The sequence below is a fragment of the Variovorax sp. P2_H12 genome (genome assembly GCF_056403395.1).
Genome location: NZ_JBFUFO010000036.1, coordinates 55,761 through 109,892, shown reverse-complemented (window position 1 = coordinate 109,892; position 54,132 = coordinate 55,761). Strand labels below are relative to the sequence as shown.

Genomic DNA, 54,132 nt, shown 5'->3' with positions numbered 1-54,132 from the left:
CTCGGCGCGAAACAGCGGCAGCAGCTTCTGCAGCATGCCGTAGGTGGTGGAGCCGACAAAGCCGATCTGCAGCACGCCGCCGGTTCCCGCCAGCGTGCTCATCGCGGTCTCGCGCAACTGGTTGCCGTGGAAGAGCAGCTTGCGGGCCTCGACCAGCACCGCCTGCCCGGTGGGCGTGAGCAGGACGCCGGTGGACTCGCGGGTGAACAGCCGGGTGCCGAGCTCTGCTTCGAGTTTCTGGATCGAGACCGTCAGCGGCGGCTGCGCCATGTGCAGGCGCTCGGCCGCGCGGCGGAAGTTGAGCGTCTCGGCAAGAACGACAAAGTGGCGGATGCGTCGCAGGTCCATGGGCTTGGCTGAATCACTGGCGTCGAGCATAACGGAGCCCCCGCTCCTTGCCGCCCGTGCCGCGCCTGCGAGCCCGCCCACATCACCCCTTGAAGACGGCCGGGCGCTTGGCCAGGAAGGCTGCCACGGCCTCCTTGTGGTCGGCGGTCTGGTGCGACATCGCCTGGAAGGCCGAAGCCATTTCGAGCAGGGTGTCGAGGCGCGTGTGCATGGCCTCGCGCAGCAGCCGCTTGGTCAGGCGCACGGCGTGCGGCGGGTTGGCCGCGATGCGCCGGGCCAGCTCGTTGGCGGTGGCGAGCAGCTGGTCGGCCGGCACCACGCGCGAGACCAGCCCCCAGCTGGCCGCCAGTTCCGCGCCGATCACTTCGCCGGTGAACGACATCTCCGAGGCGCGCGACATGCCGACGATGCGCGGCAGCAGCCAGGCGCCACCATCGCCGGGAATGATCCCGAGCTTGACGAAGCTCTCGGCGAACTTGGCGTGCTCCGATGCGATGCGCACGTCGCACATGCACGCGAGGTCGAGCCCCGCGCCGATGGCGGCGCCGTTCACGGCCGCAATGATCGGCACTTCGAGGTTGAACAGCGCCAGCGGCAGCTTCTGGATGCCGGTGCGGTATTCCTGCCGGATCTGCATGCCCGAGACCTCGCCCGACGCCTGCCGCTCCATGTCGCGGATGTCGCCGCCCGAGGAAAAGGCCGTGCCCGCGCCGGTCAGGATCACCGCGCGCACGCTGCGGTCGTTGTGGATGCGGTCGATCGCGGCCAGGAAGTCCGGCACGGCGGAATTGCCCGTGAGCGGATTGCGGCGGCCAGGTTCGTTCATCGTCAGCGTGACGACGTGGTCTTGCTGCTCGTACAGGAGAAAGTCTGGCATCGCGGAGGGCCTCTTCAGGGTATTGGACAGGCGGTGAGCGTAGGGCTTCACTCTGGGCGCGTCCAATATTGAATTTAACAATTCCAATACTTCATTGGTATCAGAACGGCAAGTTTTCCTCTTGGGCTCGCCTCACCTTTCGATACCGATTCTGTATCGCTTTTCGACTATTTAATATTGGACCAAGCATGTAGCGCCCTCCTATCCTCGACCCATCGACATAGGCAGGAAGCACACATGAAAACGGCATTGGGGCACCTCAAGGTGCTCGACCTGACCCGCATCCTCGCGGGCCCGTGGGCCACCCAGAACCTCGCCGACATGGGGGCCGAGGTGATCAAGATCGAGCGCCCCGGCGTGGGCGACGACACCCGCTACTGGGGCCCTCCCTTCCTCAAGGACGCCGAGGGCCGCGAGACCCGCGACTCCTCCTACTTCCTGAGCGCGAACCGCGGCAAGCAGTCGGTCACGGTCGACCTGGCGAAGCCCGAGGGACAGGAGATCATTCGCCAGCTCGCACGCGACGCCGACATCCTGGTCGAGAACTACAAGGTCGGCACGCTTGCGCGCTACGGCCTGGCCTACGAGGACCTTCGCAAGATCAACCCGCGCCTGGTGTACTGCTCGGTCACGGGCTTCGGCCAGGACGGTCCGTATGCGGCGCTGCCGGGCTACGACTACGTGTTCCAGGGCATGGGCGGGCTGATGAGCATCACCGGCGTGCCCGACGGCGAGCCCGGCGCCGCCCCCATGAAGAGCGGCATCGCGATCAGCGACCTGCTGACCGGCATGTACGCCACCTCCGCCATCCTCGCGGCCATCGAGCACCGCCGCGTGAGCGGCGAAGGGCAGTACATCGACATGTCGCTGCTGGACTGCATCGTCACGATCAACTCGTACCAGGCGATCAACTACTTCCTCTCGGGAAAGATCCCGCAGCGCATGGGCAACGCGCACTCGAACATGGTTCCCTACCAGGTCTTCCGCTGCAAGGAAGGCGACATCATCATCGCGGTGGGCAACGACGCGCAGTACGCCGCCTTCTGCAAGGCGATCGACCGCCCCGCGCTGGCCGAAGACCCGCTGTACAGCACCACGGCGCAACGCAACCGCAACCGCGAGACGCTCATCCCGCAGGTGGCCGAGGCGATGCTGGCGCGCACCATGGAAGACTGGGTTGCGCTGCTCGAGGCCCGCAACGTGCCCTGCGGCCCGATCCACAACATGAAGCAGGTGTTCGAGGACCCGCAGGTCACGCACCGCGAGATGCAGCTGTCGCTGCCGCACAGCGCGGGCGTCCAGGCGCCCAGCGTGGCCAATCCGATCCGCCTGTCGGACACGCCGATCCGATATACGCGCTCGGCGCCCACGCTGGGCGAGCACAACAGCGCCGTCCTGGGCGACCGGCTCGGGCTGTCGGACGAACGCATGGCCGAACTGAAAGCCATGGGCGTCGTGTAAGCGCGCCCACCCCAACACACGGAGACAAGATCATGAAGTTCACACCCATTCGCACGGCGGTGATCGCCTCGCTGCTGCTCGTCCCCGGCTTCGCGGCCCAGGCGCAGCAGAAGACGCCGATCCGCTTCCTGGTGCCCTACCCGGCCGGCGGCGCCGCCGACCAGATCACGCGGCTGGTGGCGCAGGACGCCTCGGTCATCCTCGGCGCGCCGATCATCGTGGACAACAAGGCCGGGGCCGCCGGCATGATCGCGGGCGACCTGGCGGCGCGCGCCGAGCCCGACGGCAAGACCTTCTTCGTCGGCTCGAACGCACCGCTGGTGATCAACGCGGCGCTCTACGCCAAGATGCCCTACGACCCGGAGAAGTCCTTCGTTCCGGTGTCGGGCATGGGCAAGTCGCCCCTGCTGCTGGCGACGCGCAAGGACCTGAACGTCAAGAACGTCGCCGAACTGATCGCGCTGGGCAAGAAGGAACCGGGCAAGCTGACCATGGGGTCGGCCAGCAGCGGCAACATCACGCACCTGGCGGGCGAATACGCCACCTCGCTGATGGGCTTCAAGGTCACGCACGTCCCGTTCACCGGCAGCGCGCCGGCCATCATGAGCATGATGGGCAACAACGTCGACATCATGTTCGACGCCCTGCCCTCGTCGATGCAGCAGGCCAAGGCCGGCAAGATCCATCCGCTGGCGATTCTCGACAGCGTGCGCTTCCCGCAGCTGCCGAACGTGCCCACGCTGAAGGAAGCGGGCTTTCCGAATGCGGAGGCCAGCGCCTGGTTCGGCGTGGTGGCGCCGGCGAACACGCCGGCGGCCATCGTCAACGAAATGAACAAGGCCATCAACGAGGCGCTCAAGAAGCCCGAGCTGATCGACAAGCTCCAGGCCATCGGCGCGCAGCCGATGCCCGGATCGCCGGAGGTCTTCGGCAAGTTCATCGCCGACGAGCGCGCGCGCTGGATTCCACTGGCCAAGTCGCTCGGCGTGAAGGCGGACTGACACCATGGGCAAGAAAAGCTTCGACTCCATCCAGGCCCTCAAGGCGTTCGTGGGCGCGCCGCAGGTCACGGGCGACGCCATCACGGTCGACCAGGAAACCATCGACGTCTTCGCCGGCGTCACCCAGGACCGGCAGTGGATTCACACCGATCCGCAGCGCGCCGCCACCGAGTCGCCCTTCAAGACCACCATCGCCCATGGGCTGCTGACGCTCTCGCTCATCACGGGCTGGTACCACCGCTGCTTCGAGTTTCCCAACCGGAAGATGGCCCTGAACTACGGCTTCGACAAGATCCGGTTCACCGGCCCGGTGCCCAGCGGTTCGCGGCTGGTCGGCAGCTTCAGGCTCGAGCGCGTCGACGACATCAAGCCTGACGAGGTTCGCTGCGTGTGGCACGTCGAAGTGCGCATCGAAGGCGCCGAGCGGCCGGTCATGGTCGCGACCTGGCTGATGCAGATCCGCTACTGAAAAGAATGAAAGGACAACGATGCCCGTTGTAGACATCTCCCACGTGGGCGCGACCGCCGTGCTCACGCTCAACCGGCCCGGTCAGCGCAACGCGTTCGACTATGCGATGCGTGAGGAGCTGGCGGCCGCCGTGGCGCAAGTGCGCGACGACGCGGCGGTGCGCGCGGTCGTTCTCACCGGCGCCGCCGGCCATTTCTGCGCGGGCGGCGACGTCAAGGTACTGTCGGAGCAACAGGGCCAGAAGCGCGACATCTTCGAAGGCCGCGAGCGCATCCGCAAGATTCACCGCTGGCTCGACGAGCTGATCGACCTCGAAAAGCCGCTGATCGCCGCCGTCGACGGCGTGGCCTTCGGCGCCGGCCTGTCGCTGGCGCTGTGCGCCGACTTCGTGCTGGCTTCGTCCCGCGCCACTTTCTGCAGTGCCTTCACGCGGCTCGGCTATGTGCCGGACACGGGCGCGATGTACCTGCTGCCGCGCGCCATCGGGCTCGCGCGCGCCAAGGAGCTTGTGTTTACCGCGCGCGTGGTCGGTGCCGACGAGGCGAAGAGCCTCGGGCTGGTGCACACGGTGTGCGAGCCGGACACGCTCCTGCCGGCGGCGCTCGAGTTCGCGGCCCGCTTCCACAGCGCGCCGACCGAAGCGCTGGGCCTCGCGAAGAGCGTGATGAACCGCGCCTTCGAATCCGAGCGGGGCGAGGTGTACGCGCAGGAGGCGATGGCGCAAGCCATCTGCCGCGAAAGCGAATTCCACGCCGAAGCCGTGCGCCGCTTCATGGCCAAGGAAGCACCGCTCTACCAATGGCCCGCCACGAAACCCTGACCCGGCAGCAAACCCCATGACCGACATTCGTCCCGAAGCAAGCTACTTCGCGCATCTCGCCGAAGGCAAGTTCATGCTGCAGCGCTCGCGCGCCAGCGGCAAGTACTTTTTCTACCCCCGCGTGGCCGAGCCGGTGACCGGTGCCCGCGACCTCGAATGGGTCGAGGCGTCCGGCCGCGGCACGGTGCACGCCACCACGGTGGTGCGCGTCAAGCCGCCGCAGCAGCCGTACAACGTCGTGCTGGTCGACCTCGACGAAGGCCCCCGCCTGATGAGCCGCGTCGAAGGCATCGCGCCCGACGCGGTGCGCATCGGCATGAAGGTCCAGGCGCGCATCGGCCGGCAGGACGACAAGCCGATTCTTCTCTTCGACATTGCGCCGGACGCAGGGAGCCAGGCATGACCACGACGAACGACCGCTTTCCGCGCGGCAAATCGGCCATCGTGGCCGCAAGCACCTACGGCATGGGCGAATCCCCCGGCATGAGTTCGATGGACCTCGCCGTCTCGGCCAGCCTCGGGGCGCTCGACCAGGTCGGCCTCACGCCGGGCGACGTGGACGGCCTCTTCATCGGCCTGCCCGACGACTTCCTCTCCGGGCTCACTTTCGCCGAGTACCTGGGCATCCAGCCGCGCCTGACCGAGAACAACCGCACCGGCGGCTCCGCCTTCCTCACGCATGCGATGTGGGCTGCGCTGGCGATCGAAGCAGGGCAATGCGATGTCGCGCTGATCGCCTACGGCAGCAACCAGCGCACCGCCTCGGGTGGTCTGGTCAGCGCGATGCGCCCCTCGGCCTACGAGGCGCCATACAAGCTCGGGCGCCCCGTGGGGGCCTATGCGTTCGCCACCTCGCGCTACATGCACCAGTACGGATTGAAGCGCGAGCAGCTCGGCGAGGTCGCCCTCGCCGCGCGCCGCTGGGCGGCACTGAACCCCGACGCCTTCATGCGCGATCCGCTCACGATGGAGGACTACCTCAAGGCCCGCATGGTGTCGGACCCGATCAGCGTGCGCGACTGCTGCCTGGTGACCGACGGCGCCGCCGCCGTGGTCATGGTGAGCGCCGAACGCGCGAAGCACATGGCGAAACGCCCGGTCTACCTGCTCGGCGCCGCGGCGGCCACGGACCATCGCGACATCACCTCGATGCCCGACCTCACGACCACCGCGGCCGTGCACTCCGGCGCGCGCGCCTTCGCCCAGGCCGGGGTCAAGCCCGCCGACATCGACGTGGTCGAGCTCTATGACGCCTTCACGATCAACACGCTGCTGTTCCTCGAAGACCTCGGCTTCTGCAAGAAGGGCGAAGGCGGCGCCTTCGTCGAAGGCGGCCGCATCGCACCGGGCGGCGCGCTGCCCGTGAACACCAACGGCGGGGGCCTGTCGTGCGTGCACCCGGGCATGTATGGCCTGTTCACCATGGTCGAAGCCACCCAGCAGCTGATGGGCCAGGCCGGCGAGCGGCAGGTGAAGGACGCGAAGCTGGCCGTGGCGCACGGCAACGGCGGCGAACTGTCGAGCCAGGCCACGCTGGTGCTCGGCACCGAAGAAACACTTTGAGTCAAAGATGAAGGAACCCGACATGAACGACGAATCCCTCTCGCTCGCGAACAAGAGCATCGTGGTGACCGGCGCGGCGCAGGGCATCGGCCGCGCCATCGCCGAACTGGCGCTGAAACTCGGCGCCACCGTCACCGCCGTCGACCTCAACGCCGGCGCGCTGGAAGCGTTTCGCGACGAAGCCGGCGCCGACCGCGTGCTGCCGATGGCCGGCAGCGTGGCCGACGAGGCCTTCGCGCAGCGCACCATCGACGAAGCCGTGGCCCGGTTCGGCGCCGTGCACGGCCTGGTCAACAACGCCGGCATCACCCGCACCGCGATGATCGAGAAGATGACCAAGGAAGACTGGCAGCAGGTCATCGACGTGCACCTCACCGGCTCCTTCTTCTTCCTGCAGGCCGCGGGCCGCCACATGCTGGCCCGTGCGCGCGCGGGCGACAAGACCCAGGGCTCGATCATCAACATCTCGTCGGACGCCGGACGGCGCGGCACCATCGGCCAGATCAACTATGGCGCGGCCAAGGCCGGCCTGCAGGGCCTCACGATGTGCGCGGCGCGCGAGTGGGCCAAGTACAACGTGCGCGTGAACACCGTCGGCTTCGGCGTGGTCGAGACACCCATGACCGAAACCATCCGCAGCGAGAAGTTCGCCGAGACCTACCGCGCGCAGATTCCGCTCGGGCGCTGGGCCGAGCCGGTGGAGGTCGCGCGCCCGGTGTGCTTCCTGCTCTCGGATGCGGCGTCGTACATCACGGGACAGCATCTGTCGGCCAATGGCGGCTACACGATCGGCCTCTGAGCATCGCCGGAGAACGCCTTGAGCCAACTGCTGTCCGCCTTCAGGCTTGCCGCCCTGCCCCCCGAAACGCAGGCGTTTCGCGAGGAGGTGAAGGCCTTTCTTCGCACCCACCTCGAAGCTGCGCCGGCGGATGTTCGCGCGCGTTCGTGGATGGGGTTCAGCGCCAGCTTCAGCCAGAAGCTCGCCGCCCGCGGCTGGGTGGGTGTGACCCTGCCGGCCCCGTACGGCGGCGCCAGCCTCGATGCCTTCTCGCGCTTCGTGCTGGTGGAAGAACTGCTGGCCGCGGGCGCGCCGGTGTCCGCGCACTGGATCGCCGACCGCCAGAGCGGACCGTTGATCCTGAAGTTCGGCACCGAGGCGCAGCGCGCCTTCTACCTGCCTAAGATCTGCGCTGCCGAGGCCTTCTTCTGCATCGGCATGAGCGAGCCCAACTCCGGCTCCGATCTCGCGAGCGTCGCCACCCGCGCGGTGCGCTGCGAAGGCGGCTGGCGCCTCAACGGCCGCAAGATCTGGACGACCAACGCGCAGCATTGCCACTACATGATCGCGCTGGTCCGGTCCTCCGGCGAAGCGAAGGACCGCCAGCAGGGCCTGTCGCAGTTCATCGTCGACCTCTCGCTGCCGGGCGTGAGCGTGCGGCCGATCCGTGACCTGGCGGGCGATGCCCATTTCTCCGAGGTGCTGTTCGACGACGTGCTGCTCGCCGACGACGCGCTGATCGGCACCGAGGGCAGCGGCTGGGCGCAGGTGAATGCCGAGCTGGCCTTCGAGCGCAGCGGACCGGAGCGCATCTATTCGAGCATCGTTCTGCTCGAACACTGGATCGCCTGCCTGCGCCGCACGCCGGGCGCCCCGGTGCATGCCGCCACCATCGGCCGCTTCGCCGCCCACCTGGCCACGCTGCGCAACATGTCGATCGCGGTGACCACCAAGCTGGTGAACGGCGAGAGCCCGGTGGTCGAGGCGGCGCTGGTGAAGGACATCGGCACCGAGTTCGAGCAAAGCATCCCGGCCGTCATCGAGGCGGCCATCGCCATGGACCCCGAAGGCGCCGTCGACCCCGAGCTGTACCGCGCGGTCGCCTACGTCAGCCAGGTGGCGCCCACCTTCTCCCTGCGCGGCGGCACGCGCGAGATCCTGCGCGGAATGATCGCGCGCGGTCTCGGCCTGCGCTGACCTCCGGCGAAAGAACCCTGACCATGTTTGCAGAAGCCATTGAAGACATCCTCCGCGACCAATGCACGCCGGCGGTGGTGCGCGCCATCGAGGCCGGCGGCTCGCCCGCGGCCTTGTGGAAATCCGTGGAGAGCGCCGGCTTTCTCGCGCTGCTGGCCCCCGAGGCCGAGGGCGGCGCGGAACTGCCGCTCGCGGAACTGTTCCCCGTGCTGTGCCATCTGGGCCGCTACGCAGTGCCGGTGCCGTTGGGCCAGAGCATCGTCGCGCGCGCGCTGCTGGGCAGCCGGCTTCCCATGCCGGACGGCATGGTCACGCTGGCGACCGCGCTGCGCCGCGATGCGGATGGAACGCTGCATTGCCCGTTGACGCCTTTCGGCGCCATCGCCGATGCCGTGCTGGCCCGGGACGGCGACGCCCTGCTGCTGCTGCCCTGCGCGTCGGCGCGGCGCACGTCGACCGGCATCCATGGCAGCCTGGCGGCGTCGCTTTCGTGGGCCGGCGATGCCGGCACGAGCCGGCTCGCCGATGCGGGCGCCGCCTTGCCCGCGTTCGCCGCCGCCCTGCATGCCGCCATGCTCGCCGGCGCCATGACCCGCGTGTTCGAGATGACCCTGCAGTACTGCAACGACCGCGTGCAGTTCGGCAAATCGCTCGGCAAGTTCCAGGCGGTTCAGCACCAGCTGAGCGTGATGGCCGAGCACACGGCGGCGGCATCGATCGCTGCCGAAGCCGCCTTCCGCGACGACGGCGAAGCGCCCCCGCTGCTGGCGTCGGCCACCGCCAAGTCGCGCGCCAGCGAAGCCGCGGTGCTGATCGCCGCGACCGCCCATGCGCTGCACGGCGCCATCGGCGTCACCGAGGAATACGACCTGCAACTGCTGACGCGCCGCCTGCACGAATGGCGCATGGCGCATGGGTCGGAGGCGCACTGGAACCGGGTGCTGGGCGACCACCTGCTGGCCGGCGACGGCGCACTCACCGACTTCGTGCGCGCCCTCTGAGCGCCCTGGGCCCTGCCGGGCCTGCGTCAGTTCCGGTGAGGCATCACGGCCGGCTGTAGATCGTCTTTCCTTCCTTGACGGTACGCAGCACCTTCAGCTCCCCCAGCGACTCGCGCGGCACCGTCATCGGATTGCCCGACAGCGCCATGAAGTCCGCCAGCTTGCCCGGCGTGATGCGGCCCTTCGACTCCTCCTCTAAGTACTGGTAGGCCGGCCAGAGCGTCATGGCCTTCAGCGCCGTCAGCGGATCGACGCGCTGATCGGGGCCGAGCACGTCGCCGGTGCGGGTGGTGCGGTTGACGGTGGCGGCCAGAACGCGGATTGAATCGGGGTTGGCGACCGGCGCATCGTGGTGCGTGGTGAAGAACATGCCGCCAGGAACACGGCAACGAGGCTTTTCTTCATGGAACTCCTGCGGGCGACAATCGTGCGGCATTCTGCCTCGGCGTCCGGGCCGCAATGAGTTGACAGCACCCCCCAACCCGGCAACAGTCGCAGCACCCGCCGCAAGCAGTCCGGCGCCTGTTCGTTCCCTGCAAGAGCACCCGCATCCGCATCATGGCCGATACAAAGTTCAATTCCGATTCGCTGCCCAAAGAGGTGGTCTCGACGGCCGCCTCGGATCTGTCGAGCCTGAGCCCCACCCTGGTCGAGAACGCCCTGACCCAGGCGCTGCCCCTGCCCGACATCATGTTCGGCGGGGCCGTGCTGGTCTTCGTGATCATGTTCCATGCCTTCTGGATCCGCATCCTCACGAGCTCCTTTCTCAAGCGCTCGACCGCCCTGCGCTCGCACACCACGCTGTGGCGCGCCGACCTTCTGTTCACGCTGACGGTGATGATGCTGCTCGCGCTGCACCTGGCCGAGGTGGTCGTCTGGTCGGCCGCCCTGATCTTCGGCCACATCATCGGCGAGTGGTCGACGGCGGCCTACTTCGCGGCGAATTGCTACACCGCGCTGGGCGAGCCGTTCTCGCTGCCTCGCGCCTGGCGCATGGTGCCCCCGATCATCGGGATGTCGGGCATCTTCGCCTTTGCGTGGACCGCCAGCGTGCTGGTCAATTTCGTGGCGCGCTACAACGACCTTCGCGCGCACATTCTGGGCGTCACCCCGCGCAGCCAGGCAGAACACACGGTGCGCCCGTAGCCGTCCGCGTCACCTGCGGCAGGCGGCCTGTGGTCGGCGGTCGAGCCGCCGCGAAGTCCTCACGGGGCTGCGTCGGCCAGGACCGCGTCATGCGGCACCCGCGCACCCCGCGGCCGAGCTCAAGGCACAGCGTCCAGCGACCATGATGTTCAGAGCAACGCCCCCGCCGACTCCAGCGCCGGCTTGACACTCTCCACCGCCCCGCCTCCATCGCACGGAATCAAGGCGCCCGAGATATAGCCCGCATAGGGCGATGCCAGGAACAACGCAAGGTTGGCGATGTCATCCAAGCTGCCGAAGCGCTTCAGCGGCACGGCGTTCTGTGCCGCGTCGCGCTCTGCAACTGAGGGCGCCATCAGCTTGCGGAAGCCTTCCGTGCCGTCGATCGGCCCGGGCGAGATCGAATTGATGCGCACGCCCTCCACGCCCCACTCCAGCGCCAGCACGCGCGTGAGCTGGTCGACGCCGGCCTTGGCGGCGCAGGCATGCGCCTGGTAGCGCATCGGCACGAAGGACTGCGGCGCCGTGATGTTGATGACCGATGCACCGGGCTTGCGCAGGTGCGCATGCGCCTGGCGCAGCACGTGGAAGCTGCCGACCAGGTCGATGTCGACCACCACCTTGAAGCCGTTGGACGACATGTCCTTGGCTTCGCAGAGGAAGTTGCCTGCCGCGCCCGACACCAGCACGTCGATGGGGCCGAATCGGTCGACCGACTCCTGCAGCGCGCGGCCCACCGCGTCGAAGTCGCGCACGTCGGCGCACACGCCGTGCACCTCGCCGCCGTGACCGCGCAGCTCACCGATGGCGACCGCCACGTTCTCGGGCTTGCGGCTGGCCACCGTGAGCCTGGCGCCTTGCCGCGCGAACGCGTGCGCGATGCCGAAGTTGATGCCCGTGGTGCCGCCGAACACGACGACGTGCTTGCCGTTGAAATCGAAATTGACTTGCATGGTTCCTCAAGGAGAAGCGATCAGGCGAACTGGTAGCGCGGCGAGCCCGCGGCGGCCCGGCCGTAGAGCTCGAGCCTGCGGCTGCCCGCGAAGATCGACTTCGGCGTCAGGCCGTAGACCTGCCGGATCGAGTGGCTGAAATGGGTCGAGTCGGGGTAGCCGACATCGAGCGCGATGTTCGCCAGATTGGCGTTCTGCGTCACGTAGTAGAGCACGCTGCGGGCCCGCTGCCAGGTCCGGAAGCTGCGGAACGGCGTGCCCACCTCGGCCTTGAACAGGTGCAGGAAGCGCGACACCGACAGGTGCGAGGCATCGGCGCAGTCCTGCGCCGAGGTGTGGCTGTTGGGGTCGTCCTTGATCCGCGCGAGCGTGGCGCGGATGCGCCGATCGATGGCACGCGGCACCAACGCCTCGCCGAAGAAGCTGTGGTCGAAGTCGGCCGTCTGCGGGAACTGCCGCGTGCTGCTGCAACGGAAGCGCTCGAGCGCGGCGCGCAACGCACGCAGCACCTCGTCGTCGCACACGAGGCCGCGCCCCTGCGCGATGAAGGCCGGCAGGCGCTTGCGCTCCACGCTGTCGGCCTCGATGAGGATGTTGCAGATCATGCGTTCGCCCGAGGCGATGCGGTGCGGCACGTAGGGCGGAATCACCGACACCTCGGCCTCCTCCCAGGCGCCGCCTGCGACGCTGATGCGGTGCGGCTTGCTGAGCGACACGTAGATCGAATAGGCGCCGAAGGTGCGCACCGAGGGCTCGCCGAGCAGGCCCACGTAGAGCACGCGATCCGCGTTCAGCCACATGAGCGGCTCCTGCCGCGCGGGGGCAGTGCCGCGCTCGGCGATGGACGATGCGGAAGAGTCGAGTTCGATGTGCATGGTTGTCTCCTTGCTTCTGTCTGCCGAATCTGGGTGCCACGGGGCGGCTGCTAGCGATACTTCTTGAGCTCCAGCTGACCGATCTGGTTGCGGTGAACTTCATCGGGGCCGTCGGCCAGCCGCAGCAGGCGCGCGGTGGCATAGGCCGAGGCGATGCCGTGGTCGTTGTTGGTGCCGCCGCCGCCGAAGGCCTGGATGGTCCAGTCGATCACCTGGCAGGCCATCTTCGGCGCCGCCACCTTGATCATCGCGATCTCGGCCTTGGCGATCTTGTTGCCGACCGTGTCCATGCGGTGCGCCGCGTTGAGCGTCAGCAGCCGGGCCTGCTCGATCAGAATGCGCGACTCGGCGATGCGCTCGACCGTCACGCCCTGCTGCGCCACGGGCTTGCCGAAGGCCACGCGCGTGAGGCTGCGCTTGCACATCAGCTCGAGCATCTTCTCGGCCAGGCCGACCAGCCGCATGCAGTGGTGGATGCGCCCCGGTCCGAGCCGGCCCTGCGCGATCTCGAAGCCACGGCCCTCGCCGAGCAGCATGTTGGAGGCCGGCACGCGCACGTTCTCGAAGCTGACTTCCGAGGCGCGGTCGGGCACGCCGTAGAAGCCGAACACCGCGATCGGTCGCACCACGGTGACGCCGGGCGTGTCGAGCGGCACCAGGATCATCGACTGCTGCTGGTGGCGGTCGGCGTTGTCGGGGTCGGACTTGCCCATGAAGATGCAGATCTTGCAACGCGGGTCGGTGGCGTTGGTGGTGTACCACTTGCGGCCGTTGATCACGTAGTGGTCGCCGTCGCGCACGATGCTCGACGCGATGTTGGTGGCGTCGCTGGAAGCCACGTCGGGCTCGGTCATCGCGAAGCAGGAACGGATCTCGCCGGCCAGCAGCGGCACCAGCCAGCGGGCCTGCTGCTCGGGCGTGCCGTAGCGGGCCAGCACCTCCATGTTGCCGGTGTCGGGCGCCGAGCAGTTGAAGACCTCGGGCGCCAGGTGCGAGCGGCCCATGATCTCGCACAGCGGCGCGTACTCGAAGTTGGTCAGGCCGGCGCCATGCGAGGACTCGGGCAGGAACAGGTTCCACAGGCCGGCCGCGCGGGCCTTCGGCTTGAGTTCCTCGAGCACCGGGGCGACCTTCCACGGGCCCAGTTCCTCGGCCTCGCGGTAGTAGCGCTTCTCGTTCGGATAGATGTGCTCGTCCATGAAGGCGGCGAGGCGTTTCTGGAGGTCCTGGACCTTGGGGGAGAACTCGAACACGGCTGACTTTCGGATGGAATGAATGAGGGTCGAACTAGCGCGCGGTCTGGGGAAAGTGGGCTTCGACCTGCCGCCATGCGGCCTCGGCGATCGGCTTCGCGCGGGCGCCGGTCTCGCGCGCCTCGGCGCTGGATGCCGTGCCGTCGTGCGAGCGTTTCAGGATGCCCTGCAGGATGGCGGCGAGCCTGAACATCGCGTAGGCCAGGTAGAACTCCCAGTGCGACGGGTCGACCGGCTCGCGACCGACCCGGCGGCAATAGGCATCGAGGTAGGCACGCTCGCCGGGGATGCCGAGCGCCGCGAAGTCGGCGCCGGCCATGCCGCGGAACTGCTGCGCACTCAGCCGCCACGGCAGCGCGTGGTAGGCGAAGTCGGCCAGCGGGTGGCCCAGCGTGGACAGTTCCCAGTCGAGCAGCGCCAGCACGCGCGGCTCGCTCGGATGGAAGATCATGTTGTCGATGCGCAGGTCGCCGTGGAAGAGGCAGGTCTCGTCCCCGGCGGGGACGTTTGCCGGAAGCCATTCGATCAGGCGCTCCATCGCGGCGATCGCCTCGACGCCGTCGGGCCCGGCCACCGTCGCCTGGTACTGGCGCGTCCAGCGCGCGATCTGGCGCTCGAAGAAGGCGCCGGGCCGGCCGTAGTCGGCCAGGCCGACCGCACCCACATCCACCCGATGCAGCGCCGCCACCACACGGTTCATCTCGTCGTAGATGGCGCCGCGCGCGGCCACCTGGATGCCGGGCAGCGCCGGATCCCACAGCACGCGGCCGTCGACGAAATCCATCACGTAGAACGGCGTGCCCACGACTTGCGGGTCGTCGCAGAAGCAATGCACGCGGGCCACCGGCACGTCGGTGCCGCCCAGGGCATGCAGCACCCGGTACTCGCGGTCGACCGCATGCGCGGAGGGCAGCAGCGCGCCGTCGGGCTGCTTGCGCAGTACGTAGCGGGCACCGGCGGCATCGCTCAGCAGATAGGTGGGGTTGGACTGGCCGCCCTTGAAGCGGGTGGCCGCCAACGGGCCGCGCAGGCCGGGCAGCCGAGCTTCGAGCCAGGCGGCCAGGCGGGCCGTGTCCAGGGGCCGCGGGGCCGTTTCCGGAGACATCGCGCTCACGAGGAAGGTCCTTGCATGCGGCCCATCGTAGGCCACATTGTCTGACAATGCATCAGGGTTTGTCCGACACTATCGCCCGATAAATCGAGGGCTTCTCTTGGCCGAGAAGGCCTTGACACCCTCCTCGGCGTCGGCCGTGGCGCCCGAGGCCACCATGCCGCGGTGCTCGATGTCGAGTTGGGCTTCCAGCGAGCGGCCGGCCACGTCGTCGAGCAGGGCCTTGGTCCGCGCCAGCGCCGCGGTGGCGCCGGCGGCGAGCGCCTCGACCAGCGAGAGCGCGCGGGCTTCGAGTTCATCGTCCGCGTGGACCTGCGACACGGCACCGATCGCCAGGCATTCGCGCGCCGTCAACGGCTGGTTGGCAAGGAAGATCTCCTTGGCACGCGCGGCACCCACGCGGCGCGCCAGCAGCCAGGACGATCCGGCGTCGGGTGTGAGGCCGATCGCGGAATAGCCGCCGCGCAGCTTCATCGACTCGGCCGCGAGCACGATGTCGGCGCAGAGCGCGAGGCCGATGCCGCCGCCGCCGACCGGACCGTTGAGCGCGCTGACCACCGGCACCGGCAGCGTCGCCAGCGTGTGGATCGCGCGGTGCAGCGGGGGAATCGTGCGGTCGAGCAGGCCGGACAGGTCGCCGCCCGCATCGACGAAGTCGGCGATGTCGCCGCCGGCGCAGAAATGCCGGCCGCGAGCCCGCAGCAGCACCGCGCGCACGCCCTTGTCGGCCGCCAGCCGATCGATGCAGTCGACCAGCGCGCGACCGGTCTCGAGGTCGAGCACGTTGGCCCGTTCGGGGCGGTTGAGCGTGAGCAGTGCGACGGCGCCTTCACGCTCCAGCAGTACGGAGTCGGACATCCAGAACCTCTTTGAACGCAGCAGCGCCGCGACGATGGCCGAGCGTAGGCAAGGCCCTGCCCTGCGTCTTGTGCCAACTCGCTGCGACTTCGGCCTTTCGAGGGTTCACCCGAGGGCGGAGCCCTTGCGGCCGGTGCGTATTGCCTGACAATCACGTCAACAATTCCGGGTCTTTCCCCCCATGCCCCAAGCGCGCGAAGCCGCATGAACACCGCCCTCAAGACCGTCGCACCCAGGACGCCCGCCCGCACCCGGCCGGCGCCCGAAACGCCCCATCCCCGCAGCACGCCCGACCGCGTGGCCGACGCGATCAGCAAGGGCATCCTGATGCGGCGCTTCACGGTGGGCCAGCGGCTGGTCGAGGCCGATCTCACGCGCGACCTCGGCGTCAGCCGCAGCACCGTGCGCGAGGCCCTGCGCATCCTGGCGTCGAGCGGCGTGGTCGATCTCACGCCGCACCGCGGCGCGGTGATCCGCTCGCTCACGCGCGAGGACGCGGCCAGCCTGCTCGGCGTGCTGGAAGTGCTGTCGGGCCTGGCCGCGCGGCTGGCCGCCGCCAACATCCACCGCGAAGACAATGCCGAGCGCTTCGAGGCCGCGGCGCAGAAGCTGGTCAGCGCCCGCACGCCCGAGGCGCTCGACCGCGTGCTCGACGAACGTGCCAACTACTACAAGGTGATGTTCGAGATCGCCGACAGCGGCGAGCTGGACCGCGTGCTGCCGCAGGCGCGGGCGCACCTGTTCCGCGCCCAGTTCTATCACTCGCTGACCACCGCCGACCTGAAGGCGATGGTGGCCGAGTACCGCGCCATCACCGACGCCATCCTCGAAGGCGACGAGGCCAAGGCGGAGAGTCGCATGCGGCGCCATCTGCAGAAGACCGGCGAGCGCACGCTGCCGCGCATGAGCAGCTTCTCCTTGCTCTGAAGGCGGTCCTCAGCGGCCCTGCCAGGCCGCCGCGCGCTTCTCCGCGAAGGCCGTCGCGCCTTCTCGCGCGTCCGACGAGCCATTGACCTTGCGCGCCACCGGCCGCTGGCGCTCGAACATCTCGTCGTCGGTCCAGGTGCGCGAAGCATCCACGATCTGCTTGCTGGCCGCGACCGCGAGCGGCGCGTTGGCGTCGATGCGCCGAGCGAGTTCCAGCGCCGCATCGAGCGCGCCGCCGTTCTCCACCAGCCGGTTGACCAGCCCGCAGGCGGCCGCCTGCTCGGCGGAGATCGGGTCGCCGATGATCGCCATCTCCATCGCAAGATTGCGCGAGACGCGGTGCGGCAGCCGCATCAGGCCGCCCGACGAGGCGACCAGCCCGCGCTTGACCTCGGGCAGGCCGAAGCTGGCGCCGCGCGCCGCCACGATCAGGTCGCAGGCCAGCGCGATCTCGAAACCACCGGCGACTGCATGGCCCTCGACCGCCGCGATCAGCGGCTTGGCGCGCGGCGCTTCGCACATGCCGGCGAAGCCCCTGCCCTCGACGACCGGCTCGTCGCCGCCGGCTGCGAAGGCCTTCAGGTCCATGCCGGCGCAGAAGGAGCCGCCCGCGCCGGTGAGGATGCCCACGTGCAGTTCGGGCCGCGCATCGAGTTCCGACAACGCCGCCGCCAGCGCGACCGCCACTTCCTTGTTGATCGCATTGCGCACCGCCGGACGGTTGATCGTGATGATCTGCACGCTGCCCCGCACTTCGACGAGCACGACCGATGGATTCACAACACCTCCCTGGTGGACGCCCGCAGCTTTCCGACGATGCCGCTCGGGAAGAAATAGACCGACAGCACGAAGACGGTGCCGAACCACAGCAGCCAGCGATCGGGGTGGAACAGCGCCGCCAGCAGCGGCACCCCGCCGAGCGAGCCGGTCATGCCGCCCATCAGGCTCTGCAGGTAGTTCTCGGCCACCACGAACAGCGCCACGCCGACCACCGCGCCGTAGACCGTGCCGAGCCCGCCGATCACCGCCATCAGCAGGATGTTGAGCATCACGTTGAAACCGACCGTGGTCTGCGGCCCGACATAGCGCAGCCACAGCGCCATCAGGATGCCGGCGCAGGTGGCCAGCGCGGCAGCCAGGCAGTTGACCGCCACGCGGTAGTAGAGCGTGCGGTAGCCGATCGCCTCGGCCCGGAACTCGTTCTCTCGGATCGCCTCCAGCACGCGGCCGAAGCGCGAATTGACCACCCGCAGCATCAGCAGGAACAGCAGCACGGCGCTTGCGAACACCAGGTAGTAGGCCAGCACCTTGCCGTTGACCGTGGTGCCGAGGATGTCGTTCTCGAACAGCCGGAAGCCCGGCGACAGCGACTCGGGCAGCTTGAAGGTGCGGCCGTCGTCGCCGCCGGTCAGGCCGCTCACGCGGGTCACCAGGGCGCCGAAGGCGGCCGCCACCGCCAGCGTCATCATGGTGTAGAAGATCGCCTTCACGCGCAGCGACACCAGCGCGATCAGGAAGGACAGCAGCAGCGACACGCCGAGTCCCGACAGCGCGCCGACCAGCATCGCGCTCCAGGTCGGCCCGAGCTTGTACATCGCGATCGCGACGCCGTAGGCGCCGATGCCGTAGAACATCGCATGCGCGAACGAGACCACGCCGCAGTAGCCCAGCAGCAGGTCGAAGGACGCCACGAGGACCACGAAGACGCAGATGGTCGCCGCCACGTTGAGCGAGCGCGCGCCCGAGAACAGGAAGGGCGCGGTCGCGAGGTAGGCCACCACCAGCACCAGCAGCGCCGTGAGCCAGCGGCTGCGCGGCAGGTCGCCCGAGAGGATCGTGTTGAACATGGCGCCCGCCTAATGCTTGTTGACCGGATAGAGGCCCTGCGGCCGCCACAGCAGCACCGCCATCATCACGAGGATGTTGGAGACCAGCGCCATGTCGGGCAGCAGGAAGCTCACGTAGTTGGTGCTGAGCGCGATCAGCATCGCGCCGGCGAAGCAGCCGGTGACCGAGCCGAGACCGCCGATGATCACGATGATCAGCATCTGCACCAGCACCTCGGCGCCGATCGCGACCGTGAACTGCTCGCGGTAGAAGCCCCACATCACGCCACCCAGGCCGGCCAGCGCCGAGCCGCCGACGAAGACGGCGACGAAGACGTTGCGAATGCGGTAGCCCAGGGCCTCGACCATCGAGCGGTTCTCGACCCCGGCGCGGATCAGGAGGCCGACCCGCGTGCGCACCAGCAGCAGCGTGAGGCCGGCGTAGACCACGAGCCCCACCGCCACCGCCACCAGCCGGTAGCGCTCGATCGCGACATCGCCGAGCAGCAGCGAGCCGCGCAGCGCCTCGGGCATCGGCAGCATCATCTGGTTGGCGCCGAACAGCACCAGCACGATCTGCTCGATGATGATCATCGCGCCGATGGTGATCAGGATCTGCTTGAGGTGGTCGCCGTAGACCGGCCGCACGAACAGGCGCTCGTAGACCCAGCCGAGCGCGGCCGTGACGACCATCGACAGCGCGATGACCGCCGTGATGGCCGCCAGGCTGGCCCACACCGATTCGGACTCGAGCAGGCCCCTGAGCGGCCCGACCAGCAGCGTGGCGGTGTAGGCACCGACCGCGACGAAGGCCGCGTGGCCGAGGTTCATGACGTCCATCAGGCCGAAGACCAGCGTCAGGCCGCTGGCCATGATGAACAGCATCATGCCCATGGCGAGCGCGGCGACGGTCAGCGTGACCCAGGTCGGGAAGCTTCCGATGACCGGCAGCGCCAGGCCGATGAAGGCCAGGATCAGCAGGCCCGGCACGAGGTCGCGCTTGCGGCCCGGCAGCGCCTCCAGTGCCTGCGCCGCTTCGGCGGCAGGGGCGGGCTGGGATGTGGGGTGGGTGGCGGCGTTCAATGCACGGCTCCTGCATGCAGGCCGAGCAGGCGTGCCTGCAGGCCTTCGTCCTCGGACAGTTCTTCCATCGAGCCGCTGTGCACCATGCGACCGTCGTCCATCACGGCCACGTGATCGCCCAGCGAACGCACGAAGTTGAAGTTCTGCTCGACCAGCAGGATGGTGGTGTCGCGCGCCTTGAGCTGCTCGAAAGCCTCGGCCAGGTTGTCGACGATCGCCGGCGCGAGGCCTTTGGTCGGCTCGTCGATCAGCAGCAGCTTGCGCGGCTCGATGATCGCGCGGGCGATCGCGACCATCTGCTTCTGGCCGCCCGAGAGCGTTCCGCCCGGTCGCAGCCAGAAGCGCTTGAGCGCAGGAAACAGGCCGAAGATCCATTCGAGCCGCTCGTCGTCGAAGGCGCCGCCGATGGCCGCCAGGCGCAGGTTCTCCTGCACCGTGAGGCCCGAGAAGATGCCCATGTCCTCGGGCACGAAGGCGATGCCGCTGCGCGAGATGGCGGGCGTCTCTGCCGCCGTGATGTCCTGGCCGTCGAACACGATGCGGCCGGCGCTCGCATGCCACAGGCCCATGATGGTGCGCAGCGTGGTGCTCTTGCCGGCGCCGTTGCGGCCCAGCAGCACCGTGAGCCCCGAGCGCGGCACCTGCAGGTCGACCCCCTGCAGGATGTGGTACTCGCCGATGTGGGTGTGGACGCCGGCCAGCGTCAGCAGCATGCCGCCGGCATCGTTGCGTACTGGTTCAGGCATGGGCCACCGCCTTCGCCGGCCGCGGCGCGCTGCGCTTGCCCAGGTAGGCTTCCTGCACGATCGGCGAGGCCATCACCTCGGCCGGCAGGCCGTCGGCCACCAGCCGGCCGTTGTGCAGCACGATGATGCGGTCGGCCAGGGAATGAATCACGTCCATCTTGTGCTCCACCAGCAGGATCGTCTTGTCGCCCTGCGTCTTGAGTCGGCCGATCAGTTCGAGAATGACCGGCACCTCGTCCACGCTCATGCCCGCGGTGGGCTCGTCGAACATCAGGATCTCGGGCTCCAGCGCCATCAGGATCGCGACCTCGAGCTTGCGCTTGTCGCCGTGCGGCAGCTTGGCCGAGACGTCGCCCGCGCGCGCCGCCAGCCCGACCTGCGCCACGTAGTGCGCGGCCTGGTCGATCAGGTCGCGGCGGCTGCGCCACACGGCCAGCATGTTGAAGCCGGCGCTGTGACGGCTCTGCACCGCCAGCCGCACGTTCTCGAGCACGCTGAGCTTGGGGAACAGGTTGGTCAGCTGGAAGGCGCGGCCGATGCCCTTGCTGGTGCGCTGCGCCGCGTTGAGGCGCGTGATGTCCTCGCCCTTGAAGTGCACGCTGCCCGCGCTCGCGCGCAGCTGGCCCGACAGCAGGTTGAAGTAGGTCGTCTTGCCGGCGCCGTTCGGGCCGACGATGGCCGTCAAGGTGCCGGCGGCGAACTGCGTCGTCACCTCGTTGACCGCCACGTGGCCGCCGAACTGGATGCTGAGCCCGGTGCTCGCAAGCACCGGTGCACTGGGAGCCGCCATGCTCAGTGCTTCACGGTGATCGGCACCGGCATCTCGGAAGCCGGGATCTCGCGCACCAACTCGAGCAGGTCCCACTCGCTGGCGGGCGCCTTCTTCATCTTGAACTGGTACTGCGCCTGCATCGCCTGGTGGTCTTCCTTGCGGAAGCTCATCTTGCCCTTGGGGGTGTCGAACTCCATGCCTTCCATCGCGGCGATCAGCTTCTCGGAGTCGGCCGATCCGGCCTTCTTGAGGCCCGCGATGATCGCGCTCGCGGTCACGAAGCCGCCGGCGGTGAACAGGTCCGGCGGCATCTTGAAGCGCTTCTGGTGCTCCGCGACCAGCCAGTCGTTCATCGCGTTCTTCGGGAAGCCGTAGTAGTAGAAAGTGCCGCCGGTCACGTCCAGGCCCTTCCAGGGCTTGGTGTTCTCGAGGTTGGCACCGCCGATCGACAGGAACTCGATGCCGTAGCGGCCCGGGTTCAGTTCGGAGATCTTGCGGATCGGGTTCGGCGCGCCCCAGATCACGACCAGGTACTTGCGGCCGGTGGCGTTCTTCATGCCGTCGAAGATGCGCTGCATCGGTGCCGTGAAGTCGGTGGTCGACAGCGGGATGAACTCCTCGTGCAGGATCTTGGCCTTGCTCTGGGTCGCTGCCATGGCCTCCTTGAAAGCCTTGACGCCGTCGCGCCCGTACACGTAGTCGGGCGCCAGGAAGGCCAGGTTGTCGCCTTCCTTCAGGCCGGCGGCGCTGGCCAGCGCGTCCTGGAAGGAGTTTCGGCTGGCGCGGAACAGGTAGCGGTTCCAGGCCGAGCCGGTCAGCGAGTCGGCAATGGCCGGCTCGACCATGAGCACCTTCTTGTACTCCTCGGCCACCGGCGCCATCGACAGCGCGCCGCCCGACCACGAGGTGCCGACCGCGATGTCGGCCTTGTCGTCGGACAGGGCTTCGGTGAGCATCGCCTTCGACAGCTCGGGCTTCATCTGGTCGTCCTTGACGATCACCTCGATCTTGCGGCCGAGCACGGTCATCGAGCCCTGCGTGAGGTATTCGAGGCCCAGGCGCAGGCCGCGTTCGGTGTCGCGCGCATAGGCTTCCGACGGCCCGGTCTTGCTCGCGATCAGCGCGATCTTGATGGGCTTGTCCTGTGCCTGCACGGCGGACATCGCGCCCAGCAGCGCGAGGGCGCCGAAGGCGGCGGCGATCAGTTTCTTCAAAGGCATGTCATGTCTCCAGGTGGATGGGCGGACGGCCTCGCCGGGCCGTTTCACGGTTTCGTAAATTCAACCGATGGCGCGCGTGCGGCCGCGCCAGTAGGGTTCGCGCAGCACGCGCTTGAGCACCTTGCCGCTCGGGTTGCGCGGCAGCTCGGCCACGATGTCGATCGACTTCGGGCACTTGTAGTGCGCCAGGTTGGCGCGCATGAAGTCGATGATCTCGCGCTCTGTCACGGCCATGCCGGGGCGCGGCACCACGCAGGCCTTGACCGCCTCGCCCCAGGTCGCGTCGGGCACGCCGATGACGGCGCCGTCGGCCACGGCCGGATGGCGCATCAGCACGTTTTCGACCTCGGCCGGATAGATGTTCTCGCCGCCCGACAGGATCATGTCCTTGATGCGGTCGTTGATGTAGAGATAGCCGCCCTTGAGGTAGCCGCCATCGCCCGAGCGGAACCAGCCGCCGTTGGCGTTGCGGCCCTCGGGGTAGGCCGCGGCCGTGGCTTCGGGGTTGCGCCAGTACTCTTTCAGGTTTCGGTCCGACTCGATCCAGATCTCGCCGACCTCGCCGTCGGGCAGGTCTTTCAGCGACACCGGGTCGACGATGCGCAGCCGCCCGCCGCCGATCGGGCGGCCGGCCGAGCGCAGCAGTTCGGCATCGCCCGCGCGGTGGTCCGCGGGCATCAGGAAGGTGGCCGGGCCCGAGACCTCGGTCAGTCCGTAGACCTGCAGGAACTTGCAGCCGAAGGTCTCGAAGGCCTGCTGCAAGGTGGTCTCGCTGACCGGCGAGCCGCCGTAGGCGATCAGCTGCAGGCGGCTGTAGTCGCCGCGCTTCACCTCGGGCACCTGCAGCATGAAGAGGATCATCGCGGGCACGATGAAGGTGTGGGTGATGCCGTGCTCGCCGATGGCCCGGATGTAGCCGGCCGGATCGAACTCCGAGTAGGCGCTGGTCTGGCCGCCGGTGTAGAGCGTCAGCAGCAGCATGGTCATGCCGGCGACGTGAAACACCGGCAGCGGGTTGCCGAGCACGTGGCGCTGGTCGAACTCCCACTCCTTGGCAACCACGCGCGAGGTCGACAGCAGGCCTGCATGGCTCAGCACGATGCCCTTGGGCAGGCCGGTGGTGCCGGAAGAATAGAGCTGCAGCGCCGCATCGTTCTTATCGGCTTCGACCGGCGTGAAGCTGTCGTCGTGGCCCGCATGCCACTGCTCGAAAGACTGCAATCCGTCGTGCGCCTGCTCGCTGCAGACCAGCGTCCTGACGTTGTCGAGTCCGGCCTCTCGCACGGTCGGAATGAAAGCCTGGTCGGCCATCAGGAAAGGCGCCTCGCCGTCCTTCAGGATGTAGGCGATCTCGGGTGCGGCCAGCCGCCAGTTGACCGGCATGCAGACCGCGCCGAGCTTGCAGGCGGCCAGCGTCAGCAACAAGGTCTCGATGTGGTGCTTGGTGAGCACCGCGACGCGGCTGTCGCGGCCGACGCCCATTGCGGCCAGCGCGTTGGCGATGCGGTTGGTCGTGCGTTCGACGTCGGTGAAGCTGAGCTTGCGCTCGCCCCGGCGGTAGGCCACCGCGTCGGGACGCTCGCGCAGCTGGCGCCGGAGGCTGTCGATCAGAGTGCGGTCGTCCATGTGTCTCTCGTCTTTTCTTGTCGTTGCGGATTCAGGCGACTTCGAACAGCGCCGCGGCGCCCATGCCGCCGCCGACGCACATCGTCGCCACCACGTACTTGACGCCGCGGCGCTTGCCCTCGATGAGTGCATGGCCGACCACGCGGGCGCCGGTCATGCCGTAGGGATGGCCGATCGAGATGCCGCCGCCGTCGACGTTGTAGATCGCGGGGTCGATGCCCAGGTGGTCGCGGCAATAGATCGCCTGGCAGGCGAAGGCCTCGTTGAGCTCCCACAGGCCGATGTCAGAGACCTTGAGGCCGTGTTGCTTGAGCAGCTTCGGAATGGCGTAGATCGGACCGATGCCCATTTCCTCGGGCGCGCAGCCGGCCACCGCCATGCCGCGGTAGATGCCCAGCGGCGCCAGGCCGCGGCGCTCGGCCAGGCCGCGCTCCATGATCACGCAGGCCGAGGCGCCATCGGACAGCTGGCTCGCGTTGCCGGCCGTCACCACGCCGCCTTCGATCACGGGCTTGAGCGAGGCCAGGCCTTCGAGCGTGGTCTCGGGGCGGTTGCCTTCGTCGCGCGAGAGCGTCACGTCCTTGAACGAGACTTCCTTGGTGTTCTTGTCGACCACCGCGATGGTGGTCTCGAAGGCCACGATCTCGGCGTCGAAGCGGCCAGCCTGCTGGGCATCGGCGGTGCGCTGCTGCGAGACCAGCGAATAGCGGTCCTGCGCCTCGCGGCTGATGCCGTACTTCTTCGCCACGAACTCGGCGGTCTGCAGCATCGGCATGTAGGCATTCGCGGCGCGGGCGATCACCTTCGGATCCTTTTCCTTGGCGACCCAGCCCATGTAGGCCTCCTGCACCGCCGTGATGTTGTCGTGCCCGCCGGCGATCACGACGTCCATGCCGTCGACCATGACCTGCTTGGCCGCGGTGGCGATCGCCATCAGGCCCGAGGCGCATTGCCGGTCCAGGGTCTGGCCCGAGACGGTGTCGGGCAGGCCCGCGGCCAACACGGCATTGCGCGCCAGGTTCATGCCGGCGGTGCCGGCCGAGAGCACGCAGCCGATCACCGCGTCCTCGATCTCCGCGCCCTCGACGCCGGCGCGCTGCACCGCATGCGAGATCGCGTGCGCCAGCATGGTCGGAGACTTGGTGTGGTTGAGCGCACCCTTGTAGGCGCGGCCGATGCCCGTGCGGGCAGTGGAGACGATGACAGCTTCTTTCATGGGATTCCCGTGTGAGGTTGTTCAGGCGGCCTGCCAGTCGGAGAGTCGCTTGCCGTCCGCCGCCAGCGAAGCCAGCAGCGGCGAAAGGGTCCAGTAGCCGTAGGGATTGCCGCGCGTCTTCGCGTAGTGCGCCAGACGCTCGGCGATCACCGGCAGGCCGATCGCATCGGCCATGTGGATCGGGCCGCCGCGGTGGTCGGGAAAGCCGTAGCCGGCGACCCACACCATGTCGATGTCTCCCGGGCGGTAGGCGATGCCCTCTTCGAGGATGCGCGCGCCTTCGTTGATCAGCGGATACAGCAGGCGCTCGACGATCTCCAGCGGCTGGATGTCGCCGCGCCGCGCGATGCCGTGCTGCGCCGCCAGCTCGGCGGCGATGCGCGCGGTCTCGGGGTCGTCCACGGGCTTGCGGCCGTCGTAGCGGTAGTAGCCCGCACCGGTCTTCTGGCCGAAGCGGCCGAGCTCGAACATCTTGCGCACCACGGCGCGGTAGCTGTCGTCGGGCGGCAGGCCGCCGGCCTTGCCGTATTCGATGACGGTCTTGGCGCCGACGTCGATGCCGGCCATGTCGAGCATGCGGCAGGGGCCCATCGCCATGCCGAGCGCCTCGACCGCGCCGTCGATCTGCGCCGGGCTGGCGCCTTCCATCATCAGGAACTCGGCCTCGCGCATGTAGACCTCGGCCATGCGGTTGCCGATGAAGCCGTAGCAGACGCCCGACACCACCGCCACCTTCTGGATCGTGCGCGCGAGCTGCATCACCGTGGCAAGGACGTCGGGCGCCGTCTTCGCGCCGCGCACCACCTCGAGCAGGCGCATGACGTTGGCCGGGCTGAAGAAATGCATGCCGACCACGTCGGCCGGGCGGCCCGTGGCCTCGGCCAGCACGTCGACGTCGAGCGTCGAGGTGTTGGTCGCGATGATCGCGCCGGCCTTGCAGACCGCGCCGAGCCGGGCGCAGACCTGCTTCTTGAGCGCCATGTTCTCGAACACGGCTTCGATCACGAGGTCGCAGTCGCCCAGCGCGGAGTCATCGAGCGAGCCGCGCAGCAGTGCCATGCGCGCCTCGACCTGCGCCGCCGTGAGCCGGCCCTTGGCGGCGCTGGCCTCGTAGTTGGCGCGGATGATGCCGAGGCCGCGGTCGAGCGCCGCCTGCGAGGTCTCGACCAGCACGGTCGGGATGCCGGCATTGGCGAAGTTCATCGCGATGCCGCCGCCCATGGTGCCGGCGCCGAGCACGCCGACCGAGCGCACTGGCCTGAGCGCCGTGTCGCGCGGCAGCCCGGGAATCTTGGAGGCCAGCCGCTCGGCGAAGAAGAGGTGGCGCATCGCCTTCGACTCGGGCGAGATGCGCAGTTCCTCGAACAGCCGGGCCTCGGCGGCCTCGCCGTCGGCGAAAGGCAAGGTGGAAGCCTGAACCGCCAGCACGATGTTGCGCGCCGACGGATGAAAAGGCTTGCGGCGCGCGGCCTCGGCCAGCGCGCGCTCGAAGAAGTCCGGTGCCAGCGACTCGGTCGCGACCGCGCGCTCGCTGATGCGGCGCGGACCGGCGCCGCGCGCCAGCAGCGCCTCGGTGAAGGCGATGCCGGATTGCAGCGGCGCGGCCTCGCTCAGTTCGTCGACCAGCCCGAGTTCGAAGGCCTGGGCGGCGCCGATGCTGCGGCCGCTGGCGATCATGTCGAGCGCCAGTTCGGCGCCGACCACACGCGGCAGGCGCTGGGTGCCCAGCGAGCCCGGCAGGATGCCGAGCTTGACCTCGGGCAGGCCCAGCTGGGTCTTGGGATGGGCGACGCGCCAATGGCAGGCGAGCGCCAGTTCCAGGCCGCCACCGAGCACCGTGCCGTGCAGCGCGGCCACCACCGGGCGGCCCAGCGCCTCGATCCGTGCCAGCGTGCCGTTGAAGGGCTGGGTCGTGAAGTCCGGCAGGTCGAAGGAGGAGATGTCGCCGCCGGCGACGAAGGTGCGGCCCTCGCCATGCACCAGCAGCGCCTTGTAGCTGGCGTCGGCCTCGAAGGCATCGATGGCCGTCACCAGGCCGGCCACGACCGTCGGCGACAGCGCGTTGACCGGCGGGTTGTCGATGCGCAGCAGCGCGATATCGCCATGGCGGCTCAAAGTCACGGGGGAGTTCATGGCGTCGGGTGGTGCGTTCGGGAGGGTCGAGGAGTCAGCCAAAGGTAGCAAAGGGACTTTCAAATCTCTTGCGTCTACAGGCTGACCGGGGCTTCACCGCCGCCCGGCGCCACCAGCAGCTTGATCTGCGTCGTCGGACGCCGCAGCGCCTCGAAGGCTTCGGGCAGCTGCGCCAGGCCGACCACATCGGTCAGCATCGCCGACGGGTCGACCCGCCCGGCGTCGAGCAGGTCCAGCACCCGCCGCCAGTCGGCCTTGGCGTAGCCCATGACAAACTGCAGGTTCAGCTCCTTGGCCATGGCGCGCTGCGGCACCACGCGGTCCTCGGTGGCACAGACGCCCACCACCACGATGCGCCCGCGCGGCGGGGCCAACTCGATGCACTGCTGGATCAACCCGGCGACGCCCACGCATTCGAAAATCACATCGGGCGGACCGCCGGCGTGGCGTGCGAAGGCCGGTCCGACTTCTTCCGCCGAGGGATCGACCAGCGCCGTGGCGCCGAAGCGCGCCGCGACCTCGCGCCGGCCGGGCGCGCGTTCGCTGACCATCACCCGCGTGGCGCCGGCCTGTCGCGCGAAGGCGGTCACGGCCAGTCCGATGGGCCCGGCACCGATCACCAGCACCTTGCTGCCGAGGCCGACCTGGCCCGACTGCACCGCATGCAGCCCGACCGCCAGCGGCTCGATCATGGCGCCCTCGCGGGCGCTCACCGCGCCCGGCAGGCGGATCGCCTGGCCCGCTGGCACCTTGACGTATTCGGCCAAGGCGCCGGGGCGGTTCGGGCTGAAGCCGGTCAAGCGGTTGTTCGGGCAGATCATGCCGAGGCCGTCTCGGCATTCGCGATAACCCTCGTCCGTGCAGTCGCGGCAGGCGTTGTTGGGCAGCGCAGTGACGCGCTCGCCGACCTTCCAGCCGGCCGCGCCGCTCTCGACCACCTCGCCGGCGAACTCGTGGCCCAGCACCGTGCCCTCCTTGACCGTGAACAGGCCCGGATGCGTGGCGTGGAGGTCCGAGCCGCAGACGCCGCAGTAGTGCACGCGCAGCACCAGCTCGCCGGGGCCGGCCTGGGGCAGCGGCAGGTCCTCGATGGCCAGTAGCCGGTCGCTGCCGCGGAAGACGGCGGCTTTCATGGGGCGGGGGTTCCGAAGCGGGCGGGCATGGCCGCAGTCTGGTGGCGCGGGCCGCAAAGTTCTTGCGTCCAGCCGCTGACGTGCAGCCGCTGGGCGCAAGACGAGGCCGCCTTGCCAGCCTAGGCTTGGCGCATGGAACTGAAAGACAAGGTGGTGGTCGTCACCGGCGGTGCCAGCGGCATCGGCGCCGCGATGGCCCGGCGCTTCGCGAGGGAAGGCGCGCGCGCCGTGGTGATCGCGGACCGCCACGCTGCGCAGGCCGCGGAGCTGGCCATCGCCATCGGGGGCCACGCGGCCGAGGTGGACGTCACGGTGGAAGCCGATCTGCGGCGCCTGATCGACGACTGCGAAGCCCGGCACGGCCCGATCGACCTGTTCTGCTCCAACGCCGGAATCACGGCGCGCGGCGGCCCCGAACTGCCCGATGCCGACTGGCAGCGCGTGATGGCCGTCAACCTGATGGCGCACGTGCACGCCGCCCGCGCGCTGCTGCCGCGCATGCTCGCGCGCGGCGGCGGCTACCTGCTGCAGACCGCCTCGGCAGCCGGGTTGCTGTCGCAGTTCGATGCGCCCTATGCGGTCAGCAAGCACGCGGCGGTGGCCTTCGCCGAATGGCTGTCGATCACCTACGGAGGGCGCGGCATCGGCGTCAGCTGCCTGTGCCCGGGCGGCGTCGACACGCCGCTGCTCGACGCCGAGACGCCGGAACGCCGCGCGCTGATGGCCGAAGGCATCGTGAGCGCCGATGCGGTCGCCGACGCGGTGGTCGAGGGCCTGCGCGCGGAGCGCTTCCTGATCCTGCCGCAGCCCTTCATCCACGAGCAGATGCAGCGCAAGGCCACCGACACCGACCGCTGGCTGCGCGGCATGCGGCGCTGGCAGAGCGGGCTGGACTGACTCAGGCGGCCGACGCCCGCCCCAGCGCGGTGCTCAGCATGATCTTCCCGGTCGCCCGCCGGTCGGCCACCAGCCGCAGCGCCTCGGCCGCCCGCTCCAGCGGATAGCGCCCGGTGATCACCGGCCGGATGCGGCCTTCGGCCAGCCAGCCCAGCAGCTCCTGCATCAATTCGTCGTAGCGCTGCGGCTCGGCCTGGGCGAAGCCGCCATAGAACACGCCGACGATCGCGCAGCCCTTGAGCAGCGCCAGGTTGAGCGGCGGCCGCGGGATCTCGCCGGTGGTGAAGCCGATCACCAGGTAGCGGCCCTTCCAGGCCATGCTGCGCAGCGCCGGCTCCGTGTACTGGCCGCCTACGGGGTCGTAGACCACGTCGACGCCGCGCCCGCCCGTGATCGTCTTGAGCCGCTCGCGCAGGTCTTCGCTGGCGTAGTTGATGGTCTCGTCGGCGCCGGCCTGCCGGCACAGCGCGAGCTTTTCATCGGAGGACGCGGCGGCGATCACGCGCGCGCCCATGAGCTTGCCCAGCTCGATCGCCGAGATGCCGGTGCCGCCGGCCGCGCCGAGCACCAGCAGGGTCTCGCCGGGCCGGATGTCGGCGCGTTCCTTGAGCGCGTAGTGCGAGGTGCCGTAGGTGATGACCAGCGCCGCCGCCGCTTCCATCGCGATGCCGGCCGGCAGCCGCACCAGCTTGCGCGCGTCGGTCAGCACCTCCTCGGCGTAGCCGCCCCAGCCGCAGACCGCGATCACGCGGTCGCCCTCGGCGAAACCCGCGACGCCCGGCCCCACCGCCTTGACCGTGCCCGCCACCTCGCCGCCCGGCGAGAACGGCAGCGCCGGCTTGAACTGGTACTTGTTCTCGATGATCAGCGTGTCGGGAAAATTCACCGCGCTGGCATGCACCGAGACCAGCACCTCGCCGTCGCCAGGCACCGGCGACGCGACTTCTTCGAGCACCAGCGATTCCGGCGGACCGTGGCGCTTGGCGAGCACTGCTTTCATGGGAATGGTTCCTTGGAGAGATAAGGCTTCAGATCATCGAGATCGACATGCCGCCGTCGACCGCCAGGCTGGCGCCCGTGACGAAGGCACCGGCCGGCGAACTCAGGTAGAGCACGGCATAGCCGATCTCCTCGGGCAGGCCGAGGCGCTGCACCGGCGTCTTTTTCAGGATGCGCTCGCGCGCCTCGCCGTCGAAGGCCTGCGCCAGCCGGGTGTCGATCACGCCCGGCAACACGGTGTTGGCACGGATGCCGAACTCGCCATACTCGAGCGCGAAGACCCGGCTCATGCCGAGCAGCGCGGTCTTGAGCGTGCCGTAGAGGCCGAGCATCTTCTCCGGGTGCCAGGCCGACAGCGAGGAAATATTGACGATGCTGCCGCCGCCGCGCGGCTTCATGAGCTTCGTCGCTTCCACCGAGAGATACCAGTAGCCGCGCAGGTTGACTTCGACGGTCTTCATGAACAGCGCCGGGTCGGTGTCGTCGATGCTGCGCCAGGGGCTCAGCACCGCGTTGTTGACCAGAATGTCGAGTCCGCCGTGCGCCGCCGCCAGGTGGGCCGACATCGCGGCGATGTCCTCCATGCGGCCGATGTGGCAGGCCCGCGCCTCGGCGCTCAGGCCCTCGTCGCGCAGGGCCTGGGCCACCTGCTCGCATTCGTCGGGCTTGCGGCTGCTGACCAGCACGTGGGCGCCGGCCTGGGCCAGCACGCGGGCCGTGGCGGCACCGATGCCGTGCGTCGAGCCGGTGACCAGCGCGACCTTGCCGTGCAGGCCGAAGGGGTTGGCGGGAGCGGGCATGGCTTGTCCTTGTGAGTCAGTCGGAGCGATCGAGGATGTCGAGCCCCACGCGGGCGAACACCGCCATCGTGAGGCCGAAGTGCAGCGCGCTTTCGGCCACCGCAGTGCCCAACGCGGCGCGGCGGCGCAGGCCGGCCGACATGGCGGCCTGGCGGAACATCGCGAAGGCCTTGAAGAAACGCAGGTCGGCCACCGGGCTCTCGCCCATCGCGCGGAAATAGTGTTCGCGCAGTTCGGTCTCGCTCGGCAGGCCCTGCGCCGCGCGGTCCACGCCGGCCAGGCCGGGCAGCAGGTAGTCGGCGGGCAGCGACTGCACCGCGAGGAACTGGCCCAGATCGGCCAGCGGATGGCCGAGGGTCGACAGCTCCCAGTCGAGCACGGCGACGACGCGCGGATCGCCCGCATCACCGGGCGCGAACATCAGGTTGTCGAGCCGCGAGTCGCCATGCAGCAGCACCACCCGATGCTCGCCATGCGGCATCGCGCGTTCGAGCGCGGCGATCAGGCGCTCCATCTCGGGGTCGCCCTCGGGCATCGCGGTGCGGTACTGCTGGCACCAGCGATGGAACTGGCGCTCGAAATAGTTGCCCGGCCGGCCGAAGTCGGCGAGGCCCAGCGCATCGATGTCCGTGCGATGGATCGCGGCCAGCGAGTCTATGGCTGCGCCATAGACCGCACGGCGGCGCCCGATCGGCAGTTCGGGCAGCGCCACGTGCCGATGCACCACGCCCTCGATGAAATCCATCAGGTAGAACTGCACGCCGGCCACGCCGAGGTCGTTGCACAGCACATGGATGCGCGGCACCGGCACCGCGCCGCCATGCAGCGCCGTCAACAACCGGAATTCGCGGTCCAGCGCATGGGCCGACTTCAGCAGTTCGCCGGCCGGCTGCGTGCGCAGGATGTAGCGGCCGCTGTCCGCCTGCAGCAGCCAGATCGGGTTCGAGTTGCCACCGACCAGGCGCTGCGCTTCCAGCAGGCCGTGGAACGTGGGCACCTGGGCCTGCAGCCAGGCGCCCAGCCGATCCAGATCCAGCGGCGGCGCACTGACGACGGCGTGGGTCATCGCTGCGCGCCGTGCCGCTGCAGTAGCTGCTTGCCGACCGCCGACAGGTGCACCTGGTCCGGTCCGTCGCCGATGCGGATGAAGCGCGCGTAGACGTAGGCGCGCGGCAGGAAGGTGTCCTGCGACACGCCGGCGCCGCCGAAGACCTGGATCGCACGATCGATCACGCGCGCCGCCATGCTCGGCACCACGATCTTGGCGGCGGCGATCAGGTCGCGCGCCGCCTTGTTGCCCTCGCGGTCCATCTTGTCGGCCGCCTTCAGCGTCAGCAGCCGGGCCTGCTCGATCTCGCAGTAGGAATGCGCGATGTCCTCGCGCACCGAGCCCTGCTCGCCCAGCGTCTTGCCGAAGGCGACGCGCGTGGCGGCACGCTGGCACATCAGCTCGAGCGCGCGCTGGGCGCAGCCGATCAGACGCATGCAGTGGTGGATGCGTCCGGGTCCGAGCCGGCCCTGCGCGATCTCGAAGCCGCGGCCCTCGCCAAGCAGGATGTTCGAAGCCGGCACCCGCACGTTGTCGTAGACGATCTCGGGATGGCCGACCGGCGCATCGTCGTAGCCGAAGGTCGTCAGGTCGCGCACGATGCGCACGCCGGGCGTGGCCTTGGGCACCAGGATCATCGATTGCTGCTTGTGCCGCTCGGGATGGTCGGGCGCGGACTTGCCCATCACGATGAGCAGCGTGCAGTCCTCGTTGAGCGCGCCCGAGGTGAACCACTTGCGGCCGTTGATGACGTAGTCGTCGCCGTCGCGCCGGATCTCGCACTGGATGTTGGTCGCATCGCTCGACGCCACCGCCGGCTCTGTCATCGAGAAGGCCGAGCGGATCGTGCCGGCCATCAGCGGCGCCAGCCATTGCGCCTGCTGGGCCTCGGTGCCGAAGTGGGCCAGCACCTCCATGTTGCCGGTGTCGGGCGCCGAGCAGTTGAAGATCTCGGGCGCCCACAGCACCCGGCCCATGATCTCCTTGACTGGCGCGTACTCCAGGTTGCTGAAGCCGCTGCCGTGCGCCCCCGAAAGGAACAGGTTCCACAGCCCGGCCTCGCGCGCCCTGGCCTTCAGCGCCTGCAGCACCTGCGGCGTGCGGTACGGATGGCCGCTCTCGCGAACCTCGTCGTAATAGGCGTTCTCGACCGGGTAGACATGCTGCTGCATGAAGTCTTCGACGCGCCGCTGGAGCGCCAGCGAGCGCTCGGAATGGGTGAAGTCCATCGGGTGTCCTTGCTCAGAGACGTGTCAGCACCAGCGCCAGTTCATGCACGCCGAGCGGGTGCACGACGCGCTCGTAGGGCGGCTTGGGCCAGCTCCAGCGGGTTGATGGAAACAGCGCGCGCATCGCGTGGATGTCGCAGTGGTACGGTGGCCCGGTGACGAAGCCGTCGGCGGCACCGGCGGCCGGCGCCTGCATGAAGAGCGCCAGCAGCCGGCCGCCAGGGCGCAGCCAAGCGTGCAGCTGCGCCGCGTAGGCGGTCCAGTGGTCGGGGTGCAGCGCGCACAGGCAGGTCTGCTCGTAGATGGCATCGGCCGGCCGGGGCGGCGACCATTGCAGCACGTCGGCCTCGATCACCTCGGCCTGAAGACCGCGGCCAGCGAGCAGCTGCGTGCTGCGGGCCACCGCGGCGGCTGCGTAGTCGAGGCCGGTCACGACGACGCCGGCCGCCGCCAGTTCCGCCAGTTCCCATCCGCTGCCGCAGCCGGGCACCAGCACGGTCGAGCCGGGCACGAAGACGCCCTGGCCGCGCCAGCGCAGCAGTTGCGGGCTGACGGCACCGCGGTCCCACGGCGTGGTGCCGGTCTCGAAGCGGGCTTGCCAGAAGGCGGCATCGGGGCCGGCCATGTCAGGCTCCCGCTTTCGGCTGGCGCAGCTTTGCCTTCAGGACCTTTCCGGTCGGGTTCCGCGGCAGCGCATCGACGATCCTCAGTTCTCGCGGCAGCTTGTAGCGCGCGAGCCGCGTCTCGGCGAAGGCCTGCAAGCCTTCGAGCGTGATGGCCCTGCCCGGCTTGGTCGCGACCACCGCCACCACGCGTTCGCCCCAGCGCTCGTCGGGCGCGCCGATCACCGCCACTTCGGCGATGTCGGGATGGTCGTAGAGCACGCTCTCGACCTCGGCCGGGTAGATGTTCTCGCCGCCGCTGATCACCATGTCCTTGAGCCGGTCGCAAATGAACAGGAAGCCCTCGGCGTCGCGATAGCCGACGTCGCCGCTGCGGAACCAGCCGTCGCGCGTGAACACCGCGGCGGTCGCCTCGGGCTGCTTCCAGTAACCGACCATCACGTTGGCGCCGCGCACGCAGACCTCGCCCGCGACGCCGGCCTCGGTAATCGGCTCGCCCACGGCGTCGATCAGGCGGATCTCGGTCAACAGCGGCGGCGTGCCGCTGGAGCCGAGCTTGTCGGTCGCGCGGTCGGGGCTCAGGAAGGTGATCATCGAGGCCGTCTCGGTCATGCCGTAGCCCTGGTGCACCGGCACGCCGCGCGCGGCATAAAGGCGCAGCAGCGGCTCGGGCATCGGCGCGCCGCCCACGGCCACCAGCCGCAGCGAGCTCAGGTCGGCCTCGGCGAAGTCCGGGTGCTGGCTGATGAAGAGCAGCATCGCCGGCACCCCGAAACTGACCGTGACGCGGTGCTCGCGCACCGCCTGCAGCACCGCCGCGACCTCGAAGCCGCGCTGCAGCACCAGGTGCCCGCCCGCCAGCAGCGTCGAGAGGCTGCCGCAGAGCAGGCCGCCGACATGGAACATCGGCGCGAAGTTGAGCGTGACGTCGGTCGACACCATGTCCCACAACAGCATCTCATTGAGGTTGTTGGCCCAGAAGTTCCCGTGCGTGAGCATCGCGCCCTTCGGGTGGCCGGTGGTGCCCGAGGTGTACATGATCACGGCCACCGTGTCGGCGGTGGCGGGCACCGCGGCGGGCGGCGCCGCGGCCTGTGCCATCAGCGCATCGGCCGACTCCCAGTCCGGCGCACCGCCCGCGCGATGGATGAATCGCTTGCAGGCCAGCGTGCCGCGTACGCCGTCGATCACCGTCACGTGCTCCTCACCGGCGACCAGCGTGTGGAGGCCGGCGTCGCCGATGATCCAGGCCCGCTCGGGGCCGCTGAGCCGGAAGTTGAGCGGCACGAAGATGCCGCCGATCCGAGAGGTCGCGAACATCACGACCACGAACATCGGATCGTTGAGGCCCAGGTAGCCGACCCGGTCGCCGGCCGCGACGCCGCCCGCGGCCAGCACGGCCGACATCGCTTCGACGCGCTGCTGCAGCTCGCCGTAGGTCCAGCGCACATCGTCGCAGCTCAGCGCCGGCTGGTTCGGCACGCGTCCTGCGCGGCGCGCCAGCCATTCGTGCAGGCCGACCGCGTGGGCGCTGCGGTCGGTGGCCGCGCCGGTCAGCGCCCGGTCCACGTCGGCCTCCTCTTTTCGTTGAACGAGGCCAGGCCCTCCTTGGCATCCTCGGTCATCGCGAGCAGTGCGATCTGGCTCTCGGTGTAGGCGATGCCTTCGTCGAAGGACATGGCCTCGAGTGCGCGCATCGCGTATTTGCCGCGGCGGATCGCGGTGGGTGATTTGTTGGCGAGACGGTCGATGAGCCACTGGGTCTTGGCGTCGAGTTCGGCGGCCGGAACCACGTGGTTGAGCAGGCCGGCTTCCTTCGCTTCGGCGGCATCGAAGGGTTCGCCCGACAGGCACCACTCTCGCACCGTGCGGCGCGGCGCGATGCGCTGCAGCAGGCTCAGCACCTGCATCGGGAACAGGCCGATCTTGACCTCGGGCAGGCCGAACTGCACATGGTCGGCAGCGATCGCCATGTCGGTCATGCAGAGCAGGCCCAGTCCGCCGGCCATGCAGACGCCGTTGATGCGCGCGATGCTCGGCAGGGTCGAGTTCTGTGCCTCGCGCAGCATGTCGGCGTAGTCGATGTTGGGACGCGACAGGTCGAAGGCAAAGCCCGCGCCGGGCTGCAGGTCGCCACCGGCGCAGAAGGCCTTGTCGCCGGCGGCTGTGAGCACGATCACCCGCACCTCGGGGTCGGCATGGGCTTGGCGGTAACCCTCGCGGATGCCTTCGATCACGTCCTTGTTGATCGCGTTGCGCTTGTCGGGGCGGTTGATGGTGATCCAGAAGGCTCTGTCGCGCTTCTCGTGGAGGACGGATGGGTCTTGTTCTGTCATTAAGGTCTCCTTGTTCTTTTGCATGGACGTTGGCGGCGATGGCGGGCGGTATGCCCCGGGCCGGCCGACGTCACCGGCCCTTCGGGCTTCCCTGCGCTGCTCGCGGTACGCGGGGTCCGCGCAAACTCGCTTCGCTCAAACACGCGCGGCCCTTTTTCCGCGTACCGCTGCGCTGCTCGGCGGTGCCTCAACGGCCGGCCCGGGGCATACCGCCCGCCACCGCTGATACGTTGGGGTGCACAGCTCGCCTCGACGGTCTCGCTGCGCGCAGGCTTTCGACGTTAGAGACGCACGTGCTGCTCGCACCCCCACGGAGCCCGGCATGCGGTGCGGGACGGGCGATCCCCTCTGCGCCGCTGAGCAGCGCAGCCTTTCGCGGATCAAGGCTCGCGACTGTTTGAGTGGAGCGAAGCGGAGCGAGTTTGAGCGAGACCCCGCGAAAGGCGAGCAGCGCAAGGCAGCCCGAAGGGCCGGCGCGGTGGGGTCGTTCGGCCCGTACCGCGTGCCGGGCGCCCTTCCAAGGGAAAGCAATCTCATCGGAGGACCACCTCACGCGGGCGCGGCCACGGCCACGACCACTTCGATCTCCGCCACCACCCGGCTCGCCGCCACCTGTTCCCCGTTGGACACATGAAGCGCGGTCAGCTTGCCAGCCACAGGCGCCGTATGCACATGCTCCATCTTCATCGCCTCCAGCGTGATGATCGGCTGCCCCGCCTGCACCATGTCGCCGACCGCCGCCAGCACCGCAACCACGCGGCCGTTCATCGAGGCGCGCAGTTTGCCATCGCCGCCGGCTTCGCCCTGCCGCGCCGAGGCGGCACGGGTCTTGTCCTCGATGCGCAGCGCCAGTCCCCGGTACTGCAGCAGCAGGATCGCACCATCGCGGAACCACGTGGCCTGCTCCTGCAGGCCATCGCAGACGAAGCGGATCGTGTCGGTGCCGAGCGCGATCAGGTCGATCGCGAAGCTGCGCTCCCCGAGCGCGACCTCGAAGTGATGCTGTCGCGGCAAGGTCACGCTGGCGTTCTGCGCCTTGCCGCCGACCGCGAAGCGCAGCGAGATCGGCAGGTTGTGCGACAAGCGCCGGCCCGCCGCGCGCTGCCGGCGCTCGCCCGTGGTTTCGTAGAGCAGCACGGCCGCCAGCGCCGCAGCACGTGCCTGCACGGCTTCATCAGGCGCCAGCAAGGCGTCCTGATGCTGCCCGATGAACGCGGTCGTAGCGCCGCCGGCGGCGAACACCGGATGCGCGAGGCAACTGCGCAGGAAGGCCTGATTGGTCGTGACGCCCAGCGCCACCGCATCCTCCAGCCCCGCCGCGAGCTTGCGCCGTGCCTCGTCGCGGGTGCGGCCATGGCTGATGATCTTGGCGATCATCGAGTCGTAGTACGGCGGGATCTCCGCGCCCGAGCGCAGCGCGTCCTCGACCCGCAATTGCGTCGGCATCTTCCACAGCGCCACCGTGCCGCTCTGCGGCATGAAGCCCTGGTCGGCATCCTCGGCGCACAGCCGCACCTCGATCGCGTGGCCCTCGTAGCGCACCTGCGCCTGCGTCAGCGGCAGCGCCTCGCCAGCCGCCACGCGCAGTTGCAGTTCGACCAGGTCGAGGCCGGTCACGGCCTCGGTCACCGGGTGCTCGACCTGCAGACGCGTGTTCATCTCCATGAAATAGAAGTTGCCTTCGCGGTCGAGCAGGAATTCGAGCGTGCCCGCACCTTCATAGCGAATCGCCTTCACGGCCGCCACCGCGGTCGCGCCCATGCGCTCGCGCAAGGCGGCATCGACGGCGGGTGACGGCGCCTCCTCGATCAGCTTCTGGTGCCGGCGTTGCACAGAGCAATCGCGCTCGCCCAGGTGGATCGCGTTGCCATGGCGGTCGGCGAAGACCTGGATCTCGATGTGGCGCGGCTCCACGATCGCGCGTTCGAGGATGACTTCGGGGTCGCCGAATGCACTTTGCGCCTCCGACCGCGCACTGCGCAGCAACTCGGGGAATTCCTTCGCTGAAGGCACTAGCCGCATGCCGCGGCCACCGCCGCCGGCCGTGGCCTTGATCATCACCGGGAAGCCGATGCGAGCGGCCTCGTCCGCCAGCCGGCCCTCCCCCTGGTCTTCGCCCTGATAGCCCGGGATGCAGGGCACCCCTGCCGCCTGCATCAGCGTCTTGGCGCCAGCCTTGTTGCCCATCGAGACGATCGCCTCGGCCGACGGCCCGATGAAGACAAGCCCGGCGTCTTTGCAGGCCTGTGCAAAGTCTTCGTTCTCGGCCAGGAAGCCATAGCCCGGATGCACCGCGTCGGCACCGCTGAGTTTCGCCGCCTCGACGATGGCGGGAATGCGCAGGTAGGACTGCGCAGGCAGCGGCTCGCCGATGCAGACCGCCTGGTCGGCCTCCTGCACATGGCGCGCGCCGGCATCGGCAGTGGAATACACGGCCACCGTGCGGTAGCCCATGGCGCGGGCGCTGCGGATCACGCGCAGCGCGATCTCGCCGCGGTTGGCGACCAGGACCTTGTGGAAGGGCGTGGCGCTGGATGTCTGAACAGTCTTGGCAGTCATGAGAGTGAATCCGGAAAGGTTTGCCGTCGGTCGGGCCTGCACTCAGGCCGGCTGGGGAAAGATGCCCATGAACTTGCTGAGGATCTGCAGCATCACCTCGTCGGCGCCGCCACCGATCGAGGTCAGCCGGCCGTCGCGGAAGATGCGCGAGATCGGGCTCTCGTCCATGAAGCCCATGCCGCCCCAGAACTGCAGGCAGCTGTCGGCCACCTCGCGGATCACGCGGCCGGCCTTGAGCTTGGCCATGGTGGCGGTGCGGGTCGCGTCCTGGCCGGCCGTGACCTCGGCCACGCCCTGCCAGCAGATCGCGCGCAGGCAGGCGACCTCGGTCTGCAGTTCGGCCAGACGGTAGTGGACCCACTGGTTGTCGAGCACCGAGCGACCGAAGGCCTGGCGGTCGCGGGTGTAGCCGATGGTGGTGTCGATCGCGCGCTGCGCCATGCCGGCGTTGTTGAGCGCGCCCCACAGCCGCTCGACCTGGAACTGCTCCATCTGGTAGATGAAGCCCATGCCCTCCTCGCCGATGCGATAGCGCTGCGGCACCCGCACGTCGTCGAAATGCAGCTGGGCGGTGTCCGACGCATGCATGCCCATCTTGCGCAGCTTGCGGGCGACCGACACGCCCTTGGTCTTCATCGGCACGATGATCAGGGACTTGTTGCGGTGCGCCGCGCCGTCGGAGGTGTTGGCCAGCACGCAGCAGAAGTCGGCCTGGGTGCCGTTGGTGGTCCACATCTTGCCGCCGTTGATCACATAGTCGGCGCCGTCCTTGCGCGCGGTGGTCTTGATCGAAGCCACGTCGGAGCCGCTGCCGACTTCGGAGACGCCGAGGCAGGCCACGTACTCGCCGGTGATCGCGGGTGCCAGGAACTCGTCGCGCAGCTCCCTGCTGCCGCGGTGCGCCAGCGCCGGCGTCGCCATGTCGGTCTGGACGCCGATGGCCATCGGAATGCCACCGCAGTTCATGCGCGCCAGGCCCTCGGCCAGCACCGCACCGTACGAGTAGTCGAGGCCCGAGCCGCCGTTCTCGACCGGCTTGGTCAGGCCCAGCAGGCCGAGCGCGCCGAGGCGGCCGAAGACCTGGTGCGCCGGAAAGATCTCGTCGCGCTCCCATTCGTCGACATGGGGATTGACCTCGGTGTCGATGAAGCGGTTCAGCGTGTCGCGCAGAGCCTCGTGTTCGGGTGTCAGCTGCATGCCGTGAACCTCAGGGACGGGCTACGGAGAACTGCATCTTCTGCGGCTCGCGCAGCTCGGCGTCGCGGCAGATCGACAGCACCTTCGACAGCACCGCGCGGGTGTCGCGCGGATCGATCACGCCGTCGTCGAGCAGCCGCGCACTGGTGGTGAAAACGCTCATCTGGCTGTCGAAACGGTCGATGATGCGGCGCTCCATCTCGTCGAGCTTGGCCTGGTCGACCTCGCCCTTTCGCTTCATCGCTGCCTCGGTCACGATGACCATGGTCTTGGCGGCCTGCTCGCCGCCCATCACCGCGGTCTTGGCGTTGGGCCACGAGAAGCAGAAGCGCGGATGGAAGCCACGGCCGCACATGCCGTAGTTGCCGGCGCCGAAAGAGGCGCCGCAATAGATCGTGATCTGCGGCACGGTGGCGTTGGTCACGGCCTGGATCATCTTGGAGCCATGCTTGATCATGCCGGCCTCCTCATGGTCGCGCCCGACCATGAAGCCGGTGGTGTTGTTGAGGTAGAGGATCGGCGTCTTCGACTGGCAGCAGGCCTGGATGAAGTGCGTCGCCTTGGTGGCGCCGGCGGTGTCGATCGGCCCGTTGTTGGTCACGATGCCCAGCGGCAGGCCCTCGATCTTGATGTGGCCGACCACGGTGGCGCCGCCGTAGTTCTCGCCGAACTCGAGGAACTCGGAGTCGTCGGCGATGCGGGCGATGACCTGCTTCATGTCGACCGGACGCTTGTGGTCCATCGGCATGATGCCGAGCAGCTCTTCGGCGTCGTGGCGCGGCGGCTTGAAACGGCGCGGCGGCTCCGCGGGCACGTCGCGGTTCCAGTCGATGTTGGCCATGATCTCGCGCGCGATCCGGATCGCGTCGCGGTCGTCCTCGGCGAGGTAGTCGCCCAGGCCCGAGATCGAGGTGTGCATCACGGCGCCGCCCAGCTCCTCTTCGGTGGCGATCTCGCCGGTCGCGGCCTTGAGCAGCGGCGGGCCCGCCAGGAAGGCCCTCGAGCGGCCCCGCACCATGACGATGTAGTCCGACAGGCCCGTCTGGTAGGCCCCGCCCGCGGTCGACGAGCCGTGGGTCACCGTGAGCACCGGCAGGCCGGCGGCCGAGATGCGCGCGAGGTTGCGGAACAGGTTGCCGCCGGTCACGAACTCCTCGACCTTGTAGGTCATGAGGTTGGCGCCCGCGCTCTCGACCAGCTGGATGTAGGGCAGCTTGTTCTCGAGCGCCAGCTCCTGCATGCGCAGCTGCTTCGGGATGCCCATCGGCTGCAGCGCACCGGCATCGATGCCCGAGTCGGAGGCGTTGACCATGACCCGCACGCCCGAGACCCAGCCGATGCCGCCGATCACGCCGCCGCCCGGCACGCTTTTCTCGAGGTCGGGGTTGTCCAGGCCGAGGCCGGCCAGCGAGGAGATCTCGAGAAAGGGCGTGCCCGGGTCGAGCAGCAGCGACAGGCGCTCTCGCGGCAGCAGCTGGCCGCGCTTCTCGAAGCGCTCGCGCGACTTGGCCGAGGTGGCGACGCTGCGCCGCTCGCAGGCGTGCACGCGCTCGATCAGCGCGAGCATGCCGTCGCGGTTGGCCTTGAAGGCTTCGCTGCCGGGGGAGATGGTCGATTCGATGGTTGCCATGTGCGCTTTGCCCGCCGCGCTGGAGCGGGTCGATGGTGTGTGTCCGGCAAGCTTAGGCATCGACAGGGTTGTGGTCTTGCGCGAACTCGCTGCACTGAGTCTGGGAGCGGAACAGCCCACGAAGGACCGAATTCAGTCCATAATCAGTCGCCATGTCGCGAGGACCCACCCATGAAATTTTCGACACAGGTCAAACCCATCAGCTACCTCAAGAGCCACGCCGCAGAGATCGTCAAGAACATCTCGGAGAGCCGTGAGCCTATGCTCATCACACAGAACGGCGAAGCCAAGCTGGTGGTGATGGATGTCCGGTCCTATGAGGAGCATGAAGAGACTCTTGCTCTCCTGAAACTCCTGGCGCTGGGCAACCGCGAGATCGAGCAAGGGCAGTTCAGGCCGGCAGCCGAAGTCTTCGCAGAGATGGACAAGGACGACCTTCAGTGAGGGTCGTCTTCCTCCAGTCGGCAGAAGCCGACTTGAAGGACTTGAAGAGCTACATCGTCAGGAACTTCGGCAAGGACGTCTGGCTCGCAAGCTACGGCAAGATCAAGGAATCCGTGGCGATGATTCAAGACCATCCCAAGGCAGGCAGGATTCCCCCCGAGCTGAAGAGCCTCAACATCGCCCAGTACCGGCAAGTCCTCTCAGGGATGAACAGGATGATCTACGAACTGAGGGACGACACGGCGTACATCCATATCGTCTGCGACACGAGACGAGACCTCCAAGGGCTTCTCATGAAGCGACTCGTCAGCCCTGTTGGCGCCGACCCGACGCTGAGTGAGCCGGTTCGGCGGATACCGAAAAACTGATCGCGGCCATGGAAGGCATGGACTTCGAAGCGCCCAAGGGCTTACGCACGGTGCGCGTCGGCGGGCGGCATGCGCTGGGCCGGCCGACCTGAACGGCCCGATACCGCCCTCCTGGCGGAATGTCGAAGTGAACAGGCCCTTCGCCTCACTCCCGCAGCGCGACCCGCAGCTTCGGGATCAGCGCCGCGGGGCCATACGATCGCTTGCTGCGTCGAAAGCCAGCGATCCCCATGTCCTGCTCGAAATTGAGCCATCGCACCGGACGCGCGAACTTGCGGCAGAAGTGCTGGAACATGTAGGGATAGATGCCGACGTGGCTGTCCAGCCCCTTCGCGAAGCGCATCACGAAGACACCGGGCTGAAGCTCCTGCGCCAGCACGAAGCCGACAGGCTGCTCGCCCGCAAGATGCACGTACCCCTCGAAGCCGAAGGCAGAGGCCTCGGCAATGGCCTCGAGGCACGCGGACTCATCGGCCTCGCCTAGCGCCTTGCCCTTCTGCGCCATCCACCCCCGCAGCACATTACGCGCGGCTTCGGCGGTATCCGCATCGAAGGGAAGGCAGCGCGGCGTGCAGGCAGCCAGCAGTTGCCGCACCTGGTTGCGCTTCTTCGCCAGCGCCCGGCCCGGAAAGTCGTCGAACTGCCGGGCATCGAACAGGTAGTCGGCATCGTCAGGCGAACTCCATTGCCTGAACAGCGAAGGCGACAGCTTCGCAGCCTCGGCCTGCGAGATCGGGTAGAGGCAATCACGGCCTTCGAGTAGATCGCGCAGCACCTCGACCGGCGCCTCGTGCACGGCGAACAGCGGCATCAGGTGCCGTGTGCCGTCGTAGGCGCGACCCGAGATGCAGGGCCAGTCGCCGGGCAGGTAACGGTAGTCGTGTGCATCCCGAAAAAGATAGAGATTCGAGAAGGCATGGTCCGACAGGCAATGCTCGGCGCTGCCCTCTCGCAGCCGCATCAGCGCCTCCTCGATCGGCGCCTGCGCCAGCGTGAGCGGCAACCCGCTCATGCAGCCGCGCGGGCCACGTTGCGCACGCCGGGCGCGGGTGCATCGGCCGGCGGACCCGCGAAGCACTGCGCGATCGAGAGCCATTGCCGCGCGGAGCCATCGCTGCAGCGCAGCGCGGTGTCGGCCAGGTTGCGCCGCTGCGTCACCAGCAGGCAGAAATCGATCGCGCTGCCGCGCACGAATTCGGGCGAGGCGGGATCGCCCCAGTGCCAGGTGTCGTCCCCGGGCGCATCGAGCGAGATGAACGGCACCACCGCCGGCACTGGCAGCCCGCGGTTGACGAAAGTCCAGCCAAAGGTGGTGACACCGATGTGGGCGATGTGCTTGAGCCGCGCAGTGCCCGCGCGCTCGCGGCCGACCACGTCCCACACGTCCTGCCCGTGCGCCCAGGTCTCCATCAGCCGCGCCGACGCGAACGAGCGCGCGCTCATGCTCGGCCCGTACCACGGCAGCCGCGCCTTGGGGTCGAGCGCGGCCAGCAGGTCGGCGAGCCGCATCGCGATCGGCTCCCAGTGCGCGAGCAGCGCGGCGCCGTCGAGGTGGCCGTACTTCTCGCGTGCGATCGCGCTGATCTCACGGCCGGCGGCCAGCACCGCGGTCAACGCCGCGGTGTCGCGCGCGAAGGCCTCGACATCGGTGGCCGAAAGGGTCGCCGTCTCGTCGAAAAAGCAGAGGTGCGCGATCTCATCCCACGGCGTCCAGCCGTGAAAATCGCTCTTCAGGCGCCATTGCGCGGGTGTCAGCGTGCGGCAGAGCTCGGCGAGTTCGCGGTACTCGGCGCGCAGGTCGTCGGCGGCGTCTTTCATCGTGCTTCCTGCTTTGCCTTCAAAGTCCGAGTTGCCGCGCCGCGAGGTCTTTCATGACTTCCTCCGAGCCGCCGCCGATCATCATGACCTTGACCTCGCGGTAGATGCGCTCGCTCTGCGTGCCGCGCATGTAGCCCATGCCGCCCAGCAGCTGCACCGCCTGGTCGGCGCAGAACTGCATCGCCTGCGTGGCCTGCACCTTGGCCAGGCAGACGCGCGCCACCAGCCGCGCCGGATCGGCCAGCTTGTGCTCGATGCGGTAGGCCAGGTCGTAGACCAGCGTGCGCGAGGCGTCGATGCGCAGCGTCATGTCCATCAGCTTGTGCCGCACCACCTGGCGCTCCGACAGCGGCATGCCGAAGGAGATGCGCTGACGGGTCCAGTCGACCGCCTCCTTCAGGCAGACCTCGGCGAAGCCGCAGGCCAGCGCCGACATGAACAGCCGCTCGGTGTTGAAGTTGTTCATGAAGGTCTTGAACCCCTTGTTCTCGACGCCGACCAGGTTGGCGACCGGCACCCGGCAGTTGTCGAAGCGCAGGTGGGCGGTGTCGGAACTCCACCAGCCCATCTTCTTGAGCGCGGTGCGCTCGAGGCCCGGCGTGTCGCCATCGATCAGCAGCACCGAGATGCCGCCCGCGCCCTTGATCGCGGGATCGGTGCGCACCGCGGTGGTGATGAAGTCGGCCCGCATGCCCGAAGTGATGAAGGTCTTCTCGCCGTTGACGACGTAGTGGTCGCCGTCGCGCACCGCGGTGGTCTTGAGCGCGGCGACGTCGGAGCCGCCGGAGGGCTCGGTGACCGCCAACGCGGCGATCTTCTCGCCAGCCAGCACCGGCGGGATCACGCGCTGCTTGAGTTCCTCGCTGCCGGCATGGAGGATCGGCGGCAGCGCGATGCTGTGCGAATTCAGCGAGGCCTGCAGCCCCCCGCCGCCGCAGCGCGCGAATTCCTCGGCCACGATGAGCTGGAAGAACACGTCGGCCGGCGTTCCGCCATAGGCCTCCGGATAGCCCAGGCCCTGGACGCCGAGCGCAGCCGCCCGCGCATAGAGCTCGCGCGGGAAGGTTTCGGCCTCGTCCCATTCGGCGACGAAGGGCGTGATCTCGCGCGCGATGAACTCGCGCAGGCTGGCGCGGAACTGCTCGTGCTCGGGCGAGAAATAGAAGGGCAGCGGCGGCGCCTCGAGAAATTCCATGGGTATCTCCTGTCTGGCTCGAGGCTAGCGGCGCAGGATGCCCAGGTCTTGCGCGGACTGGCTGCTTCGGAGCAAGGCAAAATCAACGGCTCTCCCGTATCTACCGTGGCCCGCTGCCCCCTGCGGCCCTTCCGAAATGAGCTTTCAATCAGGCGCTGCCCGCATGTTCGGCGCGCTCACGCTGCTGCTGTGCTGCGGCCTGTCCGGCATCATGGTGGGACCGGCCCATGCCGACCCTGTCCAAGGCCCGAGCTGGGGAGCGATCGCGTCCAGGGACGGGTGGTACGGCTACTCGTTCAACCACCGTTCCCGCGGCGCCGCGGAAGCCGCGGCGCGCGCCCAATGCGATCGCGCGGCGGGACGTTCGGGCACCTGTGTCGTCCGCGGATCCTTCGATCGCTCCTGCGGCGCGCTCGCGACCGGCAACTATGGCGAATGGGGCACAGCCAGCGCCGCTTCGGCGGACGCTGCGGGCAAGGCGGCTGCCGGACAGTGCGACAGTCACCTGCCCACCCAGCCTTGCAAGGTGGTCGTCAGCGTCTGCTCGCCGCCCTGAGCGCCACCGGGCAAGCCTGGATTCAGGAAGCAGCGACCGAATAGCTGCCGCCGCTCGGGGCAGAATGCGGACGCTACCGTCACCACACAGCCCGAGGAGTGAATGCATGTCGACTGCACTGCGCAACATGGTCGTGGCCGGGATGAGCGCCATCGTGATGGGCGGCGCCATGGCCCAGGCCGAACGGCGCCCGGTGGAGCCCGCGAGCGCGGCGGAGCCGGTGTTCACGCGTGCGCGCGTCAGGTCATTCCTCGAGGAGCCCGGCGGCAAGTTCTACGTCCGCTTGAAGCTGCTGCCCAGGACCAAGATTCCGTTTTCGACGCAGACCTTCAGGGTGACGGACCGCGCGTTGCTGACTGGCATTCAGGAGGGCGCGTGGGTCAAGTTCACGTCCAGGCACATCGACGGCGAGAACACGGTGACATCGATCCAGGCCGTTGCGGAGTGCGTCCGCTTTCAGCAGTGCGACTGATGTTCCTGCTCTTTCGCATCGCCCGACCGTTGGAGCCCGCGGTCGCGGCGTCGGCGCACCTTGCGCTCAATCCGCGATGCTGGAGCCTTCCGGCACGTCGTCGGCTCCCGCCCGGTACCAGCGCGGGTAGAACGACGCCACCTGCGGCCCGTCGGACGCCAGCGCATGGCAGCCGTCGAGCTGGAAGGGCTTCTGCGTCTCGGACACCGCGAGGTCCGCGCCGACCAGCGTCTGGAGCACGCCGGTGCTCAGGGTGCGCAACAGCTCCGACATGTGGGTGCAGCCGCGCAGGCCGCCGAACAGGCGCACCGCGGCCCGGTTGAAGCCCGGGCCCACGCGCAGCCCGATCAGTGCCGCGTAGTCGGGGGCGATCGCGCCGCAGACCTCGTCGAACGGCGCCGCATCGGTGGCGGCCGCCACATCGACGATCAGTGCAGTGTCATCGACCGTGAGCCGCAGCCGCATCGAGTGGATCGGCGCGCCGCCGCGCCGCTCGCCACCGGGAAAACGGAAGTCGTGGTTTCGGATGTCCTCCAGATGGCCTTCGACGTCCCAGAGGCCGTCGGCACGGCGGAAGCCGCGGATCGTGATGGTGCGGCCGTGCACCTCGGTGCGTTCGGCGGAAGATGGTGGCAATGGCATGGCAGTAGCGTCAATGATGCCATCAGCGGGCCATCCGCATCTTGCGTGCAACGGCTGGGCCCCGACAGCGAGTTCGCGCAAGCCTTGCGCGGGGCGGATCGCTAATCTCCTTTCTCTCGTTGACATCCCGCCGATACAGAGGAGCGAACCGCCATGACCACCCCCCCGCCCGCGCAGAAAACCGTCCGCATCGGAGGCGCCTCGGGCTTCTGGGGCGACAGCATGGTGGCCGCTCCGCAGCTCGTGAAGCTCGGCCGGCTCGACTACCTGGTGTTCGATTTCCTGGCCGAGACCACGATGGCCATCCTGGCCTCGGCGCGCGCCAAGAAGCCGGAGATGGGCTACGCCACCGACTTCGTCGACATCGCGATGAAGCCGGTGCTGGCCGAGGTCAAGCGCCAGGGCATCAAGGTGGTGAGCAACGCCGGCGGCATCAATCCGCACGGCTGCGCCGCCGCGCTGCAGGCGCTGGCCCAGGCCGAAGGCGTGGCCCTGCGCATCGCCGTGGTCGAGGGCGACGATGTCAGCGCGCAGATGCCGGCGTTGCGCGACCAAGGCACGCGCGACATGTTCACCGGCGAGGCGCTGCCCGAGAAGGTGCTGAGCGCCAATGCCTACCTGGGGGCGCTGCCGATCGCCGCCGCGCTGGCGGCCGGCGCCGACGTGGTGATCACCGGGCGCTGCGTCGACAGCGCGGTCACGCTCGGGCCGCTGATGCACGCGTTCGGCTGGAAGCGCGACGACTACGATTTGCTGGCCTCGGGCAGCCTGGCGGGCCACATCATCGAGTGCGGCTGCCAGGCCACCGGCGGCCTGCACACCGACTGGGAAGAGATTCCCGACTGGGCCCACATGGGCTACCCGATCGTCGAATGCCATGCCGACGGCAGCTTCGTCGTCACCAAGCCCGAGGGCACCGGCGGCAAGGTGATCCGCGCCAACGTGGCCGAGCAGCTGCTCTACGAGATCGGCGATCCGGGCGCCTACCTCTTGCCCGACGTGGGCTGCGACTTCCGCGAGGTCGTGATCGAACAGGTCGGCCCCGACCGCGTGCGCGTGGGCCCGGCGCGCGGGCGGGCGCCCTCCCCGAGCTACAAGGTCTCGGCGACGCAACTCGACGGCTTCCGCTGCGCCGGCAGCATGGTCTTCATCGGCATCGACGCCGAGAAGAAGGCGGTGCGCACCGCCGAGGCGATCATCGAGCGCACCGGCGAGATCCTGCAGCAGATGGGCCTGCCGCCCTTCACCTCGACCTGCATCGAAGTGATCGGCTCCGAGTGGCTCTACGGCCCGCACGCGCGCACGCGACAGGTGCGCGAAGTGACGATGCGCGTGGTCGCCAACCATCCACAGAAGGCGGCGCTCGCGATGTTCGCGCGCGAGATCGCGCCCTCGGGGACCTCGTGGGCGCCCGGCACCACCAGCCCGGGTGGCGGCCGGCCCGCGGTGTCGCCGCTGATCAAGCCCTTCGCGTTCACGCTGGACAAGGCGAAGGTGCCGGTGGCCTTCGTGCTGGACGGCGAGCGCCATCCGGTCGAGATCCCGGTGAGCGCCGAGGGCGCGCCGGCGACGCCGACCGCCGAGCCGCCGGCCTTTGCCGGGGGCGACGGCGAGCAGGTCGAGGTCCGCCTGATCGATCTTGCCTGGGCGCGCAGCGGCGACAAGGGCAACCTGTCGAACATCGGCCTGATCGCGCGCCGCCCGGAATGGCTGCCGCTGCTGTGGGCGCGAGTGACGCCCGACTTCGTCGGCGACTACTTCGCGCACCTGGTGCACGGCCGGGTCGAGCGCTTCCACCTGCCCGGCACGGCGTCGATGAACCTGCTGCTGCACGACGCGCTCGACGGCGGCGGGCCGTCGTCGATGCGCATGGACCCGCTGGGCAAGGGCATGGCGCAGATGCTGCTCGATGCGACGGTGCGGGTGCCGCGCAGCGTGGCCGCGGCGGCGGGGTGGCGCGACTGACTGCGCCCCCGATCAGCGCGCGACATTTCTCACACTTCAGCCCGGTTTTGAGAACCGGGAAGGCGCCTGTCCGATCACTTTTCAGCCACGCTTAAGGATCGACGAAGAGACTGGTCTCAAGGCAAGGGAACAGTCCCGAGCCCGACCGGAAAAAGGATCCAACGCCATGAAGCCGTCCGCCGCCCCCGCGCCCCTCACGCCAGCGCAGATCAAGTTCGTGCTCGAGCTGCTCGAGATGCGCCAGTTGGCGCCGAAGGAGACCGCCGCGATGTTCAACCGGTCGACCCAGGTCGGCACCTTCTCCGAAGCCCAGCAAGAGGCCCTCGAGATCCTCTTCTCGCTCGAGGAAGACGAGATCCCCGACGCCCTCTTCGACTTCGCCGACGACGATGCCCGCGACATCGTTCGCGATGGGCTGGTGCACGAGGCGCGGCTCAGTTTCGTACGCGCCTGAGAACGGAACCGGCTTCGCCGGGCCGCCGGTATTGCCCCCTTTCAGGGGCTGAGGTCCGACCGCGAGCAGAAACCCCTGGGACAACGCCGTTCAGTCGTGCAGCAGGGCCTCCATCAGCTCGCGAACGATCGCCAGCCCGGGCGCGGGCGTGCGCCGGCGCAGGGTGACCAGGCCGAAGCGGGCGGTGCGTTCCATCGGCGGCTTCATCTTCAGCTCGACCAGGTCGGGCGCCGCCGCGCGGATCGCCAGCAGCACGGCGTCGCTGCGGCGCGCCACCTCGACCAGGCTCGCGACCTCTTCGCACTGCAGCGTCACGCACTGCGCCGGATGCGCCTCGGGCCCGTAGGTCTCGATCAGGCTGCGGGCCACCTCGTCGCTCAGCGGCGTCGAGGCGATCGGGTAGCGCTGCACGGCCGCGAAGCTCACGCCGCCGCGGCTGCGTGCCAGCGGATGGCCGCGCCGGCACATGAAGACGCCGCGCATCTCGCGCAGCATGCCGACTTCGAGATCGGCGCCGGGCGCCAGCGAGCGCGCATCGAGCACCAGCGCATCGAGCGTGCGCGCCCGCAAGGCCTGCGTGAGCATCTCCGTGCCGCCGCGCGCCACCGCCACGCGCACCTTCGGATGGTGGGTCGCCATGTGCATCAGCAGCGGCGTCATCAGCATGGCGCCCGGGCCGGAGCCCATGCCGATGCGGATGGCACCGCCCTGCCCCGCGCGCATCTGCCGGCCGCTGTCGCGCAGTTCGCCGGCCTCGAACACCAGCTGCCGCGCGCGCTCCACCACATCGCGGCCGAAGGGCGTCAGCTCGCTGCGGCGCCCGACCCGGTCGAACAGCGGCATGCCGAGCTCGTCCTCGAGCGCGCGGATGCTGCGGCTGAACGCCGGCTGCGTGATGCACATCGCCTGCGCCGACTTGCTGAAGGACCCGCTCTCGGCCAGCGCGATCAGGTGCCTGAGCTGAACCAGCGTCATGCGGGAGCCTCCGGAGATCCATGCATTGAAGTAATCATTTGGCGGACAACAATGCATTGGATGTTCTCACGCGGCGCTCCTACGATGCAAGCGCATCCCCGCCCACAGCCCATCGCCAGGAGCCCCATGAAGACCTTCTTCCAACGTTCGATCGCCGGCCTGCTGCTGCTGGCAGCCGGCGCCGCGTTCGCCCAGACCTACCCGAGCAAGCCCGTGAACCTGATGGTGCCGTACCCCGCCGGCGGCCCCTCGGATGCGGCGGCGCGCATCTTCACGGTGCCGCTGGGCAAGGAGCTCGGCCAGCAAGTGATCGTCGAGAACCTCGGCGGCGTCGCCGGCGCGCTGGCGGCGCAGAAGGTGCTGGCGGCGCCCGCCGACGGCTACTACCTGTTCCAGGGCTCGCCCAACGAGGTGATCCTCGCGCCGCTGGCCAACGCCGCGGTGAAGCTCAAGGCCGAGGATTTCCGGCTGGTCCATCCGGTGACCGATGCGGTGATGGTGGTGGTGGCCCGCAAGGAACTGCCCGCCAACAACGTCGACGAACTGATCGCGCTGGCGCGCAAGTCGGGCGACAAGCCGCTGACCTACGGCAGCGTGGGCATCGGCTCGCTCTACCACCTGATCCTGGAGGACGTTCAGCACCGCACCGGCATCCGGCTGCTCCACGCGCCGTACAAGGGCAACGCCCCGCTGCTGCAGGACATCGGCGGCGGCCAGGTCGACTTCGCGGTGCTGGTGTACAGCGCCGGCATGGGCGCGCTCGCGGACCAGGGGCGGCTGAAGGTGATCGGCCAGCTCGGCGCCCAGCGCTCGGAGCTGCTGAAGAACGTGCCGACCGTCAGCGAGGGCAAGGAGCTGAAGGACTTCTCCTACCAGATCTGGAGCGGCTTCATGGTGCCGAAGAACACGCCCGAAGACGTCGTGCAGCGCCTGCACAAGGCGATCGGCGCGACCTTGAAGGACCCCGGCGTGCGCTCGCAGCTGGCGGCCCAGACCCAGCTGGCGGCACCGCCGATGACGCTGGCCGAATCGGCGAAGTTCTACGAGAACGAGACGGCGCGCTATCGTGCGATCGCCAAGTCGATCAACCTGCAACCGCAATAGGAACAGGACAGGGACACCATGAGCGCACTCCTCGATCAACTGCACCGGCAGTCAGATGAATTCATCGGCCTCAGGCGCGACATCCACCACCACCCCGAACTCGCCTTCGACGAGCACCGCACCTCGGCCCTGGTGGCCGAGAAGCTGCAGGCCTGGGGCTACGAGGTCGAGCACGGCCTCGGCGGCACCGGCGTGGTGGGCCGGCTGGTGCGCGGCGATGGCCAGCGCCGGCTCGGCCTGCGCGCCGACATGGACGCGCTGCCGATCGACGAGGCCACCGGCCTGGACTACGCCAGCAGCAACGCCGGCGTGATGCACGCCTGCGGCCACGACGGCCACACGGCGATGCTGCTGGCGGCGGCACGCCACCTGGCCGAACGGGGCCGCTTCTCGGGCACGCTGAACCTGATCTTCCAGCCCGCCGAGGAAGGCGGCGGCGGCGCGGTCAGGATGATGGACGACGGGCTGTTCGAGAAGTACCCGTGCGACGCGATCTTCGCGATGCACAACATGCCCGGCATACCGCAGGGCCGCCTGGTGCTGCGCGAGGGCCCGACGATGGCCTCGTCCGACTACGCCACGGTCACCCTGACCGGCGTCGGCGGCCACGGCGCCATGCCGCACCGCGCCGCCGACCCGGTGGTGGCCGCGGCCAGCATCGTGATGGCGCTGCAGACCGTGGTGTCGCGCAACATCGACCCGCTGCAGATGGCGGTCGTGACGGTCGGCGCGCTGCATGCCGGCAAGGCCAACAACGTGATTCCGCAACAGGCGACGCTGGAGATCAGCCTTCGCGCGCTCGACCGCGAGGTCCGCGCCACGCTCGAGCGGCGCGTGAAGGCGCTGATCGCGGCGCAGGCCGAGAGCTTCGGCGTCACGGCACGCGTCGACTGGCGGCCGGGCTACGCGGTGCTGGTCAACACGCCCGACGAAACCGCCTTCGCGCGCGAGGTGGCGCTCGAACTGGTCGGCGCCGACCGCGTCACGCTGCAGGGGCCGGCAGTGCCGGGCAGCGAGGACTTCGCCTTCATGCTCGAGCGGCTGCCGGGCAGCTACCTGTTCATCGGCAACGGCGACGGCGACAGTGCCGGCGCCTGCATGGTGCACAACCCGGGCTACGACTTCAACGACGACAACGTGGCGATCGGCTCGGCCTACTGGGCGCTGCTGACGGAACGCTTCCTGCCCGCCTGAGGAACACGCGCCGGTACAATGGCGGACCTCCCCGGTCCCGCCCATGCCGCACATTTCGCACGCCCACAGCCGCCACCATGCCCCGCATGGCGCAGCGGCGCGCGCGTGCACGGCCTGCGGTTCGACCGCCCTGCTTTCCCACGCCGTGCGGGGAAAGCAGGAAGCCACCACTTCCTGATCTCCCCCGCACGGCCGCCTGCACTTCCTGCGCCGCGAAGGCTTCGCGGCGTTCACCTTTGCACGCCCGGGAAACGTCATGGAACTCACCAAGAATTTCGTCAAGGCCAAGCGCCCCTGCGCCGACGGCTACCGCTGGTTCATCCGCCACGGACAAGACAACACCGACTACCAGCATCTGCTCGATGCGCTGGTCGCGGACGGCCGCATCGACGACGCCTGCTGGCTGCTGACGCAGTTCGGCCCGACCGACGCCGTGCTGGCTCTCGACGCCCTCGAGGCCGACGCGATCGTCTTCGCCGGCTCGCTGCAGGTGCGCACCGGCATCGATGTCGGGGGCATCGTGTGCGCCGGCCGCATGATCCGCGCCGCTGGCGGCATCCGGGCCGGCGGCGCGATCGTTGCCGGCGAGGACCTCGAGTCCGGCGCCGGCATCTTCGGCGGCGCGGCGCTCGAAGCCGGCGGCCATATCAAGGCCGCCTGGGGTGTCGAGGCCGAAGGCGCAATCCGATGCGACGGCAACCTGCGCGCCGGCTGGGACCTGCGCGGGGCCGACGCGATCGAGATCGCGGGCAGCGCGTGGGTCGGCCAGGACCTGGTCGCGCAGGGCGCCCTGCGCTGCGGCAAGGGCATCCGGGCCGGCGGCGTCATCGACGGTCGCGAGACCGTGCGCGCCGGCCACGGCATCGAGGCGGGTGGCTCGATCGACTGCGGGCGCCACCTGGAAGCGGGCTGGGGCATCCGCTCGCGCGGCGCGATCGTCGCCGAAGGCGCGATCAAGGCCGGCGAGAGCCTGCATGCCGAGGAAGAGATTCGCGCCGGCGCCGGCTACGGGATCTTCGCCGGGCTGGACGTGCGGGTGGATGCCTGGGAAGCGAGCGCGAAAGTGTTCGCCGGTCGCCGGCCCGAGGGGCTCATGAGCGGGTGGTGGGAGGGATTGCCGGCGTAGGGCCTGATCACCCTATTTCAGGGGTCGCGAAGGCATGCCAGGACGGGCCAATCAAGGCGCGCGACGCCGCATGTGCGTTGGCACATGCAAGGAGCGCAACGCCGAGTG

55 protein-coding genes (2 of these 55 running past the window's edge) are annotated in these 54,132 nt (G+C 68.9%); 21 read left to right on the top strand and 34 right to left on the bottom strand.

The window, feature by feature from the left end; all coding sequences use genetic code 11:
* Together AC1DYK_RS26125 and AC1DYK_RS26120 are read right to left on the bottom strand one after the other, a co-directional pair.
* Window positions 1–348, bottom strand: the start of a protein-coding gene (locus AC1DYK_RS26125; RefSeq protein WP_478168937.1) for a LysR family transcriptional regulator. Its footprint begins 558 nt before the window's first position; the window shows 348 of its 906 coding nt (coding positions 1–348); the start codon lies at window positions 346–348; its stop codon lies beyond the left edge, outside the window.
* 82 nt (window positions 349–430) lie between these two features.
* Entirely contained in the window at window positions 431–1,225 is a 795-nt protein-coding gene (locus AC1DYK_RS26120; RefSeq protein WP_478168936.1) for a crotonase/enoyl-CoA hydratase family protein, read from the bottom strand.
* 237 nt (window positions 1,226–1,462) lie between these two features.
* Between AC1DYK_RS26120 and AC1DYK_RS26115 the strand changes: the two genes are divergently transcribed.
* From AC1DYK_RS26115 to AC1DYK_RS26075, 9 genes are read left to right on the top strand one after another with little or no spacing between them, the layout of a single operon-like run.
* A complete protein-coding gene (locus AC1DYK_RS26115; protein ID WP_478168935.1) occupies window positions 1,463–2,686 on the top strand; it encodes a CaiB/BaiF CoA transferase family protein in 1,224 nt (407 codons plus the stop codon).
* Window positions 2,687–2,715: 29 nt separating this feature from the next.
* Window positions 2,716–3,687 (top strand): Bug family tripartite tricarboxylate transporter substrate binding protein, encoded by a 972-nt coding sequence (locus AC1DYK_RS26110; protein WP_478168954.1) that lies wholly within the window; start codon window positions 2,716–2,718, stop codon window positions 3,685–3,687.
* A gap of 4 nt (window positions 3,688–3,691) precedes the next feature.
* A complete protein-coding gene (locus AC1DYK_RS26105) occupies window positions 3,692–4,156 on the top strand; it encodes a MaoC family dehydratase (protein ID WP_478168934.1) in 465 nt (154 codons plus the stop codon).
* Between the two features lie 19 nt (window positions 4,157–4,175).
* Window positions 4,176–4,976 (top strand): enoyl-CoA hydratase/isomerase family protein, encoded by an 801-nt coding sequence (locus tag AC1DYK_RS26100; protein ID WP_478168933.1) that lies wholly within the window; start codon window positions 4,176–4,178, stop codon window positions 4,974–4,976.
* A gap of 16 nt (window positions 4,977–4,992) precedes the next feature.
* Window positions 4,993–5,379, top strand: a complete 387-nt coding sequence (locus AC1DYK_RS26095) for a Zn-ribbon domain-containing OB-fold protein (protein WP_478088831.1) — start codon at window positions 4,993–4,995, stop codon at window positions 5,377–5,379.
* Window positions 5,376–6,539, top strand: a complete 1,164-nt coding sequence (locus AC1DYK_RS26090) for a thiolase (protein WP_478168932.1) — start codon at window positions 5,376–5,378, stop codon at window positions 6,537–6,539. The genes AC1DYK_RS26095 and AC1DYK_RS26090 overlap by 4 nt, the downstream gene beginning before the upstream one ends.
* A gap of 22 nt (window positions 6,540–6,561) precedes the next feature.
* Window positions 6,562–7,338, top strand: a complete 777-nt coding sequence (locus AC1DYK_RS26085; RefSeq protein WP_478168931.1) for an SDR family NAD(P)-dependent oxidoreductase — start codon at window positions 6,562–6,564, stop codon at window positions 7,336–7,338.
* 18 nt (window positions 7,339–7,356) lie between these two features.
* Window positions 7,357–8,514, top strand: a complete 1,158-nt coding sequence (locus AC1DYK_RS26080; protein ID WP_478168930.1) for an acyl-CoA dehydrogenase family protein — start codon at window positions 7,357–7,359, stop codon at window positions 8,512–8,514.
* A 23-nt stretch (window positions 8,515–8,537) separates the two neighbouring features.
* Window positions 8,538–9,515 (top strand): acyl-CoA dehydrogenase family protein, encoded by a 978-nt coding sequence (locus AC1DYK_RS26075; RefSeq protein WP_478168929.1) that lies wholly within the window; start codon window positions 8,538–8,540, stop codon window positions 9,513–9,515.
* A gap of 43 nt (window positions 9,516–9,558) precedes the next feature.
* Here AC1DYK_RS26075 and AC1DYK_RS26070 read toward each other — a convergent pair whose 3' ends face one another.
* On the bottom strand, window positions 9,559–9,885 hold the full coding sequence (locus AC1DYK_RS26070) for an amidohydrolase family protein (protein WP_478168928.1): 327 nt from the start codon (window positions 9,883–9,885) through the stop codon (window positions 9,559–9,561).
* A 188-nt stretch (window positions 9,886–10,073) separates the two neighbouring features.
* On the opposite strand from AC1DYK_RS26070, the gene AC1DYK_RS26065 reads away from it, so the two are divergent.
* Entirely contained in the window at window positions 10,074–10,661 is a 588-nt protein-coding gene (locus AC1DYK_RS26065) for a hypothetical protein (RefSeq protein WP_478168927.1), read from the top strand.
* 149 nt (window positions 10,662–10,810) lie between these two features.
* On the opposite strand, the gene AC1DYK_RS26060 is transcribed toward AC1DYK_RS26065, so the two are convergent.
* From AC1DYK_RS26060 to AC1DYK_RS26040, 5 genes are all read right to left on the bottom strand, one after another.
* The gene (locus AC1DYK_RS26060) at window positions 10,811–11,614 is read right to left on the bottom strand and encodes an SDR family oxidoreductase (RefSeq protein ID WP_478168926.1); all 804 of its coding nucleotides are present in this window, start codon (window positions 11,612–11,614) and stop codon (window positions 10,811–10,813) included.
* 20 nt (window positions 11,615–11,634) lie between these two features.
* A complete protein-coding gene (locus AC1DYK_RS26055; protein WP_478168925.1) occupies window positions 11,635–12,489 on the bottom strand; it encodes a helix-turn-helix transcriptional regulator in 855 nt (284 codons plus the stop codon).
* Between the two features lie 50 nt (window positions 12,490–12,539).
* Complete coding sequence (locus AC1DYK_RS26050; protein ID WP_478168924.1) at window positions 12,540–13,742, bottom strand: acyl-CoA dehydrogenase family protein; 1,203 nt, start codon at window positions 13,740–13,742, stop codon at window positions 12,540–12,542.
* Window positions 13,743–13,776: 34 nt separating this feature from the next.
* Complete coding sequence (locus tag AC1DYK_RS26045; RefSeq protein WP_478168953.1) at window positions 13,777–14,847, bottom strand: phosphotransferase; 1,071 nt, start codon at window positions 14,845–14,847, stop codon at window positions 13,777–13,779.
* A 78-nt stretch (window positions 14,848–14,925) separates the two neighbouring features.
* Window positions 14,926–15,711 carry an enoyl-CoA hydratase-related protein gene (locus tag AC1DYK_RS26040; protein WP_478168923.1) on the bottom strand — a complete coding sequence of 262 codons (786 nt, stop codon included), beginning with the start codon at window positions 15,709–15,711 and terminating at the stop codon, window positions 14,926–14,928.
* A 204-nt stretch (window positions 15,712–15,915) separates the two neighbouring features.
* Here AC1DYK_RS26040 and AC1DYK_RS26035 point away from each other — a divergent pair, with 204 nt between their 5' ends.
* Window positions 15,916–16,638, top strand: coding sequence for a GntR family transcriptional regulator (locus AC1DYK_RS26035; protein WP_478168922.1), 723 nt, complete (start codon window positions 15,916–15,918; stop codon window positions 16,636–16,638).
* 9 nt (window positions 16,639–16,647) lie between these two features.
* On the opposite strand, the gene AC1DYK_RS26030 is transcribed toward AC1DYK_RS26035, so the two are convergent.
* From AC1DYK_RS26030 to AC1DYK_RS25985, 10 genes are all read right to left on the bottom strand, one after another.
* Complete coding sequence (locus tag AC1DYK_RS26030; RefSeq protein ID WP_478168921.1) at window positions 16,648–17,418, bottom strand: crotonase/enoyl-CoA hydratase family protein; 771 nt, start codon at window positions 17,416–17,418, stop codon at window positions 16,648–16,650.
* Entirely contained in the window at window positions 17,415–18,485 is a 1,071-nt protein-coding gene (locus AC1DYK_RS26025; protein WP_478168920.1) for a branched-chain amino acid ABC transporter permease, read from the bottom strand. Before AC1DYK_RS26025 ends, AC1DYK_RS26030 begins: the two co-directional genes overlap by 4 nt.
* A 9-nt stretch (window positions 18,486–18,494) precedes the next feature.
* Window positions 18,495–19,547 (bottom strand): branched-chain amino acid ABC transporter permease, encoded by a 1,053-nt coding sequence (locus tag AC1DYK_RS26020; RefSeq protein WP_478168919.1) that lies wholly within the window; start codon window positions 19,545–19,547, stop codon window positions 18,495–18,497.
* Window positions 19,544–20,293 carry an ABC transporter ATP-binding protein gene (locus tag AC1DYK_RS26015; protein WP_478168918.1) on the bottom strand — a complete coding sequence of 250 codons (750 nt, stop codon included), beginning with the start codon at window positions 20,291–20,293 and terminating at the stop codon, window positions 19,544–19,546. The genes AC1DYK_RS26020 and AC1DYK_RS26015 overlap by 4 nt, the downstream gene beginning before the upstream one ends.
* Window positions 20,286–21,083 (bottom strand): ABC transporter ATP-binding protein, encoded by a 798-nt coding sequence (locus AC1DYK_RS26010; RefSeq protein WP_478168917.1) that lies wholly within the window; start codon window positions 21,081–21,083, stop codon window positions 20,286–20,288. Before AC1DYK_RS26010 ends, AC1DYK_RS26015 begins: the two co-directional genes overlap by 8 nt.
* Window positions 21,084–21,085: 2 nt before the next feature.
* Window positions 21,086–22,285: a substrate-binding domain-containing protein gene (locus AC1DYK_RS26005; protein ID WP_478168916.1), complete on the bottom strand. Its 1,200-nt coding sequence runs from the start codon at window positions 22,283–22,285 to the stop codon at window positions 21,086–21,088.
* Window positions 22,286–22,345: 60 nt separating this feature from the next.
* Complete coding sequence (locus AC1DYK_RS26000; RefSeq protein ID WP_478168915.1) at window positions 22,346–23,911, bottom strand: long-chain-fatty-acid--CoA ligase; 1,566 nt, start codon at window positions 23,909–23,911, stop codon at window positions 22,346–22,348.
* A 31-nt stretch (window positions 23,912–23,942) separates the two neighbouring features.
* The gene (locus AC1DYK_RS25995) at window positions 23,943–25,127 is read right to left on the bottom strand and encodes an acetyl-CoA C-acyltransferase (RefSeq protein WP_478168914.1); all 1,185 of its coding nucleotides are present in this window, start codon (window positions 25,125–25,127) and stop codon (window positions 23,943–23,945) included.
* Between the two features lie 21 nt (window positions 25,128–25,148).
* A complete protein-coding gene (locus tag AC1DYK_RS25990) occupies window positions 25,149–27,260 on the bottom strand; it encodes a 3-hydroxyacyl-CoA dehydrogenase NAD-binding domain-containing protein (protein WP_478168913.1) in 2,112 nt (703 codons plus the stop codon).
* A gap of 74 nt (window positions 27,261–27,334) precedes the next feature.
* Window positions 27,335–28,393 (bottom strand): zinc-binding dehydrogenase, encoded by a 1,059-nt coding sequence (locus AC1DYK_RS25985; protein ID WP_478168912.1) that lies wholly within the window; start codon window positions 28,391–28,393, stop codon window positions 27,335–27,337.
* A gap of 132 nt (window positions 28,394–28,525) precedes the next feature.
* Here AC1DYK_RS25985 and AC1DYK_RS25980 point away from each other — a divergent pair, with 132 nt between their 5' ends.
* Window positions 28,526–29,290 carry an SDR family oxidoreductase gene (locus AC1DYK_RS25980; protein ID WP_478168911.1) on the top strand — a complete coding sequence of 255 codons (765 nt, stop codon included), beginning with the start codon at window positions 28,526–28,528 and terminating at the stop codon, window positions 29,288–29,290.
* 1 nt (window position 29,291) lies between these two features.
* On the opposite strand, the gene AC1DYK_RS25975 is transcribed toward AC1DYK_RS25980, so the two are convergent.
* The 10 genes from AC1DYK_RS25975 to AC1DYK_RS25930 form a co-directional block, all read right to left on the bottom strand.
* Window positions 29,292–30,290 (bottom strand): NADPH:quinone oxidoreductase family protein, encoded by a 999-nt coding sequence (locus AC1DYK_RS25975; RefSeq protein WP_478168910.1) that lies wholly within the window; start codon window positions 30,288–30,290, stop codon window positions 29,292–29,294.
* Between the two features lie 28 nt (window positions 30,291–30,318).
* Complete coding sequence (locus AC1DYK_RS25970) at window positions 30,319–31,089, bottom strand: glucose 1-dehydrogenase (RefSeq protein WP_478168909.1); 771 nt, start codon at window positions 31,087–31,089, stop codon at window positions 30,319–30,321.
* A gap of 16 nt (window positions 31,090–31,105) precedes the next feature.
* Window positions 31,106–32,155: a phosphotransferase family protein gene (locus AC1DYK_RS25965; RefSeq protein ID WP_478168908.1), complete on the bottom strand. Its 1,050-nt coding sequence runs from the start codon at window positions 32,153–32,155 to the stop codon at window positions 31,106–31,108.
* Window positions 32,152–33,366, bottom strand: coding sequence for an acyl-CoA dehydrogenase family protein (locus AC1DYK_RS25960; protein ID WP_478168907.1), 1,215 nt, complete (start codon window positions 33,364–33,366; stop codon window positions 32,152–32,154). The genes AC1DYK_RS25965 and AC1DYK_RS25960 overlap by 4 nt, the downstream gene beginning before the upstream one ends.
* A gap of 13 nt (window positions 33,367–33,379) precedes the next feature.
* Window positions 33,380–33,991, bottom strand: coding sequence for a methyltransferase domain-containing protein (locus AC1DYK_RS25955; RefSeq protein WP_478168906.1), 612 nt, complete (start codon window positions 33,989–33,991; stop codon window positions 33,380–33,382).
* Window position 33,992: 1 nt separating this feature from the next.
* On the bottom strand, window positions 33,993–35,558 hold the full coding sequence (locus AC1DYK_RS25950; RefSeq protein ID WP_478168905.1) for an acyl-CoA synthetase: 1,566 nt from the start codon (window positions 35,556–35,558) through the stop codon (window positions 33,993–33,995).
* Window positions 35,543–36,325: an enoyl-CoA hydratase/isomerase family protein gene (locus AC1DYK_RS25945; RefSeq protein WP_478168904.1), complete on the bottom strand. Its 783-nt coding sequence runs from the start codon at window positions 36,323–36,325 to the stop codon at window positions 35,543–35,545. Before AC1DYK_RS25945 ends, AC1DYK_RS25950 begins: the two co-directional genes overlap by 16 nt.
* A gap of 549 nt (window positions 36,326–36,874) precedes the next feature.
* Complete coding sequence (locus tag AC1DYK_RS25940; RefSeq protein ID WP_478168903.1) at window positions 36,875–38,884, bottom strand: acetyl/propionyl/methylcrotonyl-CoA carboxylase subunit alpha; 2,010 nt, start codon at window positions 38,882–38,884, stop codon at window positions 36,875–36,877.
* A gap of 42 nt (window positions 38,885–38,926) precedes the next feature.
* Window positions 38,927–40,081 carry an acyl-CoA dehydrogenase family protein gene (locus tag AC1DYK_RS25935; RefSeq protein WP_478168902.1) on the bottom strand — a complete coding sequence of 385 codons (1,155 nt, stop codon included), beginning with the start codon at window positions 40,079–40,081 and terminating at the stop codon, window positions 38,927–38,929.
* A gap of 10 nt (window positions 40,082–40,091) precedes the next feature.
* A complete protein-coding gene (locus AC1DYK_RS25930; protein ID WP_478168901.1) occupies window positions 40,092–41,711 on the bottom strand; it encodes an acyl-CoA carboxylase subunit beta in 1,620 nt (539 codons plus the stop codon).
* Between the two features lie 171 nt (window positions 41,712–41,882).
* Here AC1DYK_RS25930 and AC1DYK_RS25925 point away from each other — a divergent pair, with 171 nt between their 5' ends.
* Window positions 41,883–42,155: a type II toxin-antitoxin system Phd/YefM family antitoxin gene (locus AC1DYK_RS25925; protein WP_478168900.1), complete on the top strand. Its 273-nt coding sequence runs from the start codon at window positions 41,883–41,885 to the stop codon at window positions 42,153–42,155.
* Window positions 42,152–42,523 (top strand): type II toxin-antitoxin system RelE/ParE family toxin, encoded by a 372-nt coding sequence (locus AC1DYK_RS25920; RefSeq protein ID WP_478168899.1) that lies wholly within the window; start codon window positions 42,152–42,154, stop codon window positions 42,521–42,523. The genes AC1DYK_RS25925 and AC1DYK_RS25920 overlap by 4 nt, the downstream gene beginning before the upstream one ends.
* A 145-nt stretch (window positions 42,524–42,668) precedes the next feature.
* Here the strand turns inward: AC1DYK_RS25920 and AC1DYK_RS25915 are convergent, their stop codons facing one another.
* The 3 genes from AC1DYK_RS25915 to AC1DYK_RS25905 are packed head-to-tail and all read right to left on the bottom strand — an operon-like array spanning window position 42,669 to window position 45,536.
* Complete coding sequence (locus AC1DYK_RS25915) at window positions 42,669–43,535, bottom strand: phosphatidylglycerol lysyltransferase domain-containing protein (RefSeq protein WP_478168898.1); 867 nt, start codon at window positions 43,533–43,535, stop codon at window positions 42,669–42,671.
* Window positions 43,532–44,341: a TIGR03084 family metal-binding protein gene (locus AC1DYK_RS25910; RefSeq protein ID WP_478168897.1), complete on the bottom strand. Its 810-nt coding sequence runs from the start codon at window positions 44,339–44,341 to the stop codon at window positions 43,532–43,534. The genes AC1DYK_RS25915 and AC1DYK_RS25910 overlap by 4 nt, the downstream gene beginning before the upstream one ends.
* A gap of 19 nt (window positions 44,342–44,360) precedes the next feature.
* The gene (locus AC1DYK_RS25905; protein WP_478168896.1) at window positions 44,361–45,536 is read right to left on the bottom strand and encodes an acyl-CoA dehydrogenase family protein; all 1,176 of its coding nucleotides are present in this window, start codon (window positions 45,534–45,536) and stop codon (window positions 44,361–44,363) included.
* A 136-nt stretch (window positions 45,537–45,672) separates the two neighbouring features.
* Between AC1DYK_RS25905 and AC1DYK_RS25900 the strand changes: the two genes are divergently transcribed.
* The gene (locus AC1DYK_RS25900) at window positions 45,673–46,092 is read left to right on the top strand and encodes a DUF4189 domain-containing protein (RefSeq protein WP_478168895.1); all 420 of its coding nucleotides are present in this window, start codon (window positions 45,673–45,675) and stop codon (window positions 46,090–46,092) included.
* Between the two features lie 106 nt (window positions 46,093–46,198).
* Window positions 46,199–46,564 carry a copper-binding protein gene (locus AC1DYK_RS25895; RefSeq protein WP_478168894.1) on the top strand — a complete coding sequence of 122 codons (366 nt, stop codon included), beginning with the start codon at window positions 46,199–46,201 and terminating at the stop codon, window positions 46,562–46,564.
* A gap of 66 nt (window positions 46,565–46,630) precedes the next feature.
* On the opposite strand, the gene AC1DYK_RS25890 is transcribed toward AC1DYK_RS25895, so the two are convergent.
* Window positions 46,631–47,206, bottom strand: coding sequence for a DUF2889 domain-containing protein (locus tag AC1DYK_RS25890; RefSeq protein WP_478168893.1), 576 nt, complete (start codon window positions 47,204–47,206; stop codon window positions 46,631–46,633).
* A 153-nt stretch (window positions 47,207–47,359) separates the two neighbouring features.
* Between AC1DYK_RS25890 and AC1DYK_RS25885 the strand changes: the two genes are divergently transcribed.
* Both AC1DYK_RS25885 and AC1DYK_RS25880 read left to right on the top strand, forming a co-directional pair.
* On the top strand, window positions 47,360–49,171 hold the full coding sequence (locus AC1DYK_RS25885) for an acyclic terpene utilization AtuA family protein (RefSeq protein ID WP_478168892.1): 1,812 nt from the start codon (window positions 47,360–47,362) through the stop codon (window positions 49,169–49,171).
* Between the two features lie 166 nt (window positions 49,172–49,337).
* A complete protein-coding gene (locus AC1DYK_RS25880) occupies window positions 49,338–49,625 on the top strand; it encodes a hypothetical protein (RefSeq protein ID WP_478168891.1) in 288 nt (95 codons plus the stop codon).
* Window positions 49,626–49,715: 90 nt separating this feature from the next.
* Here AC1DYK_RS25880 and AC1DYK_RS25875 read toward each other — a convergent pair whose 3' ends face one another.
* Complete coding sequence (locus tag AC1DYK_RS25875; RefSeq protein ID WP_478168890.1) at window positions 49,716–50,600, bottom strand: LysR family transcriptional regulator; 885 nt, start codon at window positions 50,598–50,600, stop codon at window positions 49,716–49,718.
* Window positions 50,601–50,726: 126 nt separating this feature from the next.
* Between AC1DYK_RS25875 and AC1DYK_RS25870 the strand changes: the two genes are divergently transcribed.
* The 3 genes from AC1DYK_RS25870 (at window position 50,727) to AC1DYK_RS25860 (ending at window position 54,024) form a co-directional block, all read left to right on the top strand.
* A complete protein-coding gene (locus AC1DYK_RS25870) occupies window positions 50,727–51,704 on the top strand; it encodes a tripartite tricarboxylate transporter substrate binding protein (RefSeq protein ID WP_478168889.1) in 978 nt (325 codons plus the stop codon).
* 18 nt (window positions 51,705–51,722) lie between these two features.
* A complete protein-coding gene (locus AC1DYK_RS25865) occupies window positions 51,723–52,898 on the top strand; it encodes a M20 aminoacylase family protein (RefSeq protein ID WP_478168888.1) in 1,176 nt (391 codons plus the stop codon).
* Between the two features lie 256 nt (window positions 52,899–53,154).
* A complete protein-coding gene (locus tag AC1DYK_RS25860; protein WP_478168887.1) occupies window positions 53,155–54,024 on the top strand; it encodes a hypothetical protein in 870 nt (289 codons plus the stop codon).
* A gap of 51 nt (window positions 54,025–54,075) precedes the next feature.
* On the opposite strand, the gene AC1DYK_RS25855 is transcribed toward AC1DYK_RS25860, so the two are convergent.
* Window positions 54,076–54,132: the end of a hypothetical protein gene (locus tag AC1DYK_RS25855; RefSeq protein ID WP_478168886.1), read on the bottom strand. It continues 399 nt past the right edge of the window; 57 of the gene's 456 nt are visible here — the last part of the coding sequence; its start codon lies off the right edge, out of view; it ends in the stop codon at window positions 54,076–54,078.

Excerpts from the sequence above, each read along its gene's own strand:
- AC1DYK_RS26120 (WP_478168936.1), bottom strand. The coding sequence starts at position 1,225 with ATGCCAGACTTTCTCCTGTACGAGCAGCAAGACCACGTCGTCACGCTG.
- AC1DYK_RS26115 (WP_478168935.1), top strand. The coding sequence starts at position 1,463 with ATGAAAACGGCATTGGGGCACCTCAAGGTGCTCGACCTGACCCGCATC.
- AC1DYK_RS26105 (WP_478168934.1), top strand. The coding sequence starts at position 3,692 with ATGGGCAAGAAAAGCTTCGACTCCATCCAGGCCCTCAAGGCGTTCGTG.
- AC1DYK_RS26100 (WP_478168933.1), top strand. The coding sequence starts at position 4,176 with ATGCCCGTTGTAGACATCTCCCACGTGGGCGCGACCGCCGTGCTCACG.
- AC1DYK_RS26095 (WP_478088831.1), top strand. The coding sequence starts at position 4,993 with ATGACCGACATTCGTCCCGAAGCAAGCTACTTCGCGCATCTCGCCGAA.
- AC1DYK_RS26090 (WP_478168932.1), top strand. The coding sequence starts at position 5,376 with ATGACCACGACGAACGACCGCTTTCCGCGCGGCAAATCGGCCATCGTG.
- AC1DYK_RS26085 (WP_478168931.1), top strand. The coding sequence starts at position 6,562 with ATGAACGACGAATCCCTCTCGCTCGCGAACAAGAGCATCGTGGTGACC.
- AC1DYK_RS26075 (WP_478168929.1), top strand. The coding sequence starts at position 8,538 with ATGTTTGCAGAAGCCATTGAAGACATCCTCCGCGACCAATGCACGCCG.
- AC1DYK_RS26070 (WP_478168928.1), bottom strand. The coding sequence starts at position 9,885 with ATGTTCTTCACCACGCACCACGATGCGCCGGTCGCCAACCCCGATTCA.
- AC1DYK_RS26065 (WP_478168927.1), top strand. The coding sequence starts at position 10,074 with ATGGCCGATACAAAGTTCAATTCCGATTCGCTGCCCAAAGAGGTGGTC.
- AC1DYK_RS26060 (WP_478168926.1), bottom strand. The coding sequence starts at position 11,614 with ATGCAAGTCAATTTCGATTTCAACGGCAAGCACGTCGTCGTGTTCGGC.
- AC1DYK_RS26055 (WP_478168925.1), bottom strand. The coding sequence starts at position 12,489 with ATGCACATCGAACTCGACTCTTCCGCATCGTCCATCGCCGAGCGCGGC.
- AC1DYK_RS26045 (WP_478168953.1), bottom strand. The coding sequence starts at position 14,847 with ATGTCTCCGGAAACGGCCCCGCGGCCCCTGGACACGGCCCGCCTGGCC.
- AC1DYK_RS26040 (WP_478168923.1), bottom strand. The coding sequence starts at position 15,711 with ATGTCCGACTCCGTACTGCTGGAGCGTGAAGGCGCCGTCGCACTGCTC.
- AC1DYK_RS26035 (WP_478168922.1), top strand. The coding sequence starts at position 15,916 with ATGAACACCGCCCTCAAGACCGTCGCACCCAGGACGCCCGCCCGCACC.
- AC1DYK_RS26025 (WP_478168920.1), bottom strand. The coding sequence starts at position 18,485 with ATGTTCAACACGATCCTCTCGGGCGACCTGCCGCGCAGCCGCTGGCTC.
- AC1DYK_RS26015 (WP_478168918.1), bottom strand. The coding sequence starts at position 20,293 with ATGCCTGAACCAGTACGCAACGATGCCGGCGGCATGCTGCTGACGCTG.
- AC1DYK_RS26010 (WP_478168917.1), bottom strand. The coding sequence starts at position 21,083 with ATGGCGGCTCCCAGTGCACCGGTGCTTGCGAGCACCGGGCTCAGCATC.
- AC1DYK_RS26005 (WP_478168916.1), bottom strand. The coding sequence starts at position 22,285 with ATGCCTTTGAAGAAACTGATCGCCGCCGCCTTCGGCGCCCTCGCGCTG.
- AC1DYK_RS26000 (WP_478168915.1), bottom strand. The coding sequence starts at position 23,911 with ATGGACGACCGCACTCTGATCGACAGCCTCCGGCGCCAGCTGCGCGAG.
- AC1DYK_RS25995 (WP_478168914.1), bottom strand. The coding sequence starts at position 25,127 with ATGAAAGAAGCTGTCATCGTCTCCACTGCCCGCACGGGCATCGGCCGC.
- AC1DYK_RS25990 (WP_478168913.1), bottom strand. The coding sequence starts at position 27,260 with ATGAACTCCCCCGTGACTTTGAGCCGCCATGGCGATATCGCGCTGCTG.
- AC1DYK_RS25985 (WP_478168912.1), bottom strand. The coding sequence starts at position 28,393 with ATGAAAGCCGCCGTCTTCCGCGGCAGCGACCGGCTACTGGCCATCGAG.
- AC1DYK_RS25980 (WP_478168911.1), top strand. The coding sequence starts at position 28,526 with ATGGAACTGAAAGACAAGGTGGTGGTCGTCACCGGCGGTGCCAGCGGC.
- AC1DYK_RS25975 (WP_478168910.1), bottom strand. The coding sequence starts at position 30,290 with ATGAAAGCAGTGCTCGCCAAGCGCCACGGTCCGCCGGAATCGCTGGTG.
- AC1DYK_RS25970 (WP_478168909.1), bottom strand. The coding sequence starts at position 31,089 with ATGCCCGCTCCCGCCAACCCCTTCGGCCTGCACGGCAAGGTCGCGCTG.
- AC1DYK_RS25965 (WP_478168908.1), bottom strand. The coding sequence starts at position 32,155 with ATGACCCACGCCGTCGTCAGTGCGCCGCCGCTGGATCTGGATCGGCTG.
- AC1DYK_RS25960 (WP_478168907.1), bottom strand. The coding sequence starts at position 33,366 with ATGGACTTCACCCATTCCGAGCGCTCGCTGGCGCTCCAGCGGCGCGTC.
- AC1DYK_RS25955 (WP_478168906.1), bottom strand. The coding sequence starts at position 33,991 with ATGGCCGGCCCCGATGCCGCCTTCTGGCAAGCCCGCTTCGAGACCGGC.
- AC1DYK_RS25945 (WP_478168904.1), bottom strand. The coding sequence starts at position 36,325 with ATGACAGAACAAGACCCATCCGTCCTCCACGAGAAGCGCGACAGAGCC.
- AC1DYK_RS25940 (WP_478168903.1), bottom strand. The coding sequence starts at position 38,884 with ATGACTGCCAAGACTGTTCAGACATCCAGCGCCACGCCCTTCCACAAG.
- AC1DYK_RS25935 (WP_478168902.1), bottom strand. The coding sequence starts at position 40,081 with ATGCAGCTGACACCCGAACACGAGGCTCTGCGCGACACGCTGAACCGC.
- AC1DYK_RS25930 (WP_478168901.1), bottom strand. The coding sequence starts at position 41,711 with ATGGCAACCATCGAATCGACCATCTCCCCCGGCAGCGAAGCCTTCAAG.
- AC1DYK_RS25925 (WP_478168900.1), top strand. The coding sequence starts at position 41,883 with ATGAAATTTTCGACACAGGTCAAACCCATCAGCTACCTCAAGAGCCAC.
- AC1DYK_RS25915 (WP_478168898.1), bottom strand. The coding sequence starts at position 43,535 with ATGAGCGGGTTGCCGCTCACGCTGGCGCAGGCGCCGATCGAGGAGGCG.
- AC1DYK_RS25910 (WP_478168897.1), bottom strand. The coding sequence starts at position 44,341 with ATGAAAGACGCCGCCGACGACCTGCGCGCCGAGTACCGCGAACTCGCC.
- AC1DYK_RS25905 (WP_478168896.1), bottom strand. The coding sequence starts at position 45,536 with ATGGAATTTCTCGAGGCGCCGCCGCTGCCCTTCTATTTCTCGCCCGAG.
- AC1DYK_RS25900 (WP_478168895.1), top strand. The coding sequence starts at position 45,673 with ATGAGCTTTCAATCAGGCGCTGCCCGCATGTTCGGCGCGCTCACGCTG.
- AC1DYK_RS25895 (WP_478168894.1), top strand. The coding sequence starts at position 46,199 with ATGTCGACTGCACTGCGCAACATGGTCGTGGCCGGGATGAGCGCCATC.
- AC1DYK_RS25890 (WP_478168893.1), bottom strand. The coding sequence starts at position 47,206 with ATGCCATTGCCACCATCTTCCGCCGAACGCACCGAGGTGCACGGCCGC.
- AC1DYK_RS25885 (WP_478168892.1), top strand. The coding sequence starts at position 47,360 with ATGACCACCCCCCCGCCCGCGCAGAAAACCGTCCGCATCGGAGGCGCC.
- AC1DYK_RS25880 (WP_478168891.1), top strand. The coding sequence starts at position 49,338 with ATGAAGCCGTCCGCCGCCCCCGCGCCCCTCACGCCAGCGCAGATCAAG.
- AC1DYK_RS25875 (WP_478168890.1), bottom strand. The coding sequence starts at position 50,600 with ATGACGCTGGTTCAGCTCAGGCACCTGATCGCGCTGGCCGAGAGCGGG.
- AC1DYK_RS25870 (WP_478168889.1), top strand. The coding sequence starts at position 50,727 with ATGAAGACCTTCTTCCAACGTTCGATCGCCGGCCTGCTGCTGCTGGCA.
- AC1DYK_RS25865 (WP_478168888.1), top strand. The coding sequence starts at position 51,723 with ATGAGCGCACTCCTCGATCAACTGCACCGGCAGTCAGATGAATTCATC.
- AC1DYK_RS25860 (WP_478168887.1), top strand. The coding sequence starts at position 53,155 with ATGGAACTCACCAAGAATTTCGTCAAGGCCAAGCGCCCCTGCGCCGAC.